The organism is Mesorhizobium sophorae (assembly GCF_002270415.1).
GTDB classification, from domain to species: Bacteria; Pseudomonadota; Alphaproteobacteria; order Rhizobiales; family Rhizobiaceae; genus Mesorhizobium; species Mesorhizobium sophorae.
This window is the reverse complement of sequence record NZ_NNRI01000002.1, coordinates 1-54,837: the sequence shown is the minus strand read 5'-3', so window position 1 is coordinate 54,837 and position 54,837 is coordinate 1. Positions and strand designations below refer to the sequence as shown.

59 protein-coding genes, 1 tRNA gene and 2 pseudogenes (1 of these 62 only partly in view) are annotated in these 54,837 nt (G+C 63.0%); 21 read left to right on the top strand and 41 right to left on the bottom strand.

Annotated elements, in window-relative coordinates; genetic code table 11:
* Positions 1–277, bottom strand: the 5' portion of a protein-coding gene (locus tag CGZ66_RS02520) for a VOC family protein (RefSeq protein ID WP_095081246.1). It extends 146 nt beyond the left edge of the window; only the first 277 of its 423 coding nucleotides appear in the window; its start codon is at positions 275–277; its stop codon lies off the left edge, out of view.
* Between the two features lie 2 nt (positions 278–279).
* Positions 280–1,101, bottom strand: coding sequence for an enoyl-CoA hydratase (locus CGZ66_RS02515; RefSeq protein WP_095081244.1), 822 nt, complete (start codon positions 1,099–1,101; stop codon positions 280–282).
* A 213-nt stretch (positions 1,102–1,314) separates the two neighbouring features.
* Between CGZ66_RS02515 and CGZ66_RS02510 the strand changes: the two genes are divergently transcribed.
* The 3 genes from CGZ66_RS02510 (at position 1,315) to rpsI (ending at position 2,943) form a co-directional block, all read left to right on the top strand.
* Complete coding sequence (locus CGZ66_RS02510) at positions 1,315–1,779, top strand: PaaI family thioesterase (protein WP_095081320.1); 465 nt, start codon at positions 1,315–1,317, stop codon at positions 1,777–1,779.
* 215 nt (positions 1,780–1,994) lie between these two features.
* Positions 1,995–2,459, top strand: coding sequence for a 50S ribosomal protein L13 (rplM, locus tag CGZ66_RS02505; RefSeq protein WP_010915638.1), 465 nt, complete (start codon positions 1,995–1,997; stop codon positions 2,457–2,459).
* A 1-nt stretch (position 2,460) separates the two neighbouring features.
* Positions 2,461–2,943 (top strand): 30S ribosomal protein S9, encoded by a 483-nt coding sequence (rpsI, locus tag CGZ66_RS02500; RefSeq protein ID WP_095081242.1) that lies wholly within the window; start codon positions 2,461–2,463, stop codon positions 2,941–2,943.
* 214 nt (positions 2,944–3,157) lie between these two features.
* Here rpsI and CGZ66_RS02495 read toward each other — a convergent pair whose 3' ends face one another.
* Positions 3,158–4,057: a LysR family transcriptional regulator gene (locus tag CGZ66_RS02495; RefSeq protein WP_095081240.1), complete on the bottom strand. Its 900-nt coding sequence runs from the start codon at positions 4,055–4,057 to the stop codon at positions 3,158–3,160.
* A 91-nt stretch (positions 4,058–4,148) separates the two neighbouring features.
* Between CGZ66_RS02495 and CGZ66_RS02490 the strand changes: the two genes are divergently transcribed.
* On the top strand, positions 4,149–5,021 hold the full coding sequence (locus CGZ66_RS02490; protein WP_095081238.1) for an aldo/keto reductase family oxidoreductase: 873 nt from the start codon (positions 4,149–4,151) through the stop codon (positions 5,019–5,021).
* A gap of 306 nt (positions 5,022–5,327) precedes the next feature.
* Here the strand turns inward: CGZ66_RS02490 and CGZ66_RS02485 are convergent, their stop codons facing one another.
* Positions 5,328–6,386 (bottom strand): glycerophosphodiester phosphodiesterase family protein, encoded by a 1,059-nt coding sequence (locus CGZ66_RS02485; protein WP_095081236.1) that lies wholly within the window; start codon positions 6,384–6,386, stop codon positions 5,328–5,330.
* 144 nt (positions 6,387–6,530) lie between these two features.
* Positions 6,531–7,739 (bottom strand): acyltransferase family protein, encoded by a 1,209-nt coding sequence (locus CGZ66_RS02480; RefSeq protein WP_095081234.1) that lies wholly within the window; start codon positions 7,737–7,739, stop codon positions 6,531–6,533.
* A 124-nt stretch (positions 7,740–7,863) separates the two neighbouring features.
* Here CGZ66_RS02480 and speB point away from each other — a divergent pair, with 124 nt between their 5' ends.
* From speB to CGZ66_RS02455, 4 genes and pseudogenes are all read left to right on the top strand, one after another.
* Complete coding sequence (gene speB, locus CGZ66_RS02475; protein ID WP_095081232.1) at positions 7,864–8,874, top strand: agmatinase; 1,011 nt, start codon at positions 7,864–7,866, stop codon at positions 8,872–8,874.
* A gap of 31 nt (positions 8,875–8,905) precedes the next feature.
* Positions 8,906–9,832, top strand: a complete 927-nt coding sequence (gene argC, locus CGZ66_RS02470) for an N-acetyl-gamma-glutamyl-phosphate reductase (protein WP_095081229.1) — start codon at positions 8,906–8,908, stop codon at positions 9,830–9,832.
* Positions 9,829–10,672, top strand: a pseudogene (locus CGZ66_RS02465) (aminoglycoside phosphotransferase family protein). Before argC ends, CGZ66_RS02465 begins: the two are co-directional and overlap by 4 nt.
* 82 nt (positions 10,673–10,754) lie before the next feature.
* The gene (locus CGZ66_RS02455) at positions 10,755–11,078 is read left to right on the top strand and encodes a hypothetical protein (protein WP_095081224.1); all 324 of its coding nucleotides are present in this window, start codon (positions 10,755–10,757) and stop codon (positions 11,076–11,078) included.
* A gap of 19 nt (positions 11,079–11,097) precedes the next feature.
* Here the strand turns inward: CGZ66_RS02455 and CGZ66_RS02450 are convergent, their stop codons facing one another.
* A complete protein-coding gene (locus CGZ66_RS02450) occupies positions 11,098–12,189 on the bottom strand; it encodes a COX15/CtaA family protein (RefSeq protein ID WP_095081318.1) in 1,092 nt (363 codons plus the stop codon).
* Positions 12,190–12,374: 185 nt separating this feature from the next.
* Between CGZ66_RS02450 and CGZ66_RS02445 the strand changes: the two genes are divergently transcribed.
* Positions 12,375–12,590 (top strand): DUF2842 domain-containing protein, encoded by a 216-nt coding sequence (locus CGZ66_RS02445; protein WP_095081317.1) that lies wholly within the window; start codon positions 12,375–12,377, stop codon positions 12,588–12,590.
* A 23-nt stretch (positions 12,591–12,613) separates the two neighbouring features.
* Here the strand turns inward: CGZ66_RS02445 and CGZ66_RS02440 are convergent, their stop codons facing one another.
* A complete protein-coding gene (locus CGZ66_RS02440) occupies positions 12,614–13,672 on the bottom strand; it encodes a polysaccharide deacetylase family protein (RefSeq protein ID WP_095081222.1) in 1,059 nt (352 codons plus the stop codon).
* A 91-nt stretch (positions 13,673–13,763) separates the two neighbouring features.
* Between CGZ66_RS02440 and CGZ66_RS02435 the strand changes: the two genes are divergently transcribed.
* Together CGZ66_RS02435 and CGZ66_RS02430 are read left to right on the top strand one after the other, a co-directional pair.
* Complete coding sequence (locus tag CGZ66_RS02435) at positions 13,764–14,993, top strand: GNAT family N-acetyltransferase (protein ID WP_095081220.1); 1,230 nt, start codon at positions 13,764–13,766, stop codon at positions 14,991–14,993.
* Between the two features lie 101 nt (positions 14,994–15,094).
* The gene (locus tag CGZ66_RS02430; RefSeq protein WP_095081219.1) at positions 15,095–15,931 is read left to right on the top strand and encodes a GNAT family N-acetyltransferase; all 837 of its coding nucleotides are present in this window, start codon (positions 15,095–15,097) and stop codon (positions 15,929–15,931) included.
* Positions 15,932–15,966: 35 nt separating this feature from the next.
* Here CGZ66_RS02430 and CGZ66_RS02425 read toward each other — a convergent pair whose 3' ends face one another.
* Positions 15,967–18,276, bottom strand: a complete 2,310-nt coding sequence (locus CGZ66_RS02425; protein ID WP_095081217.1) for a GumC family protein — start codon at positions 18,274–18,276, stop codon at positions 15,967–15,969.
* Between the two features lie 258 nt (positions 18,277–18,534).
* Between CGZ66_RS02425 and CGZ66_RS02420 the strand changes: the two genes are divergently transcribed.
* From CGZ66_RS02420 to CGZ66_RS02405, 4 genes are all read left to right on the top strand, one after another.
* Positions 18,535–19,098, top strand: coding sequence for a polysaccharide biosynthesis/export family protein (locus CGZ66_RS02420; protein WP_095081215.1), 564 nt, complete (start codon positions 18,535–18,537; stop codon positions 19,096–19,098).
* Positions 19,099–19,106: 8 nt separating this feature from the next.
* Entirely contained in the window at positions 19,107–20,237 is a 1,131-nt protein-coding gene (locus CGZ66_RS02415) for a glycosyltransferase family 4 protein (protein ID WP_095081212.1), read from the top strand.
* Between the two features lie 96 nt (positions 20,238–20,333).
* Entirely contained in the window at positions 20,334–21,872 is a 1,539-nt protein-coding gene (locus CGZ66_RS02410) for an undecaprenyl-phosphate glucose phosphotransferase (RefSeq protein WP_095081209.1), read from the top strand.
* The gene (locus CGZ66_RS02405) at positions 21,869–23,176 is read left to right on the top strand and encodes an O-antigen ligase family protein (RefSeq protein ID WP_167391959.1); all 1,308 of its coding nucleotides are present in this window, start codon (positions 21,869–21,871) and stop codon (positions 23,174–23,176) included. The genes CGZ66_RS02410 and CGZ66_RS02405 overlap by 4 nt, the downstream gene beginning before the upstream one ends.
* Here CGZ66_RS02405 and CGZ66_RS02400 read toward each other — a convergent pair.
* The 5 genes and pseudogenes from CGZ66_RS02400 to CGZ66_RS02375 form a co-directional block, all read right to left on the bottom strand.
* Complete coding sequence (locus CGZ66_RS02400) at positions 23,154–23,420, bottom strand: hypothetical protein (protein WP_095081206.1); 267 nt, start codon at positions 23,418–23,420, stop codon at positions 23,154–23,156. The genes CGZ66_RS02405 and CGZ66_RS02400 overlap by 23 nt on opposite strands.
* 116 nt (positions 23,421–23,536) lie before the next feature.
* On the bottom strand, positions 23,537–23,719 hold the full coding sequence (locus CGZ66_RS02395) for a hypothetical protein (protein WP_095081203.1): 183 nt from the start codon (positions 23,717–23,719) through the stop codon (positions 23,537–23,539).
* Between the two features lie 1,049 nt (positions 23,720–24,768).
* A complete protein-coding gene (locus tag CGZ66_RS39730; RefSeq protein ID WP_167391958.1) occupies positions 24,769–24,921 on the bottom strand; it encodes a hypothetical protein in 153 nt (50 codons plus the stop codon).
* Between the two features lie 470 nt (positions 24,922–25,391).
* Positions 25,392–25,468: transfer RNA gene (locus CGZ66_RS02380), tRNA-Pro, on the bottom strand.
* A 96-nt stretch (positions 25,469–25,564) separates the two neighbouring features.
* Positions 25,565–25,786 (bottom strand): annotated as a pseudogene (locus tag CGZ66_RS02375) (YbaK/EbsC family protein); the annotation flags it as partial.
* Positions 25,787–25,985: 199 nt separating this feature from the next.
* Between CGZ66_RS02375 and CGZ66_RS02370 the strand changes: the two are divergent.
* Positions 25,986–26,363, top strand: a complete 378-nt coding sequence (locus CGZ66_RS02370; protein WP_143748646.1) for a hypothetical protein — start codon at positions 25,986–25,988, stop codon at positions 26,361–26,363.
* 130 nt (positions 26,364–26,493) lie between these two features.
* The gene (locus tag CGZ66_RS02365) at positions 26,494–27,321 is read left to right on the top strand and encodes a 2-keto-4-pentenoate hydratase (RefSeq protein WP_095081192.1); all 828 of its coding nucleotides are present in this window, start codon (positions 26,494–26,496) and stop codon (positions 27,319–27,321) included.
* 35 nt (positions 27,322–27,356) lie between these two features.
* Here CGZ66_RS02365 and CGZ66_RS02360 read toward each other — a convergent pair whose 3' ends face one another.
* The gene (locus CGZ66_RS02360) at positions 27,357–27,815 is read right to left on the bottom strand and encodes a YbaK/EbsC family protein (RefSeq protein ID WP_095081188.1); all 459 of its coding nucleotides are present in this window, start codon (positions 27,813–27,815) and stop codon (positions 27,357–27,359) included.
* A 173-nt stretch (positions 27,816–27,988) separates the two neighbouring features.
* Positions 27,989–28,453, bottom strand: coding sequence for a helix-turn-helix domain-containing protein (locus CGZ66_RS41625; RefSeq protein WP_245330974.1), 465 nt, complete (start codon positions 28,451–28,453; stop codon positions 27,989–27,991).
* 104 nt (positions 28,454–28,557) lie between these two features.
* Between CGZ66_RS41625 and CGZ66_RS02350 the strand changes: the two genes are divergently transcribed.
* Complete coding sequence (locus CGZ66_RS02350; protein WP_143748645.1) at positions 28,558–29,172, top strand: hypothetical protein; 615 nt, start codon at positions 28,558–28,560, stop codon at positions 29,170–29,172.
* A gap of 191 nt (positions 29,173–29,363) precedes the next feature.
* The gene (locus tag CGZ66_RS39725) at positions 29,364–29,564 is read left to right on the top strand and encodes a hypothetical protein (protein ID WP_095081184.1); all 201 of its coding nucleotides are present in this window, start codon (positions 29,364–29,366) and stop codon (positions 29,562–29,564) included.
* A gap of 78 nt (positions 29,565–29,642) precedes the next feature.
* Here the strand turns inward: CGZ66_RS39725 and CGZ66_RS02340 are convergent, their stop codons facing one another.
* The 7 genes from CGZ66_RS02340 to CGZ66_RS02310 all read right to left on the bottom strand — a co-directional run bounded on the left by CGZ66_RS02340 (position 29,643) and on the right by CGZ66_RS02310 (position 34,394).
* Positions 29,643–29,945: a hypothetical protein gene (locus CGZ66_RS02340; protein ID WP_095081182.1), complete on the bottom strand. Its 303-nt coding sequence runs from the start codon at positions 29,943–29,945 to the stop codon at positions 29,643–29,645.
* A 91-nt stretch (positions 29,946–30,036) separates the two neighbouring features.
* Positions 30,037–30,576 (bottom strand): MerR family transcriptional regulator, encoded by a 540-nt coding sequence (locus CGZ66_RS02335; protein ID WP_023810244.1) that lies wholly within the window; start codon positions 30,574–30,576, stop codon positions 30,037–30,039.
* Positions 30,577–30,707: 131 nt separating this feature from the next.
* Entirely contained in the window at positions 30,708–31,031 is a 324-nt protein-coding gene (locus CGZ66_RS02330; protein WP_095081181.1) for an integration host factor subunit alpha, read from the bottom strand.
* Between the two features lie 103 nt (positions 31,032–31,134).
* Positions 31,135–32,106, bottom strand: coding sequence for a beta-ketoacyl-ACP synthase III (locus CGZ66_RS02325; RefSeq protein WP_095081179.1), 972 nt, complete (start codon positions 32,104–32,106; stop codon positions 31,135–31,137).
* A 9-nt stretch (positions 32,107–32,115) separates the two neighbouring features.
* Positions 32,116–33,186, bottom strand: a complete 1,071-nt coding sequence (gene plsX, locus CGZ66_RS02320; protein WP_095081177.1) for a phosphate acyltransferase PlsX — start codon at positions 33,184–33,186, stop codon at positions 32,116–32,118.
* Positions 33,187–33,299: 113 nt separating this feature from the next.
* Positions 33,300–33,848 carry a YceD family protein gene (locus CGZ66_RS02315; protein WP_095081175.1) on the bottom strand — a complete coding sequence of 183 codons (549 nt, stop codon included), beginning with the start codon at positions 33,846–33,848 and terminating at the stop codon, positions 33,300–33,302.
* A gap of 3 nt (positions 33,849–33,851) precedes the next feature.
* Positions 33,852–34,394, bottom strand: coding sequence for a ubiquinol-cytochrome C chaperone family protein (locus CGZ66_RS02310; RefSeq protein WP_095081170.1), 543 nt, complete (start codon positions 34,392–34,394; stop codon positions 33,852–33,854).
* A 114-nt stretch (positions 34,395–34,508) separates the two neighbouring features.
* Between CGZ66_RS02310 and CGZ66_RS02305 the strand changes: the two genes are divergently transcribed.
* Positions 34,509–35,024 carry an outer membrane protein assembly factor BamE gene (locus tag CGZ66_RS02305; protein WP_095081315.1) on the top strand — a complete coding sequence of 172 codons (516 nt, stop codon included), beginning with the start codon at positions 34,509–34,511 and terminating at the stop codon, positions 35,022–35,024.
* Positions 35,025–35,239: 215 nt separating this feature from the next.
* On the opposite strand, the gene CGZ66_RS02300 is transcribed toward CGZ66_RS02305, so the two are convergent.
* The 15 genes from CGZ66_RS02300 to CGZ66_RS02230 form a co-directional block, all read right to left on the bottom strand.
* Positions 35,240–37,381 (bottom strand): sodium-translocating pyrophosphatase, encoded by a 2,142-nt coding sequence (locus CGZ66_RS02300; RefSeq protein WP_095081313.1) that lies wholly within the window; start codon positions 37,379–37,381, stop codon positions 35,240–35,242.
* Positions 37,382–37,620: 239 nt separating this feature from the next.
* Positions 37,621–38,370, bottom strand: a complete 750-nt coding sequence (locus tag CGZ66_RS02295) for an ABC transporter permease (RefSeq protein WP_095081166.1) — start codon at positions 38,368–38,370, stop codon at positions 37,621–37,623.
* Positions 38,367–39,305: an ABC transporter ATP-binding protein gene (locus tag CGZ66_RS02290; protein ID WP_095081164.1), complete on the bottom strand. Its 939-nt coding sequence runs from the start codon at positions 39,303–39,305 to the stop codon at positions 38,367–38,369. Before CGZ66_RS02290 ends, CGZ66_RS02295 begins: the two co-directional genes overlap by 4 nt.
* A complete protein-coding gene (locus tag CGZ66_RS02285) occupies positions 39,302–40,465 on the bottom strand; it encodes an ABC transporter permease (protein WP_095081162.1) in 1,164 nt (387 codons plus the stop codon). Before CGZ66_RS02285 ends, CGZ66_RS02290 begins: the two co-directional genes overlap by 4 nt.
* Positions 40,466–40,520: 55 nt before the next feature.
* Entirely contained in the window at positions 40,521–41,432 is a 912-nt protein-coding gene (gene osmF, locus CGZ66_RS02280) for a glycine betaine ABC transporter substrate-binding protein OsmF (RefSeq protein ID WP_095081161.1), read from the bottom strand.
* Positions 41,433–41,607: 175 nt separating this feature from the next.
* Positions 41,608–42,825 carry an MFS transporter gene (locus CGZ66_RS02275; protein ID WP_095081159.1) on the bottom strand — a complete coding sequence of 406 codons (1,218 nt, stop codon included), beginning with the start codon at positions 42,823–42,825 and terminating at the stop codon, positions 41,608–41,610.
* Positions 42,822–43,322 (bottom strand): transcription antitermination factor NusB, encoded by a 501-nt coding sequence (gene nusB, locus CGZ66_RS02270; RefSeq protein ID WP_095081158.1) that lies wholly within the window; start codon positions 43,320–43,322, stop codon positions 42,822–42,824. The genes CGZ66_RS02275 and nusB overlap by 4 nt, the downstream gene beginning before the upstream one ends.
* 5 nt (positions 43,323–43,327) lie before the next feature.
* The gene (locus tag CGZ66_RS02265; RefSeq protein ID WP_095081157.1) at positions 43,328–43,783 is read right to left on the bottom strand and encodes a 6,7-dimethyl-8-ribityllumazine synthase; all 456 of its coding nucleotides are present in this window, start codon (positions 43,781–43,783) and stop codon (positions 43,328–43,330) included.
* Positions 43,784–43,895: 112 nt separating this feature from the next.
* Positions 43,896–44,513, bottom strand: coding sequence for a riboflavin synthase (locus tag CGZ66_RS02260; protein WP_095081155.1), 618 nt, complete (start codon positions 44,511–44,513; stop codon positions 43,896–43,898).
* Between the two features lie 63 nt (positions 44,514–44,576).
* Positions 44,577–45,695: a bifunctional diaminohydroxyphosphoribosylaminopyrimidine deaminase/5-amino-6-(5-phosphoribosylamino)uracil reductase RibD gene (gene ribD, locus CGZ66_RS02255; protein WP_095081153.1), complete on the bottom strand. Its 1,119-nt coding sequence runs from the start codon at positions 45,693–45,695 to the stop codon at positions 44,577–44,579.
* A 2-nt stretch (positions 45,696–45,697) separates the two neighbouring features.
* Positions 45,698–46,177, bottom strand: coding sequence for a transcriptional regulator NrdR (gene nrdR, locus CGZ66_RS02250; RefSeq protein ID WP_095081151.1), 480 nt, complete (start codon positions 46,175–46,177; stop codon positions 45,698–45,700).
* A gap of 158 nt (positions 46,178–46,335) precedes the next feature.
* Positions 46,336–46,974 (bottom strand): hypothetical protein, encoded by a 639-nt coding sequence (locus CGZ66_RS02245; protein WP_095081149.1) that lies wholly within the window; start codon positions 46,972–46,974, stop codon positions 46,336–46,338.
* Positions 46,975–47,046: 72 nt separating this feature from the next.
* Positions 47,047–48,360, bottom strand: a complete 1,314-nt coding sequence (glyA, locus tag CGZ66_RS02240; RefSeq protein WP_095081147.1) for a serine hydroxymethyltransferase — start codon at positions 48,358–48,360, stop codon at positions 47,047–47,049.
* A 183-nt stretch (positions 48,361–48,543) separates the two neighbouring features.
* Positions 48,544–50,184 carry a Na+/H+ antiporter gene (locus CGZ66_RS02235; protein WP_095081145.1) on the bottom strand — a complete coding sequence of 547 codons (1,641 nt, stop codon included), beginning with the start codon at positions 50,182–50,184 and terminating at the stop codon, positions 48,544–48,546.
* Positions 50,185–50,326: 142 nt separating this feature from the next.
* Positions 50,327–51,580 (bottom strand): L,D-transpeptidase family protein, encoded by a 1,254-nt coding sequence (locus tag CGZ66_RS02230; protein WP_095081143.1) that lies wholly within the window; start codon positions 51,578–51,580, stop codon positions 50,327–50,329.
* Between the two features lie 373 nt (positions 51,581–51,953).
* On the opposite strand from CGZ66_RS02230, the gene CGZ66_RS02225 reads away from it, so the two are divergent.
* Positions 51,954–52,487 (top strand): hypothetical protein, encoded by a 534-nt coding sequence (locus CGZ66_RS02225; protein WP_095081141.1) that lies wholly within the window; start codon positions 51,954–51,956, stop codon positions 52,485–52,487.
* A 28-nt stretch (positions 52,488–52,515) separates the two neighbouring features.
* Here CGZ66_RS02225 and CGZ66_RS02220 read toward each other — a convergent pair whose 3' ends face one another.
* The 4 genes from CGZ66_RS02220 to CGZ66_RS02205 form a co-directional block, all read right to left on the bottom strand.
* The gene (locus CGZ66_RS02220) at positions 52,516–52,917 is read right to left on the bottom strand and encodes a hypothetical protein (protein ID WP_245330973.1); all 402 of its coding nucleotides are present in this window, start codon (positions 52,915–52,917) and stop codon (positions 52,516–52,518) included.
* Positions 52,918–53,107: 190 nt separating this feature from the next.
* Positions 53,108–53,623 (bottom strand): transcriptional regulator LdtR, encoded by a 516-nt coding sequence (ldtR, locus tag CGZ66_RS02215; RefSeq protein WP_013896002.1) that lies wholly within the window; start codon positions 53,621–53,623, stop codon positions 53,108–53,110.
* A gap of 238 nt (positions 53,624–53,861) precedes the next feature.
* Positions 53,862–54,284 (bottom strand): DUF6163 family protein, encoded by a 423-nt coding sequence (locus tag CGZ66_RS02210; RefSeq protein ID WP_095081139.1) that lies wholly within the window; start codon positions 54,282–54,284, stop codon positions 53,862–53,864.
* On the bottom strand, positions 54,281–54,837 hold a 557-nt coding region (locus CGZ66_RS02205; protein ID WP_206073652.1), incomplete at its 5' end, for an enoyl-CoA hydratase/isomerase family protein. The genes CGZ66_RS02210 and CGZ66_RS02205, both read right to left, overlap by 4 nt.

Here is a 54,837-nt window from a genome sequence, read left to right as displayed (position 1 = left end):
CGGCTTTTTCGGCCATGGCGAGCACCTCGTCGACTTCGGCATCGGAGCGTGTGTTGTAAGCAAGGTAGACGGCGGACGGCGCCCCAGTGAAGGCAACGCCCGAGTCCTCCTCTGCGCTGGCGCGCGGGAACAGGCCGAGAATGGCGCCGCCCATCTGGAAAAAGGCGACACCGTCGGTGATGCCGGCATGACGGGTCAGGCCCATCGCCTCGTAGAAGCGCACAGCGCGGTCGAGATCGTCCGTCGCGATGGTGATGATGGAGATGCGCGGTTCCACGACTACTCGTCCGTCCATTGCGGCTTGCGCTTGCCGATAAAGGCGCCGATGCCCTCCTCCGCGTCGCGCGCCAGCATGTTGTCGACCATGATCCGACCGGTGTAGGCATAGGCGTCGGCCAATCCCATCTCAGCCTGCGCGTAAAAGGCTTCCTTGCCGGTCTTGACCACCAAAGATGATTTGGAAGCAATGGTTTGCGCGTATTTGGTGACAATCTGATTCAGATATTCACGCGGCACGACGCGATTGACCAGGCCGAACTCCTTGGCGGTTGCCGCATCGATCGTCTCGCCGGTCAACAGCATCTCCATCGCATGCTTGCGCGAGACGTTGCGCGACAGTGCCACCATCGGCGTCGAGCAGAACAGGCCGATGTTGACGCCGGGGGTGCAGAAGGTCGCCTCATGCGACGCAATTGCCAGATCACAGCTGGCGACCAGTTGCAGCCCGGCGGCTGTGGCAAGGCCGTCGACCTCGGCGATCAGCGGCAAGGGATGACGCACGATCGCCTGCATCAGCGTGGCACAGGCCGCAAACGTCTCAGCGAAAAAGGCCTTGCCATGATCGGCATCGGCACGGCGCGCCGTCATTTCCTTGAGATCATGGCCGGCGCAGAACACCTTGCCGGCTGCCGAGAGAACGATGACGCGAACCGCCTTGTCGGCCTTGGCGCGCTCGAGTTCCGCGGTCAGCGCCGCCATCACCGCCAGCGAAAGAGCGTTGGCAGGCGGATTGGCAAGCGTGAGGCGCAGCACGCCCTTGTCCAGTTGTGCGACAACCGGACCTTCAACGGCGGCAGGCTTGATGGCAAGGATTTCAGCCATGGTCGTTTCTCCGCGATTCAGGATCGTGGGTTGGATGCTTCAATCTAGTACGCCATCGCGCCTCGTCCAACACCATCAAACAGATTGCTGGCACAAGCGACAAGGCTGCGCTGCATTTGTCCCGGTGGCTTAGGATTGTCATCAATGACGGCTGAAACGGTGTTGCCAGAAGGCCCGGCCGCGTTCAAACAGGCGCATACGAGGGAGACCGCCATGCCCGCCCAGAGCAATCTCAAGCCGGTGCTGACCGCGGCGGAAGTCAACGTGCTGATGGGAAGCGTCTATCCCCAGCTCAACGACCAGTACAAACATTACGAGGCGATCGACGTGTTTCCGGGCGGTTGCCTCGTGCGGCTCAATGCCGACGAGCGGCACCTGCGCCCTGGCGGAACGGTGTCGGGTCCGTCGCTGTTCACGCTCGCCGATATCGGCGGCTATGTCTGCGTGCTCTCTCATGCCGGGCCGGACGCGCTTTCCGTTACAGTCAACCTCGACATCAACTTCGTCCGCAAGGCCGAAGCCGGGCCGATCGATGGCCATTGCCGGATCCTGAAGCTGGGAAAGAGCCTGATGGTGTTCGACATCGACATCGTCGCCGGCCCGGACGGACACACCGTGGCGCATGCCACCGGCACGTATTCGATCCCGCCGAAGCGAATTGGTGATGTGGTAAAATAATACCTTTTGTCCAAGACGTTGGTTTTGCTTTACTTTTCCTGCTGTTCCCCTTTTCGTTAGCCTTGACGCGACGGCTGCCCTCGCCTATAAGCCCTCACGAAGCAGTGGCCCGCAAAGGCCGCCGTTTTGTTATTGGCGGCGGGCAAGCGCTTTTCGCCAATCCAAGCAACAAGAAACGCCTTCCCTGGTGAAGGTCCGAACCGAAAGCAGAAAACATGACAACCTTTTCGCAGAAGCCTGCGGATGTGGTGAAGAAGTGGATCCTGATCGACGCCGAGGGTCTCGTCGTCGGCCGTCTCGCCACTGTCATCGCCAATCATCTTCGCGGCAAGCACAAGCCGACCTTCACCCCGCATGTCGACGACGGCGACAACGTCATCGTCATCAATGCCGACAAGGTGGTGTTCACCGGCAAGAAGTTCACCGACAAGGTCTATTACTGGCACACCGGCCACCCCGGCGGCATCAAGGAGCGCACCGCGCGCCAGCTGCTCGAGGGTCGTTTCCCCGAGCGTGTCGTCGAGAAGGCCGTTGAGCGCATGGTCCCGCGTGGCCCGCTCGGCCGTCGGCAGATGAAGAACCTGCGCGTCTATGCAGGTGCAGAGCATCCGCATGTCGCCCAGCAGCCCGAAGTTCTCGACGTGGCCAAGCTGAATTCCAAGAACAAGAAGGTCGCATAAGATGGCTGAGCTTTCCTCGCTCGCAGAACTGGGCGCCGCCACCGGCAACACCAACGCGCAGGCCGCGGCACCCGTCCATGTCCAGAAGCTCGACAAGTCGGGCCGCGCCTACGCCACCGGCAAGCGCAAGAACGCCATCGCGCGTGTCTGGGTGAAGCCGGGTTCCGGCAAGATCATCGTCAACGACAAGGAATTCGCGACCTATTTCGCGCGTCCGGTCCTGCAGATGATCCTCAACCAGCCGATCATCGCCTCGAACCGTTCAGGCCAGTACGACATCGTCGCCACCGTCATCGGCGGCGGCCTCTCGGGCCAGGCCGGCGCGGTGCGCCACGGCATCTCCAAGGCGCTGACCTACTACGAGCCGGCGCTGCGCGCCGTGCTCAAGAAGGGCGGCTTCCTGACCCGCGACAGCCGCGTCGTCGAGCGCAAGAAGTACGGCAAGGCGAAGGCCCGCCGCAGCTTCCAGTTCTCGAAGCGCTAAGCGCTCCGCAGTTTTGCCAATCGAAAAGGCCGCCTTCGGGCGGCCTTTTTGTTTTGCGGCTCCGCCATCACCCCACCCGCGCCTTCGGCGCAACCTCCCCGTCAAGGAGAGGAGGTAGAAGAGCGCGGCACCCTACCTCCGCTCGATGGGGAGGTGGGCGCGTAGCGCCGGGCGGGGTGGACGGCGCCAACGCAATTCATGCCTGGCGCAGGTCTCAGGCTCTGCCGGCCTTGATATAGTCGATGAACGCCCGCAGCGGGGCCGGCACGAGGCGGCGGCCGGGATAATAGAGGAACGGGCCGGAGAAGCTCTGCCACCAGGGTTCGAGAATTGGTTCAAGCGCGCCGCTTTCGAAGTGAGGGCGAAGCCAGCCCTCGAACAGGCCGATGATGCCGGTGCCGGCGATGGCCGCATCGACGGCCAGATCGGTCGCCCCGCCGATCCGCACGATCAGCGGCCCGGTCGGATCGATGCGCACCACCTCGCCGTCGCGCTCGAACTCCCACGGCAGCATCGCGCCGCTGGCAAAGCGGCCGCGCACACAGGCATGGGCGAGCAGGTCGCCCGGATGTTGCGGCCGCCCATGGCGATCGAGATAGGCAGGGCTGGCGGCGGTGGCGAAACGCTGCACGCGCGGTCCGATCGGCACCGCGATCATGTCCTGTTCCAGCCGCTCGTCGTAGCGGATGCCGGCGTCGCAGCCGGCAGCCAGCACATCGACAAAATTCTCGTCGGCGATCACCTCCAGCCGGATGCCGGGAAAGGCGGCGAGGAAGCCTGGGACGATGTCGGGCAATATCAGCCGCGCGGCGCTGACCGGCACATTGAGACGCAACGAGCCCGCCGGCCTGTCGCGAAAGCCATTCACCACATCGAGGGCGGCCTCCACCTCCGACAGCGCCGGACCGAGCCTCTCCAGCAGGCTGAGACCGGCCTCGGTCGGGACAACGCTGCGCGTCGTGCGGTTGAACAGCCTGACACCGAGCCGCGCTTCCAGGCGACGCACCGCCTCGCTCAAGCCCGAGGCGCTGCCGCCACTGGCGCGCGCACCATCGCGAAAGCCCCCGGCGCGCGCCACCACCACGAAGGCGTTCAGGTCACTGAGATCCATCATTGTTCGCAATTCCGTACAGCCTGTGTGGATTGTACCTGATTATCACAAGATTGAGCAGCGCCTATCTTCGCCTCCTCAAGGGAGATCAATCATGTCCACTATCCAACAGGCCGGTACCTTCATCCTTGGCAGCCACACCGTGAAACGGCTTGGCTACGGGGCCATGCAGCTCGCCGGGCCCGGTGTGTTCGGGCCGCCCAAGGACCATGACGCGGCACTGGCAGTGCTGCGCGAGGCCGTTGCACAAGGCGTCGACCACATCGACACCAGCGACTTCTATGGCCCGCACGTCACCAACCGGCTGATCCGCGAGGCGCTGGCCCCCTACCCCAAGGATCTGGTCATCGTCACCAAGATCGGCGCGCGGCGCGGCGCGGATGGCTCGTGGCTGCCGGCCTTTTCCGCCGAAGCGCTAACCCGGGCGGTGCACGACAATCTGCGCAACCTCGGCCTCGAGGTGATCGACGTGGTCAATTTGCGCATCATGTTCGATACCCATGGTCCTGCCGAGGGGTCGATCGAAGCGCCGCTTACCGTGCTGGCCGAACTGCAACGCCAAGGCCTGGTCAGGCATATCGGACTGAGCAACGTGACATCGACCCAGATCAGGGAAGGACGCCGGATCGCCGAGATCGTCTGTGTGCAGAACCAGTACAATCTGGCGCATCGCAGCGACGACGCCCTGATCGACGACCTCGCCCGCGACGGCATCGCCTACGTGCCGTTCTTCCCACTCGGCGGCTTCAACCCGCTGCAGTCTTCGACGCTGTCCGATGTGGCGCAGCGCCTCGGCGCCACGCCGATGCAGGTCGCGCTCGCCTGGCTGCTTCGGCGCGCGCCCAACATCCTGCTGATCCCCGGCACATCATCGGTAGCGCATCTGCGGGAGAACCTCACTGCCGCCGAACTCAAGCTTTCGGATAATGTGCTCAGGGAATTGGATGGTATGGCGGCGGCGGCTTGACGGCGCAGCACTGCGCGCAGTTGCATAAGCAGAAGGCCGTCCTTCGGGCAGCCTTTTTTTGGGGGACGGCTGTCACCCCACCCGGCGCTGCGCGCCGACCTCCCCATCAAGGGAGGTAGGGCGCCCAGGTTTGCCATCGCTCTGCAAACATTCCGACGACCAACTGGCGACAGACTTTTGCCTTGCAGCCACTCGGCGCGCGCGGTTAGCAGCAACCTCTACCTCCCCTCGATGGGGAGGTCGGCGCGTAGCGCCGGGCGGGGTGACGGCGCTGGCATTCCCAGGCGGGGTGCGGCGCCAACGTTCCTAGTTGATGCTCGCCGTACTCGCCGGCTCAGCCGGCCGCGCCTCGTCGGCATAGGGCACGCGGTAGCCATTCGCCGCCAGCCAGTCGATTGCCGCCTTCGGCTCGTCGGTCTGGATGATGGTGGCGCCGCGATCGGCCCAGAAGCCATATGTCTCTCGCGGCAGGTTGGCCTGGACCGCCAGCTCGTCGCCGCGGCCACCCGCGAGGAAGCCGCCCGGCTTGTTGACGATGGCGTAGGTGTCGGCCCAGATGTGCCAGTTGCCACGCACCGCGGCCGCGCGCATGCGCGTGCTGAACAGCGGCCCGCCGGTCTCGGTCAGCGTCTCGGCGCCTGCCCGCCAGTTGATCAGCTCGGTCGCGCGCGGCGAAAAGGCGTGGTCGACCGTCTCGGCGAAAGCGGCATCGTGCACCGCGTCGTCAGCAATGATCGGCATGAACTGGAAGCCGCCGCCTATGGCATCCATGGCGGCCTTGACCGTGGCAATCCGGGTGGAGTTCCAAAGGTTTTCCTTGACGATGACCTGTTCGGCCATGCCGAGATCGCGAGCCACCGCAATCATGCCGGAGAGGTCGCCGACCTCGAGCTTGTTGTCGAGGTTGATGAGGATCTGGTCCCTGGTCGCCAGCAGCATCTCGCGCAGCGTCGAAACTGTCTCATTGGTGATGGCGCCGGTACCCTCAACCACCAATCGGCAGGTCTTCAGTTCGGCCAGCGTGTTTTTTGCCACCTCGCCCCTGCAGGTCGTGGTGCGGGCGAGCCAGCTGTCATGCATGACGACCAACTCACCGTCCTTCGAGCGCCTGATGTCGACCTCGACGATTTCGGCGCCCATGGCGATCGAACCTTTGACGGCCGCGATCGAATTTTCCGCATAGAGCGTCTTGCCGGCCTGCATGCTGCCGGCGCGATGCGCGGCGATCATGACGTGGTCGCGCCACTGGTTGGCATGCTCGAAGCGGTCGAGGATCTGCCTGGCGCGGGTTTCGCCGGCCAAGGCCTGGCCAGAGGCGGCCGCAAGTGCCGCGCAAAGCAGAAGGCTCTGCCAGATGGTCCGCATCGAGAATCGCTCCTTGCCGGATCGAAACCCGGATAGGCGATGCCCGTGACAGCCCGGTGAACGACGCCGGCTAGCTGATGTCTTGTTTGAGCATGATCCCTTTCCGAAAACCGGCTTCCACTTTCTTTCGGGATCATGCTCGCATCAGATGCGTTTCGACAGCCGGCGGAACCAGGCCATGGCCGGCATTTCGACGAAACGCCAGGTGATCCAGGAGGCGGCGATGGTGGCGACAAGCATAACGATGATCGCCACGGCCCCTGTCCAGCCGGCGCCGAAGCCGGTCGCCGGCTGGCCGCGCAGCACGATGTCGTCGATCAGGCCCAGGCCAAACCTGCGCTCGACGAGCCCGGCGATGTTGATCATGCGTGCCTGGACGAAGATGTGGACCATGTAGATCGAATAGGACAGTGCGCCGAGCGTCAGCATGAACGGCGTCCTCAGCAGAGCACTGATCCAGCCGCCTTCATGCGCGAAGAGGAACAGCGCCAGCGCGAACACCAGGGGTGCCGCGATGCCGAAATCATTGTCGCCCGACAGCGAGACAAAAAGCACGATGACGGCGACCATGACGATCTCGGCAAGGGTCCAGGCCATGCGCGGGCCGCCCCTGGCCAGGGCCTGTCGCGCCCCTGCAATGGAATCATGCTGAAACCAGGCAAGCAAGGCGCCGAGCGAGAAGCCGTACAGGCAGCGGATGAAGCCGAAATCGAAGGACACATCCATATGATGGGTCGAGAAGCCAAGCAGGAACAGCGGCGCGGTGACGGCAGCGCCGACGAACCATATCCAGGCGAGCTCGCCGGCGACGAAGACCACGCCCGCAAACAGCAGATAGGCGAAGAACTCCGCCGAAATGCTCCAGCTTGGCGCATTCCAGGTCAGGTGATCCTCGAAGCCGACGCCTTGCAGCAAGAGAAGATTGGCAAGCAGGCTCCTGAGGTCGAAACCTCCGGTGAAGGGAGCTGCCCCGGTGCCGTGCAGTTGCGGCAGCGCCAGCCGCAGCAGCTCGAAGCCGGCGAAAGCGGCCAGCATGAGCAAATGCAGCGGGTAGATGCGGCCAAAGCGGATCAGGGCGAAGCGAGCCACCTCTTCCGGCTGGCTGAGCCGGTTGCCGTAGCTGCTGGCGATGACGAAACCGGAAAGAACGAAGAAGAAGTCGACGAAGAGGTAGGACGAACCGATGAAGGCGCTTTGCGAAATCGTCGAACCGGTCGGGAAGTGAAACAGCGCCACCATCAGCGCGCAGATGCCGCGCCACGAATCGAGAACCAGGAAGCGTTCGCCGGCAATCGTGCCGCTGTGGGTCGACACCACGGCGCGGGGAGGATTAAGAAACGCGGTCTGCGTCATGATGATACAAATCCTGTTTTGCCATGGCACTTGAGGGGCGCCATTTCGTCTCCCCAAGCTGTGACTGGCATCTTCCGTGCCGGTTCTGTAGTTGTTGCACCCCGATGAAAAACAAGGACCCGTAATGGCGACCAACAACATCGACCATGCCTTCACCGCCCGCTCCAAAACGGGTGCTGCCCTCGAGCCGACCTATTCCGGCGCGCTGTCCTTCATGCGGCGCAAATACACGAAGGACGTGAAGGGCGCGGACGCGGTGATATGGGGCATTCCCTTCGACGCCGCCGTCACCAACCGGCCCGGCGCCCGCTTCGGGCCGCAGGCGATCCGCCGCGCCTCGGCGATCCTCGACAACGACCCGCAATACCCGTTTTCACGCGATCTGTTCGAGCATCTCGCGGTGGTCGATTATGGCGATTGCCTGCTCGATTCGGGCAACCACCAGAAGACGCCCGGCACGATCGAGCGCGAAGCGGCGAAGATCCTCAAATCCGGCGCCTTCCTGTTGTCGCTCGGCGGCGACCATTTCGTCACCTGGCCGTTGCTCAAGGCGCATGCCGCCATCCACGGCCCGCTCGCCCTGGTGCAGTTCGATGCCCATCAGGACACCTGGCCGGACGACGGCAAGCGCATCGACCACGGCTCCTTTGTCGGCCGTGCCGTCAATGAAGGTATCATCGATCCGGACCGCTCGATCCAGATCGGCATCCGCACCCACGCGCCCGACACGTTCGGCATCAAGATCCTCTACGGTCACGAAATCGAGGAGATGCGCGCGTCCGATATCGCCTATGCCATCGTCGACCGCACCGGCGGCAAGAAGACCTATCTCACCTTCGACATCGACTGCCTCGACCCGGCCTATGCGCCCGGTACCGGCACGCCGGTTGCCGGCGGGCCGTCCTCGGCAAAAATCCTGTCGACGCTGCGCCAGCTCAACCAGATCGATATTGTCGGCGCCGATGTCGTCGAGGTTGCGCCGGCCTATGATCACGCCGATATAACGGCGATCGCCGGCTCGATGGTGGCCATGCAGTATCTCGGCCTGCTGGCCGAACGAAAGGCCCGGCTGGAAGAGCTGAACAACAACGGCAACCACAACGGTGCCGCGGTGAATCACGGTCAGGGCATATAGTCTTGAGATATCAGGGAATTTGATCAGGCAAATGAAACCGAAAATCTTCATCGACGGCGAGCACGGCACCACCGGCCTGCAGATCAGGGCGCTGCTTGCCGAGCGCGGTGACCTGGAAATCATCTCCGTTCCTGCCGAGCGCCGCAAGGAAACGGCGGCGCGCGCCGAGTTCCTCAATGCCGCCGATGTCGCCATCCTGTGCCTCCCCGATGACGCGGCGAAGGAAAGCGTCTCGCTGATCGCCAACGACACCACCAAGGTCATCGACGCCTCGACCGCGCATCGCGTCGCCGAAGGCTGGGCTTATGGTTTCGCCGAGATGGACAAGGAACAGGCAAAGACGATCGCCTCGGCAAAACGCGTCGCCAACCCCGGCTGCTGGCCGCAGGGACCGATCGCGACGCTGCGGCCGCTGGTCACCGCCGGCCTGCTGCCGGCGGACTTCCCGATCACGGTCAATGGCATTTCCGGCTATTCGGGCGGCGGACGGCCGATGATCGAGGACTATGTCGCCAAGGGCGAGAACGCCTCGGAGTTCCTGCCCTATGGCCTCACCTTGCAGCACAAGCACGTGCCTGAACTCAGGGCCTATGCCAGGCTGTCGCATGATCCGATCATGCAGCCGGCGGTGGGCAATTTCGCACAAGGCATGATTACGGTGGTGCCCCTGCAACTCGGTGGTCTCGACCATGTGCCGACGGGTGCGGAGCTTCATGCGGCGATTGCCGACCATTTCGCCGCCATCGAGGGCGGTGTGGTCGAGGTGGCGCCCTATGCGCATCTGGAGCGCATGCCGGAGATCGATCCGGAGATCTACAACGGCACCAACCGGATGAAGGTCTACGTCTTCGCCAACGACAAACGGGCACAGGCTCTGCTGCTGGCGGTCTATGACAATCTCGGCAAGGGGGCCTCGGGTGCCGCCGTGCAGAACATGGACTTGATGCTCGGCCTCTGATGGACGCACCTGTCTTTCCGACGCGCTGGAAGGTCAGCGCGCCCGAACTTATTGCCGAAACCTTTTCGAGCCGCATCTGGAAGGTGCGGCACGAGGATGGTTCGCCGGCGATCGTCAAGGCGCTCAAGCCTTTCGACGACGTCGCGGACGAATTGCGCGGCGAGCATTATCTCGCCTGGCGGCGCGGCGACGGCGCGGTCCGCCTGCTTGGCCGCCACGGCCACAGCATGCTGCTCGAATATGCCGGTGAAACCCTGCTGCAGCAGGTTCTCGACAAAGAGGGCGACAACGCCGCCACTGAAATCGCGGCCGAAGTGATGGCGAAACTGTTTTCGCCTGGGAAAGACCCCTTCCCGCCCGAGTTGCAGCCGCTCAGGGAGCGGTTTGCCAGCCTGTTCAGGAAAGCCGCGAGCGACCGCAACGCCGGCCATGACAGTCTCTATGTCGAGGCCGCGGCAATCGCCGATCGGTTGCTGGCCGATCCGCACGATATCATGCCTCTGCATGGCGACCTGCATCACGACAACATCCTGCACGGGTCGCGCGGCTGGTTGGCGATCGACCCGAAGGGTGTGCTTGGCGATCCCGGCTTCGACGCCGCGAACATGTTCTACAACCCGCTCGACCGGGACGATCTTTGCCTCGATCCGGAGCGGATCGCGGATACGTCTTCGTGATGCCAGGATGCCGACAGGCAACCATAGGCGATGGCATGATCAAGAATGGCGCGCGGAGCCTGGCCCAGCGTTTTGGCGAAGACCTCGGCCAGACAACGCGGTCGAGGAGAACCGCGAATTGTCGATCGCCGAGGCGATCCGGGCGGTGCGGCCAAGCTTCTGATCCAGCCGGTCAAACGGCGACGGTAAGGGCTTGTTCACCATGATGGGCTACTCACATTGCGTGGCTCCATCAGGGAATTGTCATGGTCAGCGCGATTTCGGGTTCCTCCCAGGCAACCCAGTATGCTTCGTCCAGTTCATCGAGCAATGCAGCCCAGGAAGCCGCGCTCGAAAAGCAGATCCAGGATCTGGAAGACCAGGCCAAGGCGATCAAGGACCAGGTCCAGGCCGCCCAGGTGCAGCAGGATATCGCTGTCGCCCAGGCCAAACTTGATGCGCTCAGGGCCGCCGACGCCGACAAGGCGGCCAAGGCCGCTCAGAGCCAGTCAACGCCATCCGGCGCCGCCTTGCGCCAGGCGGAATTCGACGGCGAGAAGACGACAGCGTCAAACGAATTCTGGATGTGACCGGCCGATCGGCTCGGGATCAGCTCCTGAGCGCGATTTCGTGCGGCAAGGGATAGGCACCCTTGGTGCCGCGCCAATGCGCGGCGGCAAAGCCCAGCACGATGAGCGCAAACCCCTGATGGGTCAGTGCCATATGCAGCGGCACATGCATCAGCAGCGTGCCGATGCCGATCGAAGCCTGCACCAAAACCAGCGCAAACAGCAGCGTGGCGCGGCGGGCGTGCGTTGTTCCAGGGAGGCGCCGACGCGTGGCGATCATGTGCCAGAAGGCCACGACGAACACCGTATAGGCGCCGAGCCGGTGGACGAACTGCACCGTCTTGGGGCTTTCGAAGAAATTGCGCCACGCCGGCTCCAGGATCAGCAAATCACCCGGGATGAGCTTGCCGTCCATCAACGGCCAGGTGTTGTAGCTCAGGCCTGCGTCGAGCCCGGCGACCAGGCCGCCGAGATAGATCTGGATCAACGCCAGAAACACGATGAAACCGGCCAGCCTCTGCGTCGAGCGGTCGGCGGCGGGTTCGGAATGCGGCGCCAGCCCACGCGCAACGACCATGGTGGCGGTGAAGATCAGCGCCGCCAGCGTCAGATGGGTTGCCAGCCGGTACTGGCTGACCGAAACCCGGTCGACCAGCCCTGAGGCCACCATCCACCAGCCGATGGCGCCCTGCAGGCCGCCGAGCAAAAGGATGCCCACCAATTTTGGCCCCAGGCCGCGCTCGATGCGGCGCGTCGCCCAGAAGAACAACAGCGGCAAGGCAAACACCAGGCCGACGCTGCGCGCCAGGATGCGGTGCGCCCATTCCCACCAGAAGATCGACTTGAACGCCTCGATGCTCATGCCCTTGTTGAGCTCGGCATATTGCGGGATCTGCTGGTAGAGCTGGAATTCCTCCTGCCACTCGGCGTCGTTGAGCGGCGGTATCACGCCATGGATCGGCTTCCACTCCGTGATCGACAGGCCGGCACCGGTGAGCCTGGTGGCGCCGCCGACCAGCACCAGCGCAAACAGCACCAGCACCACGACATAGAGCCAGCCGCGCAGCAGCGCCCGATTATACAGGTCGCGGTCGCGGGCCACGAAGGGCGCGGCAGCTGATATGGCAGCCATGGTCTTGTCCCGGCAGATTGGTTTGGCGGATTGGTGGACCATCGCACCCTTGCTGGCAAGACCAGACGGCGCGGCACGCCGTCGCGCCGCGTCTCACCGGTTGCACAGGGTCGCGTCAAGGCCTATGCGAAGCGATGAGCTTGCCGGACCTGCGAGGTCCCGGCGGCCTAGACCAGGAGGCCAACATGCCCGTGCGCCTGAAAAAGCTGATCGGAGCGTTCCTGCTGGTGGCGCTGGTCATCGTCTACGCGCTGGTCGCATCGATCTTCGCGGTCGCCCGGCTCTCGGAGTCGAGCCCGTGGGTGCATTTCCTGTTCTTCCTGCTCAGCGGCCTGCTGTGGGTGCTGCCGGCGATGGGCATCATCAAGTGGCTGATGCTGGAGCCGAAGGCGAAGCGCTGAACCGGAACCCGGCCCCGGCGCAGTCAGATCGTGACGAGCATCTTGCCGGCGTTGGCGAGCGGCGTGGTCACGCCCGACAGCATGGTGCGGATATGAGCGAGGCTCTGGTAGCGGCCGTTGACTGAAATGCGCGGCAAGGCATGCAGGAACCCGGCATGTTCGGCGCGCAGCACGCCATGGCGCGTGGTCACGGCAGAGGCATAGCCGGCGTCACGGGCAAAGCCCACTTCGCGGCAACCCACTGCCCTGGCATAGCCATAGGGATAGGCGAAATGGCTGGGCCTTTCGCCCAGTTCGGCCTGCAGCATGTCACCCACGGCGCCGATCTCGTGCCGCGCATCGGTTTCGGAAAGCCGCTTCAGATTGCTGTGGTTGATGGTATGGGCGCCAATGGCCACCAGCGGATGCGCGGCGATGCTGCGGATTTCGTCCCAGTTCATCAGTGTCCGCAGGCGCGGGCCGTCGGCGTCGACGCCATTCGAGCGAGCCAGGTCACGCAGCACGGCTTGCAGGTCCTCCTCGCGGACTTCGGAGGTGAGATAGACATGAAGGCGTATGTTGGCCTGTAACTTCTTCGCCGGGGTCGAGCAGTCGATCACCAGCGGGCCATTCGGCCGCGTCAGGGTGAGGCTGTCGCGCACGTTGACGATGTCCTCAACCACATCCCACCACAAATCGGCGGTGCCGTTGATCAGCCCGGGCGCGACATAGATGGTCATCGGCGCGCCGTGCTTCTCCAGCACCGGCAGCGCCTCCGTCATGTTGTCGCGATAGGCGTCATCGGCGGTGATGGTTGCGAACTCGCCACCCTTGCCGCCCGCCTTGATGCGCTCGACCGCTTCGTCCATCGAAACAAAGGCATAGTCGCTCGCCTTCATGTCGGCGATCACAGCATCGAGGAAGCCAGGCGCGATGTTAAGATGACGGTTGACGCTGTCGGGCTTTTCGGGCGTCGCGGTCACGCGGTGCAGCATAAGTATGGCGCCAATGCCGCCGATGAACGGCTTGGCCAGCGGTGCAAGACCGGAATAACGGGCGACGTTCAGCGCCAGTTTCCGGATTGCCTCGCCCCCGTCGATCATTCATTCACCTTTTGCGCCTAGGCTAAACCAAGCACGGAATGCGCCTATGCGGCTCCCCAAATCGCCATCAGTACGCCCTAAGGATTGAGGTATGGTTGACGCAACAGCGTCATTTGACGGCAATCGGCTCGCTGCAACCGAGGCGTCGCCGCGAGCCTTGCCGGGAGACCAGGCCGGCCTGTCGATTTCCGTGACATCCGCGGAAGGGCTCGCGGCCTATGCCGGGTTCTGCCGCTCGGCCCTGTTTGCGCCGGCGCAGAGTGCCGGCTGGATACTGAACTGGGCCGAGCAGGTCGGACCGGATCTGCTCATAGCGACGCTCAGCGCCGAAGGCCGGCCGGTTTTTTCGCTGGCCCTTGAGGTCACCGCGAAAGGTCCGTACCGCGTCGCCCGCTTCATGGGCGACCGCCACGCCAACGGCAACTTTGTCGCCGCCGATCCGCAATGGCTGGCCAGGGCGGATATCCCGGCCATTCGATCGCTGTTGGCGACCATCGCCAAGGCACGCCCGGACATCGATCTCGTCGCGCTCGAGCGGTTGCTGCCCGATCTCGACGGTGTCACCAATCCACTCGCCTTGCTTGACCATTTTGCCAGCCCAAACTTGTCGCTGGCCGTCGATCTCGGCGGTGGCTTCGATGCGCTGCTGTTGCGCGCCAGCGGCAAGCGCAAGCGCAAGAAGCACCGCTCGCAGATGCGCAAGTTCGAAGCCGTCGGCGCCCACCGGCGCATCAAGGCGCGCACGGCGGACGAGGTGGACAGGCTGCTCGATGCCTTTTTCGAGATGAAGGAATTCCGCTTCCGCAAGATGGGCATCTCCAACGTCTTTGGCGACGAGCAGGTGCGCGCCTTCTTCCGATCGCTGTTCACGAACGCGCTTGCCGAGGACAAGCCCTCCTTCCTGCTGCACGGGCTCGAGGTGGCCGGCAAGCTCCGCGCCGTCACCGGATCAAGCCGCTCGGGTAAGCGCCTGATCTGCGAGTTCGGAGCGATCGCCGAGGACGATCTCGGCAACACCAGTCCCGGCGACTTCCTGTTCTTCGACAACATCCAGGAAGCCTGCGAGACCGGTTTTGCCGTCTATGACTTCTCTGTCGGCGACGAGCCCTACAAGCGGCTATGGTGCGATATCGAAACCCAGCATTTCGAGGTGCTGGTTCCCTTGACGCTGAAGGGCCGCGCGCTGGCGGTGACGCTCCGGCAAGGCGCAAGGTTCAAAGCCTTCATCAAGAACAGCCCGACGATCTGGAAGCTGACCAAGATGCTGCGCCGCAAGACTGCCGGACAAGCAGCGCCCACGACCGGCGAGAATGAGAGCTAGTTTCGGAAATTCCGGGCTTCTCTAAGGGCAGGTTTGACTCAGAGATCGAGATCGGCCTCGATGTCGTCAAAGCCTTAAGTTGTCGCCACGGAGTGAGGACGATGATGCCGACCATCCGCACGCTGTCGCTGCATGAGTTGGCGGTTCTCGTCGACTGGGCGGCGGCGGAAGGATGGAACCCTGGTCTTGAAGACGCGGCGATGTTCCAGGCTGCGGATCCCGCGGGCTTTATCGGCGCCTTTGCCGGCGACGAAATGGTCGCGGCAATCTCGGCAGTGGCCTATGGAAGCGGATTCGGCTTCATCGGCCTCTACATCTGCCGGCCGGACAAGCGCGGCAAAGGCTACGGCAAGGCGGTGTGGGACGCCGGCATGGACAGGCTTGCCGGCAGGACCGTCGGCCTCGATGGTGTCGCCGAGCAGCGCGCCAATTACAGGCGCAAGGGCTTCGAACCCGCCTACGAGACCATCCGCTATAGCGGCCGCGCGGCAGGTTCGACGGTCAAGGCCGATGGGTTGCACACGGTGACGGCCAAGCTCGTGCCCGACATCATCGCTTATGACGCATATTGTTTTCCGGCACCCCGGCGAGCCTTCCTGCAGCGATGGCTGCAGGCGCCGCATCATGCGTTGGCGGCGGTCAGCCCGCGCGGCACCACCGGCTATGCCGTGGCTCGACCGTGCCGCTCGGACTTCAAGATCGGCCCGCTGTTTGCCGACAGCAACGACACGGCGCTGCAGCTGCTGGACGGACTGGCGGGGGCCTGCGAGGGCGCTGACCTGCACATCGACGTTCCCGCCGAAAAGGCCGGCTTCATTGCGGCGCTGGAGGCTGCCGGCTTTGCGCCGACCTTCAAGACCACCCGCATGTACAAGGGCCCTGCCCCGGCGCTCGGCCTGCAGCGCCTGTTCGGCGTGACGACCCTGGAATTGGGATAGATCAGGCGGAGCGTCCGCCTGGGATCTGCGTCTCTTCAGGCCGCCGAGCGCCGTCCCGGCACCGGATTGCCGGGCGGCTCGTGGCCGAGCGGCGTCACCAGCGTCAGGTCGGGATAGCCGCTTTCGATCAGCTTGACCGCGGCCTGCGTCACTTCATCGTCCGGCTCCAGCATGGACAGCAACACTTCGGTGGCATCGCCGGCCAGGCGGCTGATGCCTTGCGCGTCGGCCGGTCCGCATTCGACCACCACCAGATCATAGGCTGTGGTCAGCGACTGCATGATGATCGGCAGCCGGTCGGCGGCGCGCATGGCGCGGACCGGATCGGCGGTGCCGACAGGAATGACGTGACAGTCCGAATAGAGATCGGCATGGATAACGTCACTGAACTGCGCTTCCGAAGCGAGCAGGTTGGTGATGCCGGGGAAAAGGCCGCTGTCCAGCATCGGCCGCGAAGCAGCCCCCGAAGCGGTAAGGTCCAGCAAGAGGACACGCAGGCCGGCGTCGGCGACCTCGCGTGCCACTAGGACCGCCGATGCGGCAGCCTCGTCGCCCTCCGGCGAGACGAATATGGCGCGCGCCGCACCGCTGGCGATCAGCTTTTCGGCGGCCTTCTCAATGTCGATCTCGCCCAGGGTGGAACGCACCGGTTCGGCCTCGGCAGCCGTCTCCTGCGCTGTCGCCGCTTCGGTCATCGCGACCATATCAGGCGCCTCGGCCGCATGCGCATAAGGCGCGTCGGTCTCGGACATTGCAGTGGCATAGGGCATCGCGGCTGTGTAGGGCTCCGACCTCGTGTCAGCCGGACCTTCTCCCATCTCCTGGCGAAGGACCGGGTCCTGGAGGACGGCGGGCTCCTGGTGGACAGCCGGCATCGCGATCCTGTCAGGCGCCTGAGCCACATGGGGCATCGCGACCTCATCGATGCGTTCGAAGCGGGAACCGGTCGCCGGTCGCATCGCACGGCCAGAAAACAGCTCCCGCAGGAGCCTCACGATGGCCATGACCAGCAGCGATGCGACGAAGGCGGCACTGACGATGGGCAGGACCTTCGGGAAATAGGGCTCGGACGGCACCTGCGCCAGGGAAACCACCCTTGCATCGACGGGCAGATAGTTGCGATCCTTGCGCGACGCCGCGCTGAGGTAGTTCGCCTGGTACGATTCGAGCTGCTGCCGCTTGGCGGCCGCATCACGCTGCAAGGCGTCAAGCTCAACCTGCTGTTCGCCGGCGCGGGCCGATGCGGCCTTCAATGTGTTGACGTCGGCAACGAGTTGGTTCTCACGAGCCTGCGCGGTCTGCGCCTGGGTCATCAGACCCTTCATCAGCTTTTGCGCCTCGTTGCGGATCTGGCCGTCGAGATCGGCAAGCTGAGACTTCAACGCCCGGATGCGCGGATGATTGTCGAGCAAGGTGGTGGAAAGATCGGCGATGTTGGCCCTGAGCTCGACCTGCCGCTCGCGCAGGCGCTGGATCAGATCGGAAGACAAGACCTCAGGCACGGCATCGAGCGAGCCGCCGCCCTGCAACGCCTTGCGCACGCTGTCGGCGGTCGCTTCCGCCGAGGCGCGGTTGGCGCGCACACGCATCAGTTCGCTCGACAGTTCGGAAAGCTGCTGCGTGGCAAGCACCGAATTGTTGCCACCCATCAAAAGATCGGATTGCGCTCGGTAGGTGGCAACCTTGGCCTCGGCATCCCTAACCTTCTGCTGCAGGTCGGCGATCTCCGGCGCCAGAAAATCAGCGGCGGCGTTGTTCGATTCGAGCTTGGCGGCCCCTTGCCCCGCGATATAGGCGGCGGCGATGGCATCTGGTACAGCGGCCGCGAGCTTGGGATCTTCCGACGAGAACTCAATGGCAATGATGCGGGTCTTCTCGACGCTATAGACGTTGAGCTTCTCATGCATTTTCTTGAGGACGCGCTCTTCCGTCGGAATTTCCATCGGGTCGCTCTTCAGGCCGACGAGGACCAGAGCGCGGTTCAACGGCGACATGTCGAGTGCTTCGTCGAACTCGGGCAGCTTCTCCAGACCAAGCTTTTGCGCGACCTGCTTGAGGATTTCGTTGGAGGAAATGATCTGGACCTGGGTGGCGACGCCCTGTTCATCGAGAATTGGCTTGTCGGCGTCGTTGTTGCTGGCCGGCCGCGTATAAACGGATTCACGCGGCGCAATCTCTACCTGGGTCTGTGCCTTGTAGTGACGCGTGGCAAACGAGGCGAGCGCGAAAGCCGCGCCGGTCACCACCAGTGCGACGACAAGGATGCGCAGCCAGTTCCTCGCCAGACTGGCGAAGAGCTGCCTGAGATCGACGTCAACATCTGCGGCCGCGGACTGAACGGACATGCATCCCTACTCCGATACTGGGTCAGGACACACCGTAAACAACTATGGTAACTCAGCCGTTAAGATGGCCGTAAGTTTGCGTTAGGGTTTACTGGCGGACGCCAAACAAAACCGCCAAAAAATCGAAAAACTCTCGCCGGCGCGCGCCGTGTCGGCCGCTCCCTTTACCGGCCATTAACCCTAACAGGATGATAACGGACCTCGATCCCTAGAGTTGCTGCGGGGCTGCAGCGACCAGTCGAAGGTACCTATCCGGTCATGAAAAGCACTGCCTCCCTGTTTCGCGCGCTGCTTGCCGTATCGATGCTTGCCGGCTGTTCCAGCTACCGGCCGACGCCGGCAGCCTTCCACGAGGTGCTCGAACAGCCCTATCGTCTTGGCGCCGGCGACCGCGTCCGGGTCACCGTGTTCGAGCAGGACGGGCTGACCAACACCTACAGCGTCGACCAGTCCGGCTACCTCTCCTTCCCGCTTGTCGGCGCCGTACCGGCGCGCGGCCACACAGCGCAGCAGATGGAAAAGGAAATCGCCGACAAATTGCGACAAGGCTACCTGCGCGATCCCGACGTTTCGGTCGAGATCGACCGCTACAGGCCGATCTTCGTCATGGGCGAAGTTGGTGCTGCCGGGCAATACTCGTACGTCCCCGGCCTGACGGTGCAGAAGGCAATCGCCATCGCCGGCGGTTTCACGCCGCGCGCAAACCAGGAAAGCGTCGACATCACCCGCGACATCAACGGTAAGGTGATGACCGGCCGTGTGGTCACGTCCGACCCGCTGCTGCCGGGCGATACAGTCTACGTCCGCGAACGCCTGTTCTGACGACCCACGTGGTGGACAACCTCAGGATCGTCCATTGCTTTCGCTCACCCGTCGGAGGAATTTTCCGCCATGTGCGCGACCTGACCGAGGCGCAGGTCGCCGCCGGACATTCCGTCGGCATCGTCTGCGATTCGACGACCGGCGGCGAGTTCGAGGAACGTCTGTTCGAGCAGATGAAGGATATGCTGTCGCTCGGCATCCATCGTACGCCGATGCAGCGCCATGTCGGCCCGGGCGACCTTGCGTCGGCCTGGCGCACTTACAGGATCATCAAGGAATTGCGGCCGGACGTGTTGCACGGGCACGGCGCCAAGGGTGGCGCCTATACTCGTCTGTTCGGCTCATTGTTGCGGGTATCAAGGTCTCGCGTAGCCCGCCTTTATTCGCCGCATGGTGGCTCTCTCCACTATGACGAGAACACGACCACCGGAAAGCTGTTCTTCGCGCTCGAGCGCTTCATGGCACGCTTCACCGACCACCTGCTGTTTGTCTCCGACTACGAAAGGCGAACCTATCGCCGCAAGGTCGGGGAGCCGCAGATCCCCAACTCCCTGGTCTACAATGGATTGCGCGCCGCCGAATTCGAGCCCGCAATCACCGGGGCCGACGCAGCCGATCTGCTCTATATCGGCATGATGCGCGACCTGAAGGGTCCCGACATCTTCATCGACGCGCTGGCCCTCGCCGGCCCCCGGCTCGGCCGCGCGCTGACCGCGGTGATGGTCGGCTCCGGCGACGACCTGCCCCGCTACCACGCCCAGGTGAAACGGCTCGGGCTTGAGGGCTACGTCCGCTTCCTGCCGCCGATGCCGGCCAGGGAAGCCTTCGCGCTGGCGGCGCTCGTCATCGTTCCCTCGCGCGCCGAAGCCATGCCCTACATCGTCCTGGAAACGCTTGCCGCGGGAAAGCCGATGATCGCCACGTCGGTCGGCGGCATACCGGAGATCTTCGGCTCCGGCTCCCCTGCCCTGATCCGGCCCGACCCGGTCGCGCTTGCCGACAAGGTGAGCCAGGCGCTGGGCGACCTCGCCGCCTATCGCAAGCTGATGCCCGATGGCGCCAGCCTCAAGGCACGCTTCGGCGCCGATGTGATGGCCGCCGACATCGAGAAGGCCTACTTCGCCGCGATCAACAAATAGGCGTCAAGCCCCAGGCCGTTTCAAAGCCACTTGTTGTTTCAAGGCTTTCTTAGCTCTCTTTTGCTATTCACCGTAGGGAAGCTTGCGGAAAGCCCCATGAACGAGATCGACCCCGCGCGCCGCTTTTCACCAGAGGCGGTGCGTAAATTCGACGGCCCGGCCGAAGGCGACACGCCGCCCGGCGGCATGAACGATGTCGCCCGCCAGGTCGCCTCGCAGTACAGGCGCGATACCATGTCGCCGATCATGGTCAGCGGCGTGCTGCGCATGGTCGAATTCGGGTTGCTGCTGGTGTCCGGGCTCGGCATCTATTTCTACTATGTCGGGTTCTTCAACTATCTTGCCTGGCAATACCCGCTGACGATCGCCGCGTCGTCGTTCCTTGCCGTGGTGCTGCTCGACGTCACCGACTGCTACCAGATCGTGGCCCTCATGCGGCCCATCGCCAATTTCGGCCGCGTGCTGCTGGTCTGGGCCGGCACTTTCGCCCTCATGGCGCTGATGGCATTCGTCATGAAGATGTCGGAAGACTATTCGCGCCTTCTGTTCGGCACCTGGTTCGTCATCGGCTTCGTTCTCCTCTTCGGCCTCAGGCTGGTGATGTCGAAGCTGATCCGGCGCTGGGCGCGCGATGGCCGCATGGAACGGCGCGCCGTCATCGTCGGCGGTGGCAAGGCTGCTGAAATGCTGATCCGCTCGGTCGAAAAGCAGCCCTATAACGACATCCGCATCTGCGGCATCTTCGACGATCGCGGCGACAAGCGCTCACCGCCCATCGTCGCCGGCTATCCCAAGCTCGGCACCATTTCGGAGCTGATCGAGTTCGCCCGCATCGCTCGCATCGACATGCTGATCGTATCGCTGCCGCTAACCGCCGAATCGCGCGTGCTGCAGCTGTTGAAGAAGCTGTGGGTGTTGCCGGTCGACATCCGGCTGTCGGCGCATTCCAACGCGCTGCAGTTTCGCCCGCGCGCCTATTCCTACATCGGCTCGGTGCCGATGCTCGATATCTTCGACAGGCCGATCAACGACTGGGATTCGGTCGCCAAGCGCGCCTTCGACATCGTCTTCAGCCTGATCGGCATTGTCGTGTTCTCGCCGGTGATGCTGGCGACCGCCATCGCCATCAAGCTCGACAGCAAGGGGCCGGTTCTGTTTCACCAGAAGCGGCACGGCTTCAACAACGAAATCATCGAGGTCTACAAGTTCCGTTCGATGTATACGGACAAGGCCGACCCGACCGCCAAACAGACGGTGACCAAGAACGACCCGCGCGTCACCCGCGTCGGCCGCTTCATCCGCAAGACCTCGATCGACGAGCTGCCGCAGTTCTTCAACTCGCTGCTGGGTTCGCTGTCGCTGGTCGGCCCGCGCCCGCACGCCATCGCCGCGCAGTCGCACAACCTTCTCTACAACGAAGTGGTCGACGGCTATTTCGCGCGTCACAAGGTCAAGCCCGGCGTCACCGGCTGGGCGCAGATCAATGGCTGGCGCGGCGAGATGGACACCAACGAGAAGATCCGCATGCGGACGGAGTACGACCTCTATTACATCGAGAACTGGTCGCTGCTGTTCGACCTGCGGATCCTGTTCCTGACGCCGGCCCGGCTGCTGAACACGGAAAACGCCTATTGAGCGCGATTTCCCATGAGCTGCCGCAGGCCGCGGTCAACGCCAAGCTGATCGCGCTGATTTCCTCGGCGGCGGTGTTCGTCGGCATATTCCTGTCCGGCTTCGTCATCAGCGAACCGGCGCCCTATGAACTCTACATGGCCGGGCTGATCGCCATCTGGGCTCTCTTCGGCCTCAGGCTGTCGCGCGCGGCAATGCCGCTGCTGGTGCTGCTGGTGACGATGAACATCGGTGGCATGATGGCGATGACGCAGATGGCGGATCTCGCCAACACGCCGCTCTATCTCGCCGTCTCGCTGTTTCTCGCCTTCACCGCGGTGTTCTTCGCCTCGGTGACCGCGGTGCAGCCCAGCCTCTACCGGCTGATCTTCTTCGCCTATGTCGTGTCGGCGGTGATAACCTCGCTGCTTGGCATAGCGGGCTATTTCCACGCCTTTCCGGGCGCCGAGATGTTTACAAAATACGACCGTGCCGCCGGCGCCTTCCAGGACCCGAATGTGTTCGGCCCGTTCCTGGTGCTGCCCGGCATCTATCTGCTCTATCTGCTTTTGACCGGGCCGGTCACGCGCATGCCGCTGCTGGCGGTGCCGCTGTTGATCATCACCGCCGGCATCTTCTTTTCCTTCTCGCGCGGCGCCTGGGGCATGTTCGCGGTCTCGGCTGTCCTGCTCACCGGCTGCCTGTTCCTGCAGAGCGCCAGCGGCATGTTCCGGCTGCGCGTGGTGGTGATGACGGTTGCCGCGCTGTCGCTGCTGGTCGTCGCCATGATCGTCATCCTGCAGCTGCCCGGCGTGTCGGAGATGTTTTCCAACCGCGCCCATCTCGAACAGAGTTACGACACCGCCCGCCTCGGCCGCTTCGCCCGCTATGCAATCGGTTTCCAGATGGCGCTCGAACATCCGTTCGGCATCGGCCCGCTGGTCTTCGGCACGATCTTTGGCGAAGACACCCACGATATCTGGCTGAAGATGCTGATGGACTATGGCTGGCTCGGCTTCGTGTCGTTCCTGACGCTCGTCGCCTGGACGATAGCAGCCGGATTCCGCATCCTGCTGCGCGACCGGCCGTGGCAGCCCTATCTGCTATGCGCCTATGTCGCCTTCATCGGCAATATCGGGCTCGGCACCTTCATCGACATCGACCACTGGCGCCACGTCTACCTGCTGCTCGGTCTGATCTGGGGCGCCATTGCGCTTGAGTACAGGCACCAGCGGCTGTTGCGGCCGAACCCGGTAAAAGCTCAAAGCGGAAGGCGAGCTTTGGAAGGCGGTTGGTTTGCGAGCGTCAAGGATTTTGAGCGCTCGTAAGTTCCTCTATTTTCTCCAGGAGGTTTTTGACCAGCAGCTGGTAGACCTGCGTAAGTTCCCCAGGCGATAATTCGACTCTGATGTCGTACTGCCCGGAATAATTCACCTGCAGATTTACCGTCCCGAACAGCGTCGTTGCGCCATCGCGAATGTCGGTCGCCACGATCATGTTTTGCAATGACTGGTCGAGCAGAATGACGCCCGGTTCTCCGGGGTGATTGTGTCTTGTCGTCCTGATCTTCACGTCAACCTCCTTTTCGGACCTTTCAAGAAAAGCGCAGAGCCAGCCGAGATTACCGCAGTTCCCTGTTCGATGCTGTGCGCTTGGTATCTGGATGGCAGAAGGGGACTTTGACAATATCAATTGGCGGGTTTGGGCGGCTCTCTGTCGTCGTGGTTCAAAACTGAGGCGATCCGCCTAAGGTTGGACATCGCCTCATCGATCAGTCGCCAGGATGGCTGCCCTTGTGCCGCGTCTCTAGCGCTCGCCAGATCGCCTCTTACGATCTGCATTATCTCCTGGGCGGCTTCTTTCTTGTCCATACGACCGTTCCTGCGAGACAATGAAGGCAGTCTTGACTGCTATCATGTCACGACGTCAGGCGGGTCCACAACGGAACTATGTGGCTGCCGCCGGGTTGCTCCCGTGGCGGGCACAATAGAAGGGATCCGCATTTCGGGTTTCTTGGTGGTTGAGCAGACCGGATTCGGAAATCGATTGAGCGCCCACCATATCTTTTCGATGTCGGAGTCGCCTTGACCCTCTTCCCAAGGTGTCCAGCCCTTGCCCGGTCGCGCAGTCAATTCGCTATCGCGCATCAGAGAGCCGCCCGACCTACGCTGGATTAGGGAGCTTCCGTCTCAACACTTGAACAACCTTGCCGTAGATCTGCCCTTCCAGAGCGGTGAGCGAAGTGGCCGATTTAGGCGGCCGACGCTCCTACCTAGAAAACTCCGTTCCCGGATTGTCATTATCCGCTCGCAGCGACACTGCCGCGAGGAAGGAGGGCACAGACCGTTTTGATTTTGCGCGCGCCCTCTTCAAGCGTGTTTCCGTGTACTCTACGAATAAGACGCTCTTGCTAAACATCAAGTTGAAATCCTCGCCCTTAAAACCGCGACTTAGGGTGGCGTAGACTCCGGATAAAGCGGACGGCGGCACGTTCACCTTTTCCATGGGGATCTTTGATTTCCAACTCATCGAGCAGCCAAGCGAGATGGCCTTGTAAATACTTGTTTTCCCCTTTTTCCAAGTTACAAGTTGGCAATCCTATTTCTGAGATCCTCTTCATCCGCAGGCGTCGACCATAAACCGCGGCCACATCGACCGCGGTAGATGCAGATGATTCTGCGCGACGCCTATTCCCTCCAGCGCGTCCCAGCGTGCCGCTTCTTCCTATCGGGTGGGCCGAACTCACGCTCTGCCCAGATAGGCCGCTCCGGGGGCACGAAGCCGCGGTGGAATTCCACCCTGTAATCGAGAACATCATTGCCAATGCGACGCCAAGTTTCCTCTGCCAAATCGCGCGGCACCTCGCGGCGGTTCTCAACAATTCCAGCCTCTGCGAGATCCTCAAAGAAGTCGTAGCCGCTCAGGCGTCCATGCGACGTTGCTCGTCCTGCTTGTTCATGGCCAGCCTGGCGCGTAGGGCAGCACGCTCTTCTTTCGTATTGCAGTGAAACAGCTCCCCGCTGCTTTCGCGGCACAGCAAGCGTGGTCTGCTGATGAATGATGAGTTGGTCATGGGTGGTCATCCAATCTGGAGAAACCGGCCAGGCCGGTAGTGCCGACCGCGATGGGCGGCCAGTAGAAAATCATGGTGCAGCGCAACAAAGATATTGCGTTGCACGCAAACTTCCGTAAGCTGTCTCTAATATGCAGCAGCATAGGCCGGGGGGCGGTAGCCACGGCTCTTCAGTTACTAGGGAGAGCCGTGGTGGCTACCTGGGCCGAGAGATATTTACCGGTGGGGGATTTCAAAAGTCGCAGTCCGTACATCCGGACATCTGCTGTTATCTCAGCGTCGAATTTGGCGACGCACGGAAAACGCCCGTCGCCAGGATCGCTGGTGGGCTCTATAGGAAGGACCCGCATTTCGGGTTTCTTGGTGGTTGAGCAGACCGGATTCGGAAATCGATTGAGCGCCTTTCGTTCCGAAAACGGGAAAAGGCGCCAGAAGGCGCCTCGATAAGAACCAGGGATTTCAAGGAAAAATGGTCGGAGTGGCCGGATTCGAACCGACGACCCCTTGACCCCCAGTCAAGTGCGCTACCGGGCTGCGCTACACTCCGGACCGGTCGCGATGTATCGTGATAACCCCGCCCGGGTCAACCGAAATTCGGCGACTTTCGCGCCGATGCGATCGCGGGTGCCGGCGAGCCCCCAGGCTAGCCTTGGCAGACATCGACCCATTCGGGCCTGGTGAGATCGACCATGCGCCGTAGGCTGAGCCGCAGCGCGGCGTTGGCGGCGGCGGGCACGACATCGTCGAATTCGCGCAGCGATACATCGCAGTAGACCGGCAGCGGCGCCGGCAGGCCGAACGGGCAGACACCGCCGACCGGGTGGCTGGTTGCTTCGACAACCTCCGCAGCGTCGAGCATGCGCGGTCACCTTGCCGCTCTCGATATCCTCAATCTCGTCGGCAGCCAGACCGCATATCAAGGAACGATTTTCCACATTGTAGCCGTGGGTTTCCCGCATTGCTCTGAGGGTGCTGCAATCTGGCCCACCCCTCTCCGAGAGAGTTGCCCGCCATATTAATCATGACTAATATGATAGTCGGAAGGGCCGAAGGTGGAGAGGTTCTTGGCAAGCCAGTTGGCCGCGATGCTGGTGGCGTCGGCAGGAGAATGCTGGTCCGAGGAGGGCCTACCTTACAAGCCGATCTCCGAAGAAACTTTGAGAGTTGTCAGCACCCAGATGTATTCCGACATTCTGAGGCGAGCTTGCTTGCAAGGTCGACGCTATCCGAGAAGCCAAATTGAGAGCGGCTTCAAAAGGCACTTCCAGGAAATGAGACTGATATTGGTGGAGGATGGGTACACCATCGTGCCCAATGTGACCGAGAACAACTCATCCTGGTCTCTATCGGAGATGGAATTTGATGCCAAACGGCGCCTTGGTCTCCCATCCCAATTCGGCTGTTTTGGTGCATACTGGCTCAACGAAAATCGGGGCTGGTGACATGCTCCTCGCGCCGGGATTTGCCGGCGCGTCGGGGCCGAACCGATCGCGAAGCTTCACCAAAGTCGCGTCGGGGACATCATTCGGGAGCATCCGTATCCAATTTCCCCGCCGCTGATACAATGAGATCATGACGCTGCGGAAGCGGGCCCAAATGCTTGATCGGATTGCCCAGGAGGCAATCGCCCTTCTCGGTACGGGACGACAGGTCCCGACCTTTTCCAGCCGCTTTCCCCAATTCGGCCTTACAGATGGATACGACGTCGCCGCGAGCGTTCGCGCGGTACGGGGCGCCAGAGGCGAGAAGGTCGTCGGCCGCAAAATCGGCTTCACCAACCGCTCCGTCTGGAGCGGCTATGGCATTTCGGGGCCAATCTGGAACTACATGTTCGACAGCACAGTCGGCGATCTGCCGGAGAACGGCGGAATGTACTCGTTGGCGGGCCTGGCCGAGCCACGCATTGAACCGGAAATCATCTTGCATCTGGGGAGGGTTCCAGATGTCTCCATGAGCGAGGATGAACTTGTCGGCTGTGTCGACTGGATTGCGCTTGGCTTCGAGATCGTTCATTCGATCTTTCCAGGGTGGGTTTTCACAGCCGCCGACGCCGTGGCCGCCTATGGCGTACATGCCAAGCTGTTGATTGGTGATCGGCAGTTGATAACGGAAAATCCGGCGATCTGGGCCGATCAGCTGTCAAGTTTTACGATCACGATCGAGCGCGGTGACGGCTTGATGCGGAGCGGCGGCGGCGCCAGCGTGCTGGGAAGCCCCTTCAAGGCATTTCGCTTTCTTCTGGTGGAAATCGCAGCCAATTCCTCGAGCGACCCGTTGCAAGCCGGCGAAATCATCACGACCGGCACGCTCACCGAGGCGATGCCGGCGATGGCAGGCGAAACCTGGACTACAGACGTCCGCGGGATAGCCTTGAAGCCGGTGCAACTCCAATTCCGATAACCAGACGCAGCGCGGTGCAAAGCATCGCTCGATCGCTATTGGCAGACATCGACCCATTCGGCGCCAATGAGATCGACCATGCGCTGCGGGCCGAGCCGCACGGCGGCGTTGGTGGCGCCGGCGGCGGGCACGACCTCGTCGAATTCGCGCAGTGACATGTCGCAGTAGACCGGCAGCGGCGCCGGCAGGCCGAAGGGACAGACACCGCCGACCGGGTGGCTGGTTGCTTCGATAACCTCCGCGGCGTCGAGCATGCGCGGCTTGCCGCCGAACTGGTCCTTGCACTTGCGGTTATCCAGCCTGGCGATGCCGCTGGTCACCACCAGCATGGTGCGATCGCCGACGCGCAGGCAGATCGTCTTGGCGATCTGCGCCGGCAGCACGCCATGCGCCTCCGCCGCCAGTGCCACCGTTGCCGAGCTCGCTTCCGTCTCGATGACTTCGATGTCGGGCGCGTGAGCGGCGAAGAAGGCACGAACGGATTCCAGGCTCATATTGAAAACCCATAGTTCAGGACTGATGGACAGCGGATCAGATCGCCGCGCGTATAAACACGTGCGGCATACAAATCGGCAAGCCCCGGCTGCCGCAGGGCGGCTGCCGCACCCCAAAAACAAACCCGCCAAGGCTATTCCTTGGCGGGTTGTCGGGCATGCCTGATGTTGAACTATGCCAGGGATCGACCTTGCGCGGCCGGCGTGTGCACAGCCGAAGCGATCAAAGCGTCCTGGGGAAGTCGAAGCGCGGACACAATACGACGCAGCTTCGACGGATCGGTCACCTTACCGCTCTCGATATCCTCAATCTCGTCGGCAGCCAGACCGCATGTCAGGGAAAGCTTTTCCACACTGTAGCCGCGGGTCTCCCGCATCGCTCTGAGGGTGCTGTAATCCGGCCCGATCTCATTGGCTACCGATTCGGAGAGGGCTTCGCTTTTTGCAGTGTTGGGCATTGGCAACTCCGTAAGCTGAAAGAGTTTGATGAAATGACGAAGTTGCCTGAGACGATCGGGAACATGCCCGCTCGCCAGTGATTTGCCAAGTGCCAATCTGACCGTCACGCTATCGTGAAGCAGGCGGCTTGCGCGGCCGGGCCGCGCGCACATCTCGATCAAGTTGTTTTGACCGTGCAACCGCGCTTTGTCCGGCAGTTTCGCCGCGCCAGTTCGTTATTTCCTGAGTCGCTGGCCTGAAAACCATCCGGTTCCAGCCAGCCGTTCCCGGAAGGATCTCTGCAATGAACTTGAAGACACTCATCGTCGTGCTCGGCACGATTTCCAGCCTTTCCGCTGCCGGTGTCGGCGGTGCTCAAGCGGCGGACACGCTGCGCGTGCGCGGCACTGTGGCCAGCTTCGAGCCATCGCTGCTCACCGTGAAAACCCGCCAAGGCGATACCTCCGCCATCAAGCTCAATGCCGGCTGGAAGATATCGGGCGTCGCCAACGCATCCGTGAAGGACATCAAGCAAGGCGATTTCCTTGGCATAGCCTCCGTATCGAAAGCCGATGGCGGCAGCGGCGCGCTGGAGGTGGTGATCTTTCCGGCCGCTTTGAAAGGCACCGGCGAGGGCGACCGCCCCTGGGACCTGCAGCCAAACAGCCGCATGACCAACGGCACCGTGGCCGACGTCACCGACATAAACGGCCGAGCCGTCACGCTGACCTATGACAATGGGCAGACGAAGAAGATATCGATACCTGACACCACACCTGTCGTGACCTTTGCGCCGGCCACGCCGACCGACCTCAAGCCAGGTGCGACGGTCGTCGTCACCGCTGAGCGTGAGGCTGACGGCACGCTGAGCTCCGGCCGCGTCGTCGTCGGAAACAACGGCGTGGCCCCGCCAATGTAGGCAAAAAAGGCGTCAAACCATGGCCTTTCGGCCCTGGCGATGATGATGGTGGACGCCCGGTTTGCGTAGAAACAGTCGAGAAACAAGATTCTACCATCGGGAAATATCGAGGAAAAAATTCAGGAGCGTAATCCCATTCGCGGCGATCGGGTCATCGACTCGATTGACATGCCAAAAAAGGAAAACGACCCATGAAGACGTCCCTCCTCTCGGCCCTCGGGCTTGCGGTTGCACTTGCTTTCACGGTGCCGGTGATCGGCGCGACGAGTGCGGATGCAGCCCCGATGGCAAAGCATCATGACCACCATCATCATCCCTACCATCCTGTCCATCACCGCCATCATTACCATCATCACTACCATCATCATCACCACGACATGAAGAAGGCCTAGGCAACCCAGACTGCCAACGAGAAGACCGGCCTTGGTTTCTTGTTCAAGGCTGTTCTTCTCGTGGCAGTGCGATACGATTCAGCGCCGGCTGAACAGCAGGCTGGCAACGAGACCGACCACCACAAGGCCGACCGCGGCGGCTGCCGCCGGATGGTCGCGGGCCGATTTCTCGATGACCCTGCCCTGCTTGCGGATGGCCGGCATCGCATCCCGCAGACGTCCTGCGAGATCGGCATAGGTGTCGAGCGCCGCATCGCGACCGTCTTCGTAATAGGCGCCGCCGCGCCTGGACACCGCCTTCCTCAGGCTAGCCAATTCCCTGGTGAGAGCCGCGACCTGCCTGTCGAGGTCGATGTCCGAGAGGGTCGAATATGATGCCATGACGTGTTTCCTTCAATTGCAGAAGGAAACGTAACGCCTCACGCCAAGGCGGGTTCCGGTTTTCGACCGGCCCCACGTGCTCTGTTGGCGGTCAGCGCACCTGATCGAGCAGTCGCTTGCATTCCAGGAGGTCGAACAGCGCTTCCTGCAGCAACGCGCGATTGTCGCGCGAGAGTTTCGAAGCGTCCGGCTGAACCGGACCGTCCTCGTCGCTCTTGCCCAGGCCGAAAAAGCGGCGGCTGGGTTTGACGCGCGGCTGGCCAACCAGTTCATCATCCATGCCGCGCGGCTGTGCCGCGGGCGTCAACGGCACTTGATCGGCCTGCCGGCGCTGCGAGATCGCCTCGACGGCGGCCATGTCACCATTGCCGATGGCGACCAGGAAATGATTGCCGTTCTCGCGCAGCAGCTTCTGCACGCCCTTAATGGTGTAGCCTTGGTCGTAGAGCATATGGCGGATGCCCTTGATCAGTTCGACATCCTGCGGCCGGTAGTAACGGCGGCCGCCACCGCGCTTCATCGGCTTGATCTGGTTGAAACGCGTTTCCCAGAAGCGCAGCACATGCTGCGGCAGGTCGAGATCTTCGGCGACCTCGCTGATGGTACGAAAGGCGTCGGGGCTCTTGTCCATGGGCGAATCCTCACGCTGGACGATGATCCGGCCTACCTGCCGAATCGAACCTTATTTCAGCGGTTTGTGAAACAATATTCAAGCCCGGCGTCATGGCGCGGCGCCGTTTTCAACCGCTGAGCCGAGCGAGGCTACTTACTGCCCTTGGCCTTGCCGCTTTGATGGGACCGCAAGATGCGGCTCTTCAGTACGTTCGACGACTTGAAGGTCATCACCCGGCGCGGCAGGATCGGCACCTCTTCGCCAGTCTTGGGATTGCGGCCGATGCGCTCGTTCTTGGACCGGACGTGGAATGTCGCGAAGGACGACAGCTTCACCGTCTCGCCACGGACGATCGCTTCGCATATCTCGTCCAGCACCGCTTCGACAAGTTCGGCCGATTCAGTGCGCGATAAGCCGACCTTCCGGTAAACAGCCTCGGCAAGGTCGGCGCGCGTAAGTGTCTTTCCCCCCATGCGACCGTCCCATCAGCTCAAAACATTAAATTCGGCACAACAACGGCAGAGCCTAAGTAATTGATCCGGCAAGGTCAAGGACCGAAACCGGACCGTTCGGCACTTACCAGCGAACCAGAACAGCACCCCAGGTGAAGCCGCCCCCCATGGCCTCCAGAAGCACGAGAGCGCCCTTCTTGATGCGGCCGTCGGCGACGGCCACCGACAGCGCCAGCGGCACGGAAGCAGCCGAGGTGTTACCGTGCAAATCGACCGTCACCACCACCTTTTGCTCGGCTATCCCGAGCTTCTTGGCGGAAGCGTCAATAATTCGTTTATTGGCCTGATGCGGCACGAACCAGTCGAGATCATCGGCCGATATGCCGGCCTGCGAGAACGTCGCCTCGATGACGTCGGTGATCATCCCGACCGCATGCTTGAAGACTTCGCGGCCCTCCATCCTGAGATGGCCGACCGTGCCCGTGGTCGATGGCCCGCCATCGACAAAGAGCTTCTCCTTGTGGGTGCCGTCGGAGCGCAGGCTGGCCGCCAGAACGCCACGATCGGCGATCCCGCCAGTCCCCTCGCCGGCCTCCAGGATCACGGCACCGGCGCCGTCACCGAACAGCACGCAGGTCGAGCGGTCGCTCCAATCGAGGATGCGCGAGAACGTTTCCGAGCCGATCACCAGGACGCGCCTGGCCAGGCCGCCACGGATGTAGAGATCAGCGGTGGTCACCGCATAGACGAAGCCGGAGCAGACCGCCTGCATGTCGAAAGCAAAACCGTGATGCATGCCGAGCCGGTTCTGGATCTCGACGGCGGTGGCCGGAAAAGTGTTGTTGGGCGTCGAGGTCGCCAGCACGATCACGTCGATGTCGGCGGGCGTCAGCCCGGCGTCGGCAAGTGCGGCACGCGCGGCCGCTTCACCCAGCGAAGCTGTCGTCTCGTCATCACCGGCGATATGGCGCTGGCGGATGCCTGTGCGCTGGGCGATCCATTCGTCGGAGGTTTCCACCATGCCTTCGAAATCGGCATTCTTCATAATTCGGCGGGGCAGCGCGGCGCCCGTGCCGCGCACGACTGATCTGATCAAAGTTCTTTCCTATTCCTTTGCGTCGATAACGACGTCGGATTTCCTAGATGTCTGAGTATGCGGATTGCGCGCATGAAACAGGTCCAGATCCGCCTCGATGCGGTCGAGCAGATTGTTGCGAACCATATCGTAGGCCAATTCGATCGCCGCGGCGAAACCATCCGAATCGGCTCCGCCGTGGCTCTTCACAACGATCCCGTTCAGCCCCAGGAAAACGCCACCATTCGAGCGTCCGACATCCATCTTTTCACGCAAGCGGTTGAAGGCGCCCTTGGCGAAGACGTAGCCTATCCTGGCCATCAGGGTGCGGCTCATCGCGGCGCGCAGATAGCCCGCTATCTGGCGCGCCGTTCCTTCGGCCGTCTTCAGGGCGATATTGCCGGCGAAGCCCTCCGTCACCACAACGTCGACCGTGCCCTTGCCGATATCGTCGCCTTCGACAAAGCCATGATAATTCATCGAGGCCATGTTGGCCTCGCGCAGCATGCGCCCCGCTTCCTTGACCTCTTCCTGGCCCTTTATCTCCTCGACCCCGACATTGAGCAGGCCAACCGTCGGTCGCGTGATGCCGAAGACAGAGCGCGCCATACCGGTGCCGAGAATGGCGAAATCAATAAGCTGATGGGCGTCGGCACCAATGGTGGCGCCGACGTCGAGCACCACGCTTTCGCCACGTGTCGTCGGCCAGAGCGCTGCAATCGCCGGCCGTTCGATGGTGGCCATGGTGCGCAGGCAGAATTTCGACATCGCCATCAGCGCACCGGTATTGCCGGCGGAGACGCAGGCGTCCGCCGACGCTGCCTTGACCGCTTCGACAGCCTTCCACATCGACGACTTCCAGCGGCCGTGGCGCAGCGCCTGGCTAGGCTTGTCGTCCATCCTGACCGCGATCTCGCAGTGGAAGAATTCACTGATCTCGGCCAGCTTCGGGAATTTGGCCAGTTCAGGGCGCACCACCTCTTCACGTCCGAAGATGACGAAGCGGATGTCGGGACGGCGGGTCGCGACCGTCATGAGCGCCGGAATGACCACGGCTGGTCCGTGATCGCCGCCCATGGCATCGATGGAAATCCTGATCACGCGGTATTCATCTCACGGTTAGGCGGCAGGTCGCTTTAGTGGTCGCGAAGGTTCGGCGAAAATAGCGGTTTTGGGCTGCCGCACAACCGACTTTTCCGTCGCGGGCGTGGTTTTCAGGATTTTCCCAGCAAGGATCGCAGTTTTTGCTGAAATTCATTCTCCGCCGGTTCGCTCTCGCCGCCGGCATCCAGAGACGCGCCCTGCTTACGCGGATATGGGTCGATCGCCAGTCCGAAGAACTGCTCGGCGAGCGCCCCGACATCGATCGTGTCGCCGGAAAATGTTTCGGGAGCGTCCGGTCCGTCCGCGTCGAGCAGGATCTCGCCGCCGTCATCGAAACCCTGCCGTCCGAGCTTGGAGTCCTCTGGCAGCAACAGCGCTTCGACCGGCTCGTCTATATGCGCTTCGACAGGATCGAGTGTGACGATGCAGGCCTGGGTGATGTCGGCTTCGACGCGACCGCTGACCTTCACGCCATTGCGCTTCCATGACGTCACCAGAAGCTCGGCGCGATAGGCTTCGACCGAAAGCAGCCCGTGCTCCTCGGCCAGTGCCGCGCGCTGCGCGGCGTCAGCCTCGATCACCACTGGCAACCCCTTCTGCGGCAGACGAGCGATGTTTGCGCGGAACGATACCGGGCTTTGCGGGTCAATGTGTTTCATCGATCAACCTCCGTTGGCGACGGGAAACGCCACCGTGCCGGAGACTATCGATTCGGATGGCTGGGTGGCCAGCTGATCGCGGGCGTCGGTGACATAATTGGCCAGCAGCGACGCTTCCGGCCAGGCGCCGGTGTCGGGCCGGACATTGCGGGCAAGGGCCGCGGTGAGCCCGTCATAGTCGTTTCTTTCCAGGGCATCGTCATAAGCGGCGGTTCGGCCATAGAACATTTTTGCCAGCTTTTTCATGCGTTTGGGCACGCCGACATCGCCAATACCCAATTCCCGCAGCGAATGATCGACATCGAGGAAGAACTCGTCGATCAGCACCTGCGCAACCTCTTGCGCCACGCCGTCCTCGCCGCGCAACCGGTGCTGGAACAGGAACATGTGCAGCGACACCATCTCGAAGCGGCCAAGCGGCGTATCGGGCACATTCCAATGGGAATAAAACACAGTCTGCCGCGCCGCCGCCACGATTTGTGCGTAAAGCGCCTCGGTGATAGCGCGGTTGGCATGGCGTTCGCGGCCAAAAAAGCGCTGGAACATTGGGGATGGTCTCCCGGGGACCGTTTGTTGAAGTGGCCTTGTTGCATCGGCCTGCAAGCTGGTTTACCGGTTTTGCGGCCCAGCGCAAGTTGCGGCCAGCTAATGGAGTTGTTGTTGCGCGCGCTGAATTTCAAGTCGACTTTCTCGTCCCGGCCCGCCGGTGCGATCTCGCTACTGGTGATTGTTTCGGCGCTGTCCGCCTGCCACACCTCCAAGATGATCGGTGACCTCAGCCCGAGCGAAACCCTCACCCAGGGTTATGTGATCGACCAGCAGGCGATCGACCTGGTTCCGGTCGGATCGAGCCGCGAGCAGGTGCTTCTGGCGCTCGGCACGCCATCGACGACGGCGACCTTCGACAACGAGGCCTTCTATTACATTTCGCAGACGCGCAAGCGCTACGTCGCCTTCGACAAGCCGCACCTCATTGACCAGCATGTGCTGGCGGTCTATTTCGGCCCCGACAGTCGCGTCACTCAGATCGCCAATTACGGCTTGAAGGACGGCAAGGTGTTCGACTTCGTCTCGCGCACCACGCCGACCGGCGGCAAGGACCAGAACTTCCTCAGCCAGATCATCAACGGCGCCAGCAAGCTGGCCCCCGGCATCCCCGGCGGCGGCACTCCCTGATCTCAGACCTGCCTTCCCCTCGAGGAGAGCAGCACCATCTCAGGCGACCAAAAACCCGCGGGAGCGATCCTGCGGGTTTTTGTTATGGGAGATCAGTGGGCAAGGCTCGCAGCGAGACCTCGCCAAAGGGACGAACTGAAGGGCGGCCGGTCCATCGGCGCAACAAGAAACCCGCGGGGATTGCTCCCCGCGGGTTTTGTCTTGGGGCCAATGGCTCAGCCGTGCGCGAGCACGGCCAGCAGCAGCAACGCGACGATGTTGGTGATCTTGATCGCCGGGTTGACGGCCGGACCTGCGGTGTCCTTGTAGGGATCACCGACCGTGTCGCCGGTCACCGAAGCCTTGTGCGCTTCGGAACCCTTGAGATGCTTGACGCCGTCCTTGTCGACAAAGCCGTCTTCGAACGACTTCTTGGCGTTGTCCCAGGCGCCGCCGCCAGACGTCATCGATATGGCGACGAAGAGGCCGTTGACGATCACGCCGAGCAGCGAGGCGCCGAGGGCGGCAAAGGCGGACGCCTTCGAGCCCGAGATCAGCAGCACGCCGAAATAGACGACGAGCGGCGCCAGCACCGGCAGCAGCGACGGGATGATCATCTCGCGGATCGCAGCCTTGGTCAGCAGATCGACAGCGCGAGCGTAGTTCGGCTTCGACGTACCGGCCATGATGCCCGGATCCTCGCGGAACTGCTTGCGCACCTCCTCGACGATGGCGCCGGCCGCACGGCCGACGGCCGTCATGGCGATGCCGCCGAACAGATACGGGATCAGGCCGCCGAAGATCAGGCCGGCAACGACGTAGGGGTTGGACAGATCGAAGGAGATCTCGCCCATGCCCTGGAAGTATGGATATTTGTCGCCATTGGCGGCAAAGAACTTCAGGTCGTTCGAATAGGCGGCAAACAGCACCAGCGCGCCGAGACCCGCCGAACCGATGGCGTAGCCCTTGGTCACCGCCTTGGTGGTGTTGCCGACCGCGTCGAGAGCGTCGGTGGAGTGGCGCACTTCCTTGGGCAGACCGGCCATTTCAGCAATGCCGCCGGCATTGTCGGTGACCGGGCCGAAGGCGTCGAGCGCAACGATCATGCCGGCGAGGCCGAGCATCGTCGTGACCGCGATCGCCGTGCCGTAAAGGCCGGCGAGCTGATAGGTCGAGATGATGCCGGCGACGATGACGATCGCCGGCAGCGCCGTCGATTCCAGCGAGACTGCAAGGCCCTGGATGACGTTGGTGCCGTGACCGGTCACCGACGCCTGGGCGATGGAGTTGACCGGGCGCTTGTTGGTGCCGGTGTAGTATTCCGTGATCACCACGATCAGACCGGTCACCACGAGGCCGACTAGGCCGCAGATGAACAGGTTCTTGCCGGTGATGGCCATGCCGGCAACCACGCCGATCTCGCCCCAGCCCAGGGTAACCGAGGTGGCGACGCCGAGGCCGACGATGGACAACAGGCCGGTGACGATCAGGCCCTTGTAGAGCGCGCCCATGATCGAGCCGTTGGAACCGAGCTTGACGAAGAAAGTGCCGACGATCGAGGTCAGGATGCAGGCGCCGCAGATGGCGAGCGGATAGAGCATCGCCGCCCCCAGGACGGCGGTGCCGCCGAAGAAGATGGCGCCGAGGACCATGGTGGCGACGACGGTCACCGCGTAGGTTTCGAAAAGGTCGGCGGCCATGCCGGCGCAGTCGCCGACATTGTCGCCGACATTGTCGGCGATGGTGGCCGGGTTGCGCGGATCGTCTTCGGGAATACCGGCTTCGACCTTGCCGACCAGATCGCCGCCGACGTCGGCGCCCTTGGTGAAGATACCGCCGCCGAGACGGGCGAAGATCGAGATCAGCGAGGCGCCGAAGCCCAGCGAAACCAGCGAGTCGATGACGATGCGGTCATTGGGCTGAAGGCCCATGAAGTGGGTGAGTATGAGGTAGTAGATCGACACGCCGAGCAGGGCCAGGCCAGCGACCAGCATGCCGGTGATGGCGCCCGACTTGAAAGCGATGTCGAGACCGGCGGCGAGGCTGTTGGAGGCCGCCTGCGCGGTACGCACATTGGCTCGCACCGAAACGTGCATGCCGATGAAGCCGGCGGCGCCCGACAGGACGGCGCCGATCAGGAAGCCAACCGCGGCGGTGATGGAAAGCAGCCACCAGGCGAGTATGAGCACGACGACGCCGACGAGGGCGATCGTGGTGTACTGGCGCGCCAGATAGGCCTGCGCGCCCTCGCGGATGGCCGCGGAGATTTCCTGCATGCGTGCATTGCCCTGATCGGCCGCGAGGACCGAACGTGTCGCCCAGATGGCGTAGAGGACAGAAAGCAGACCGCAGGCGATGACGGCGGAAATAATTGTCATTGCCGGATTTTCCTCGATTGATGGCCCAAAAGAACCCCTCCCTGGGCCGTTGAGACAAAGACCGGACCCGTGCACGGAATCCGCCTCTTCGCAGCGGTGTATGCGAAACAGGGCTGCGAACGTCAAGATATTGTTCGGTTTTTGCCCGGCTTTCGCCCAAAAGGCATAGGGCCACGAGACCGCAGCCATCGGCATTGTCCTATTAGATCGATTGAAATCGATCTCGACGCGGCACTTGGCTACTCGACTTCGCGGCCCATGCGGCGCGCCGTGTAGCGTTCGACCGCCGAAAGACCGTCATAGATCAGCACGGCAAGGGCTGCCACGATCAGCCCGCCCTGCAGGATGAAGGCAAGGTTGTTGGACAACAGGCCGGCGATGATAACCTCGCCCAGCGTCTTGGCGGCAACGGTCGAGCCGATGGTGGCGGTGGCAAGGCCGATCACCACCGACAGCCTGATGCCGCCAAGGATGATCGGGGCGCTGAGCGGCAGTTCGACCTTGGTGAGCCGTTGCCACCCGGTCATGCCGGCGCCGCGCGCCGCCTCCGTGACATTGGCCGGCAATGTCGTCAGGCCGGTCAGCGCATTCTCGAAGATCGGCAGCAGGCCATAGAGAAACAGCGCGATCAGCGTCGGTTTTTCGCCGAAGCCGACCGCCGGGACAGCGAGCGCCAGCACCGCCACCGGCGGAAAGGTCTGGCCGATGTTGACCAGGCTGCGCGACAGCGGCAGGAACTCGGCGCCGGCCGGCCTCGTGACCAGGATGGCCAGTGCGACCGCGACCACGGTCGCAGCCACCGTGGCGATCAGAACGATGCGTAAATGCAGCAACGTCAGCGTCAGCAGGCTGCCCTGATTGTAGATCACCGGCGCATTGTTCTCAGTCAGCGGCTTCAGCAGCGGCTCGAACCAGCCGGGATTGGTGACGAAGGCAACCAGCAGCACCACCAAAGCCAGCCTGAGCAGCGAGGGAAGCCAGGCCTTCATGCCGGCCTCGCGGCGCGCTTGACCAGCCCGTCGACGGTGACGCGGCCAAGCGGCTTGCCGTCGGCGCCTTTGACCGGCAGCGCCGGCCGGCCCGACCACAACAGTTCGGCAAGCGCATCGCGCTGGCTGGCATCGCCTGAGATCGCCTCGCCTTCGGCGGAGCCGTCCTCCACGGCGTCGCGTACGCGGCCGAGCGACAAGAGCCGGAACGGCCTTTCGCTTGCGCCGACTAGGGTCCCGACGAACGCACTGGCCGGATTTGCCAGGATCTCCGCGGGTTTAGCGTATTGCACAAGCTTGCCGGCATCCATAACGGCGATCTTGTCGCCCATGTGCACGGCCTCTTCCATGTCGTGGGTGACGAGAATGATGGTGGTGCCGAAGCGCTTCTGGATCGCCAGCAGATCTTCCTGCGCCTTGTTGCGGATGATCGGATCGAGCGCGCCGAACGGTTCGTCCATCAACAGCACGTTGGGCTCGGCGGCGAGCGCGCGGGCAACGCCGACGCGCTGCTGCTGGCCGCCGGACAGTTCGTGCGGGTAGCGCGGCCCGAACGCGTCGGGGTCGAGCTGGTAGAGCGTCATCAACTCGTCGACGCGGGCCTTGATGCGGGCCTTGTCCCAGCCGAGCAGCACCGGCACTGTGGCGATATTCTGCGCCACGGTGCGATGCGGAAACAGGCCGTGGCCCTGAATGGCGTAGCCGATGCTGCGGCGCAGTTCGTAACCGGGCAGCGAGCGATTGTCCGCGCCATCGAGCTTGATGACGCCAGCCGTCGGCTCGACCAGCCGGTTGATCATGCGCAGCAGCGTCGTCTTGCCGGAACCCGAGGTGCCGACAATGACGCAAACCGTGCGCGGCTCGATGACCATCGAGACGTCATCGACGACCGTTGTCGAATCGTAGCGCTTGGTAATGCCTTCGATCTCGATCATGCCGTTTCAACCCTGCGCTTGGTGGCGGTCATTTCGATCACTGCGTCGAGGACGATGGCGGCGGCGAAGGCGAGCGCGACCGTCGGCACGGCGCCGAGCAGCACCAGATCCATCGCCGTCTGGCCAACCCCCTGGAAAACGAACACGCCGAAACCACCGCCACCGATGAGCGCGGCGATGGTGGCGAGGCCGATGTTCTGCACCAGAACGATGCGGATGCCGGTGAGGATCACCGGAAATGCCAGCGGAAACTCGACGCCGAAAAGGCGCTGCCGGTCGGTCATGCCCATGCCGCGCGCCGCGTCGTTGGCGGCACGCGGCACGCCGGCGAGACCGACCACGGTGTTGGCCACAACCGGCAGCAGCGAATAGAGGAACAGGGCGACGAAAGCCGGTGCCGTGCCGATGCCGCGAATGCCGAGCGCGGCGGCTCCCGGCACATGCGTGGCGACCCAGCCGAGCGGCGCGATCAGAAGGCCAAACAGCGCGATCGAGGGAATGGTCTGGATGATGTTGAGCACGTTGAGCACGCCGGCGTGCAGCCTTTCGACGCGATGGCAGAGGATGCCGAGCGGCAGGCCGACGATCACAGCCGCAGCCAGCGAGCCGAGCGCCAGCGTCACATGTTTGGAGCCTTCGGCCCAAAAACTGTCGGCGCGGTTGGCGTATTCCTTGAGGATCGACAGATTATCCCAGCTTCCCGAAATCAACAGCAGGCCGATCGCCAAAGCCGCCACAACAAGCACGCCGACCCGTGCCAATGGCGACAGGTTCAGCCGTGTCAGCACATCGGCCAGCAGAAGCGTGAAGGCGAAGATCAGTATCCAGAAACCGGAGGCAGGCGACACTCTCGCAAGGGTGTTGCCGGCCGGCGTCAGAAATGTTCCGGCGGCGCCAATCAGCAGCGCCAGCGCTGCAAGCACCACCACGCTGGCGACGAGGCGCAGGACAAGCGGTGTCCTGAACAGCGCGACAAGTGCGGCGGCAACAATGATGGCGAGCAGCAGCGTCCCGGTCGCCGTCGGCAGCGCCTCGAGAATCGAGCGCGCCTGGCCGGGAACGATGCGGTTGGCGCGGAACGTGGCAAAGGGCGCAGCGAAAGCCGCGTAAGCTACTATCGCGGCGATGACCACGCCAAGCTTGTCGAACCGGATCTGCACGCCCTCCCCCGTCAGTCGATCCGGCGCGCAACGGATGCGGCGCGCCGGAATCGTCCTACTTCAGGAAGCCGTTCTTCTTCAAAAAGTCCTCGGCCACGCCCTTGACCGGCTCACCGCCGACCTGCACGCGACCGTTCAGCTCTTGCAGCGTGACGAGGTCGAGTTTAGCGAAGACCGGCTTCAGCAGCGTTTCGATCTCGGGATGTTCCTTCAGCACCTTTTCGCGGACGATCGGCGCAGGCTGGTAGACCGGCTGCACGCCCTTGTCGTCCTCGAGCACGACCAGGCCTGACGGTGCGATGCCGCCATCGGTGCCGTAGACCATGGCGGCATTCGCCCCGCTGGTCTGATTGGCGGCGGCTGCGATGGTTGCCGCCGTGTCGCCGCCGGAGAGCGTGATCAGCTGGTCCGGCTTCAGCGTGAAACCATACGTGGTCTGGAAGGCCGGCAGTGCGGCCGCCGAATTGACGAACTCGGCGGATGCCGCCAGCACCACCTGGCCGCCGCCCGCGACATACTTGCCGAAGTCGGTGAGCGTGGCGAGCTTGTTGGTCTCGGCGACCTCCTTGCGCAGCGCGATCGCCCAGGTGTTGTTGGCAGGCGACGGCGACAGCCAGACGATCTTGTTGGCGTCGTAGTCGAGCTTCTTGGCCGTCTCGTAGGCCTTGGCGGCATCCTTCCAGACCGGGTCGTCGGCCTTCTCGAAGAAGAAGGCGGCGTTGCCGGTGTATTCAGGATAGATGTCGATCTCGCCGGCGGTGATCGCCTTGCGGACCACCGGCGTGCCGCCGAGCTGGATACGGTCAGTGGTCTTGATGTTGTTGGCGTTGAGAACGAGCTGGATGATGTTGCCGAGCACACCGCCCTCGGTGTCGATCTTCGAGGAGACAACGACCTGGGCACTGGCGGAAACCGCCGTGATGCCGAGCGCCAATGCCGCGCTGGCCAGAACCTTGACTGAAAACATTGTGAAATCCCTTGCTGTGAACCGGAATGCGGCGGCCGCATATGAGCATGGCTTCAACGGCCAGTCGGGGCACACGGTTTCATAACATCTGGCACAGACGCAATAATTTTGTTCGGGCGCTGCGTATTCGACCGACACCATGCTGACAGGGCGTGTCAGGCATGCGGCGACCGGGTCAGGCGTCGGCTTTGCGCCGTCCCGTCAGCTTGAGCGCGCCGAGGGCGACGAAGCACAGAACGGTGACAGGGAAGACCATCCAGTTAAGCATGGTCCAGCCCCAGGCGTTGTAAACCATGCCCGACATCAGCGACGCGCAAGCGACAGAGCCGAACAGCACGAAGTCGTGGAAGCCCTGGACCTTGCCCTTTTCCGACGGCCGGTAGCTGGCCGCCACCATCGCGGTGGCGCCGATGAAGCTGAAATTCCAGCCAAGGCCGAGCAGGATCAGCGACGTCCAGAATTGCCAAAGCGCCAGGCCCGACAGAGCGACAGTGGCGCAGCCGATGAGCAGGACCAGGCCGGTGGCGACGATCCGTTCGGCGCCGAAGCGATGGATCAGCGAGCCGGTGAAAAAGCTCGGCGCGAACATCGCCATGACGTGCCAGGAAATGCCGAGCGTCGCATCGTCCTCCGACAGGCCGCAACCAACCATCGCCAGCGGCGCGCCAGTCATGACAAAGCTCATCAGGGCATAGCTGCCGACGGCGCAGAACAGCGCCGCGACGAAGCGCGGGTGGGTGACGATTTCGACCAATGGTCTGGCGTCGCTGTCGGCGATCTCCACCTTGCCCGATACCTTCGCCGGCAAGCGCAGGAACGACAGGATGATTGCGCCAACGGCCGCCAGCGGCAGGATGGCGGCGAACGAACCGGCAAACATCACCGGCGCGAACGATTCACGGGTGAAGATGACGATCTGCGGCCCGAGGACGGCGGTGACGATGCCACCGGCCAGCACGAAGGAGATGGCGCGTGCCTTGAACTGCGGCGGCGCATTGTCGGCGGCGGCAAACCGGAACTGCTGGACGAAGGCGCCACCGACGCCGATCACCAACAGGCCGAAGGCGAACAGCCAGAAACTGCCGTGGAAAAGCGCTGCTGTCGCAACCAGCCCGCCAAGCGCAGTGACGATCGTGCCGGTCATGAAGCCGCGGCGCTGACCCATGCCGCGGATGATGGCCGCTGCCGGCAGCGCGCCGAGCGCCACGCCGATGTTGAAGCCGGTGATCGGCGCTGTTGCCAGCGACTTGTCGGGACCAAGCAGATATTGCCCGGCCAGCCCCCCCATGGAGATGGCGATGGGGGCAGCAGAACCGATGATCGCCTGCGATGCGGCAAGGATCAAAGCGGTGCGCCGCGCATCCTTGCCTGCCTCGACGGCGATTGCCGTCATGATGCGTCCTTGCCGCGCCCCTCGCCACGCACCCGGCGAGACACACGGTCAAGCACAGCATTGACCAGCTTCGGCTCGTCTTCCTCGTAGAAAGCCTTGGCGATATCGACATATTCGGAGACGATGACGGCGACGGGAACATCCTCGCGCTTCATCAACTCGTAGACGCCGGCGCGCAGAATGGCGCGTAGCGTCGAATCGAGCCTCGACAGCGGCCAGTCCTCGGTCAGTGCCTGTCGGATGATCGGATCGACCGTCTTCTGGTTCTCGACGACACCGGCGAGGATAGCGCGAAACCATTGTGCATCGGCTTCACGATAGAGCGCGCCGTCGACTTCCTTGCCGAGGCGAAAGGCCTCGTATTCGGCGGTGATCTCGAAGACGCCGCTGCCGGCGACATCCATCTGATAGAGCGCCTGCACGGCGGCCAGCCGGGCAGCGCCGCGCTTGTTGGCCTGGCGTACCGGTGGTCGGTCGTTGTCTCCGGATTGCGTCACGCCGGTCAGGCTCCGAGCCGTTTCTTGACGGCGATCATGGTCAGCGCGGCGCGGGCGGCAAAGCCACCCTTGTCGCCTTCCGTGCGCCGGGCGCGGGTCCAGGCCTGCTCGTCGTTTTCGGTGGTCAGGATGCCGTTGCCGATGCAGATCGATTCCTGCACCGACATGTCCATCAGGGCGCGCGCGGATTCATTGGCAACGATATCGAAATGATGCGTCTCGCCGCGGATGACGGTGCCAAGCGCGACAAAGCCGTCATAGTCGGTGCCCTCACCCTCGGCGGCATCGAGCGCGAAGGAGATCACGGCCGGAATCTCCAGCGCGCCCGGCACGGTGACGACATCGTACTTGGCGCCGGCTTCGTCGAGCGCAGCCTTGGCGCCTTCGAGCAGCGCGTCCGCCAGATCATCATAGAAGCGGGCTTCGATGATCAGCAGCTTGAGTTTCTTGTTCCTGGGCATTTTGCGTCACGTCTCCGGCGGAGCCGGTGACTTAGGCCGAAGCCCGTTTGATCGCAAGCAGAAGATGTTGCACGTGCCCAGTTTGGCGCTGAAGTCCATCCGACTGTGACCGTCAAAGCCCCTCTTTCGCGGCCTCCACCAGCCGCGCCGCGTAGCGGGCCATGGTGTCGATCTCGAGATTGACGCGGTCGCCAACCCTGCGCTCGCCCCAGGTGGTCACGGTCAGCGAGTGGTGGATCAAAAGCACGTCGAAGCGCGTGCCTTCCACCTTGTTGACGGTGAGCGAGGTGCCGTCGAGCGCGACCGAGCCTTTCGGTGCAATGAACTTCGCCAGATCGCGCGGTGCTTCGAGGGTAAAACGCACCGCGTCCCCTTCATCCCTGCGCTCGATGATCTCGGCCATGCCGTCGACATGGCCCGAAACGATGTGACCACCAAGCTCGTCGCCGATCTTCAGCGCCCGCTCCAGATTGATCCGCGTGCCCGATTTCCAATTCGTCGCCGTCGTCAGCCTGAGCGCCTCTTCCCAGGCCTCGACCTCGAACCAGCGCGCGTTCGTGCCGCTGTCGGGCAAGGCGGTAACCGTCAGGCAGACACCACCGCAGGAGATCGAGGCGCCGATGGCGATGGTTTCGGGATCGTAGGCGGTGTCGATGCGTAGCCCCACCCCTTCCCTCAGCGGCTTGACGGTCGCGACGGTGCCGACATCGGTGACAATTCCAGTAAACATCGGTGATCCTTCCGTTTGACCATGATCCTGTCCAAAACCGGTCCCACTGTTCGGGATCGTGGTCTAAATGTCCCTGATCCACTCGGCGTAGCTGTCTTCACCGAAACGCATATCGCGGAGCTTTCGAAATCCTGCCGGGATATGGTCGGCATCGATGGGCGATGCAATGCCGTCGGCGCCGATCGCTTCCGATCCCTGGAACAGCACGATGCGGTCGACCAGCCCCTCGGCCAGGAAAGCGCCGGCAACCTTGGCGCCGCCCTCGACCAGAACACTGGCCATGCCGAGCGCGGCCAGATCCTCGAGCAGTTCCGGCAGCGCAACGCCGCCCTCATGCGTTTCGGTGCCGATGAAGCGCACTCCGGCGCGCTCCAGCATGGTCCGCCGCAGCGGATCGGCCTCCAGGCAGGCGGCGACGTAAAGCGGCACCCGGTCCACGCCCGAAACCAGCTTCGAGGTCTCCGGCAACCTGATCTGCCGGTCGAGTACAATGCGCGCCGGCGACCGGTTCTCCAGCCCCGGCAAGCGCACCGTCAATGCCGGGTCATCCTCAAGGGCGGTGCCGATGCCGACCAATATGCCGTCGGCCTCGGCCCGCATCAGATACACTTCGCGACGGGCGACATCGCCGGTGATCGACACTTGCCCTTGGCCTTCCCTGCCGATCTTGCCATCGCTGGAAAGCGCAAGCTTGAGAATCACTTCGGGGCGTTTTTTCAACGACCTGATCAAATAGCCGGCCATCTGTTCGGCTGCTTCCGCCGCCAACACCTTCTCGACCACTTCGATCCCGGCGGCACGCAGGATCGCGTAGCCCTGGCCGGACACGCGCGGATCGGGATCGCTGGCAGCGCCGACGACACGCGCGACACCCGCGTTGACCAGCGCGTTGGCACAGGGCGGCGTGCGGCCATGGTGGGCGCAAGGTTCCAGCGTGACGTAGGCGGTGGCGCCGCGCGCCAGCGCGCCGGCCTCGGCCAGCGCCTCGGTCTCGGCATGCGGGCGTCCGCCGACAGCGGTGACGCCTGTGCCGACGATCATCGGGCCATCGCCGTCGTCGCGCACGATCAGCGTGCCCACGGATGGGTTGGTCGCGGTGCGCCCGGCATGCTTGCGCGAAAGGCGGAGCGCCGCTGCCATGAAACGGCGATCAAGGCCGGCCTGTCTGTCGCTTGCAGTCATGCTCAGCCGGCGTCCTCTTCGCCCTTGATTTCGTCCCCCTTGAGCTCGCCGAGCAATTCGTGGAAATCCTTGGCCTCGCGAAAATTGCGGTAGACCGAGGCGAAGCGGACATAGGCGACATCGTCGAGCGACTTCAGCGCGTCCATGACCAGCCGGCCGACCTCGCCGGAGGCCACTTCGGTCTCACCGGAGCTTTCGAGCTGGCGCACGATGCCGGTCACAGCGCGGTCGATGCGTTCGGGATCGACATTGCGCTTGCGAACGGCGATCTCCACCGAGCGCAACAGCTTGTCGCGGTCGAACGGCACTTTGCGACCGGATTTCTTGACCACGACGAGGTCGCGCAGCTGCACGCGTTCGAAAGTCGTGAAGCGGCCGCCGCAATCGGGGCAAACGCGCCGCCTGCGGATCGCGGCGCCATCCTCGGCGGGGCGCGAATCCTTCACCTGCGTATCTTCTGACTGGCAATAGGGACAGCGCATGGAGAAGCCTTTGGTTGGCGAATCTGGTGAAGCGAAAGGCTTAGAGGTTTTTGCAACGATGGCAAAGCAGCCCCTCGCCCCTCAGAGCCGCTCGCCCTGAGAGATAGCGAGCTGCAAGCAAGATTGCCAGCGCCGCAGGCGGCTGGACAGCGACGCCGTCAAGGGGCGACGTCGGTGGTCGCAAACCCGCATGATGCGCCGAGGCTGCGATAGGCCTTGGTGAAGCCGTCCATGGCTATGCTTCCAACCGGCACGTCGCCAAAGGACACATCGAGCACCGATGCGCGGCGCATGACGCGCAAGAGCGCCAGGCTGGTCTTGGCCTGATTGTCCACGGTCCAGCTGAGCCGGCCGCCCACGGTGGCGTCGGAATGGAGCTTGGCGGCGACGTGGCCCTTGTCATCGCCAAAGGTTGCCGCGACCGACTTGCCCGTTGGCAGCGCCGTGTTGTCGGCCGCAATGGTCACGGACGGATAGGCAGCCGGCGGCAGTGCATCGCCGTTCGTGATGATAAGCGTCAGAGTGCCGCTTTCGCCGCGGGCGCCGATAAAAGCGGTCGACGCTGCACAGGTCTTGCGGATGTCCTCGCCGGTATCGACCTCGTCGACCAGGGTAGACCATCTGCCGAAGGTTTCAAGCTTGGGCGCCGCCGGGGCGGGTGCCGCGGGTGCGGCCTGGGCGGGTGCCGGTTGCGCAGGCGCGGTTTGCGCCGAGGCGATGCCGGAGAGCGGCAAGACAATCGAAGCAGCCAGGACGCCGGCGATGGCAAGGTCGGCGAGACGGACAATTCGCATCATCAAGGCTCCTGTCGCAGCCTTGCCGCGACGACGCTTGTCCGTCGCGGCAAGGTGGTGAGACCTCCTATCTCGTCAGCCGAGATAGGGATAGAGCGGAAAGCGGTCGGTCAGAGCCACAACCTTGGCCTTGACCGCCGCTTCGACAGCGGCGTTGCCCTCGTCGGAATTGGCGACCTTGAGACCATCCAGAACTTCGGCGATCAGCTTGCCGATTTCGCGGAACTCGGCCTGGCCGAAGCCGCGTGTTGTGCCGGCCGGGGTGCCGAGGCGCACGCCCGAGGTGACGAAAGGCTTTTCCGGGTCGAACGGAATGCCGTTCTTGTTGCAGGTGATGTTGGCGCGGCCGAGCGCTGCCTCGGCGCGCTTGCCGGTGGCGTTCTTGGGACGCAGGTCGACCAGCATCAGATGGTTGTCGGTGCCGCCGGAGACGATATCGAGGCCGGTTTCCTTGAGGCTGGAGGCGAGCGCCTTGGCGTTGGCGGCGACGCTCTCCGCATAGACCTTGAAGCTCGGCTTCAAGGCTTCGCCGAAGGCCACCGCCTTGGCGGCGATGACATGCATCAGCGGGCCACCTTGCAGGCCGGGGAACACCGCAGAATTCATCTTCTTGGCGATGTCCTCGTCGTTGCACAGGATCATGCCGCCGCGCGGGCCGCGCAGCGACTTGTGCGTGGTGGTGGTCACCACATGGGCATGCGGCAGCGGCGACGGATGCACGCCTCCGGCGACGAGACCGGCGATGTGCGCCATGTCGACCATCAGATAGGCGCCAACCGCGTCGGCGATCTCGCGAAAACGCTTCCAGTCCCAGACACGCGAATAGGCGGTGCCACCGGCCAGGATCAGCTTCGGCTTGGTCTCATGGGCGGTCTTCTCGATGGCGTCCATGTCGAGCAAATGGTCGTCCTGGCGCACGCCATAGGACACGACCTTGAACCATTTGCCGCTCATGTTGACCGGCGAACCGTGGGTCAGGTGGCCACCCGAATTGAGGTCGAGCCCCATGAAGGTGTCGCCGGGTTGCAAGAGCGCCAGGAACACCGCCTGGTTCATCTGGCTGCCGGAATTCGGCTGGACGTTGGCGAAGTTGCAGCTGAACAGCTTTTTGGCCCGCTCGATGGCAAGTTCCTCGGCGACGTCGACGAACTGGCAGCCGCCATAGTAGCGCTTGCCCGGATAACCTTCGGCGTACTTGTTGGTCATGATCGAGCCCTGCGCCTCGAGCACGGCGCGCGAGACGATGTTTTCAGAGGCGATCAGTTCGATCTCGTGGCGCTGGCGACCGAGTTCGTTCCGGATGGCGCCGAAAATCTCCGGGTCGGCATCTTCCAGCGTGGTTTCGAAGAAGGATTCAAATTTGTTCGACACTGCCGCTGCTGATGCCATGGCCTGAAATCCTTGGGTTCGGGGGCAATTTTGATTTATGCATGTCGCTGTCCCAAAACCGCTGCACACTTTTGGGCGACATGCATTCGCCGCGCCATTAACACAGTTGTTTTCGCCCCGCCACGTTTGCGGCGCGAAATTTGCTGGCCGGTTTGCGCCAGCGAGGCAACGAGCGTGCTATTTTCACGCCTGCCGTCCCTTCAGCAAGGCCTCGGTAAGCGTGATCTCGGTGAACAGCGCCCGCGCCGCATGGTCGTTGATCTCGCCGCTGCGCAGCATGGCGCGCACGGCACCGCGCTCGGCCTCGATGCCGGCGAGCCTGAGCTCGAGTTCCAGCCGGCCGGCCTCCCGCGCTTCGGCCCGCGCCTCGTCGGCTTCGTCGGAAGCGGCGATACGGCGACGATAGGCTGCGACAATCCCATCGGCCGCGGCCAGCCGGGCGCCGGGCACCTCGCCTCCCTCTTCGGTATCGGTTGCAGCAAGTAACTCGATGCGGGCGATTGCCGCCTTGGCCGCGCCGACACGCGCCAGGCGTTCCTCCGTAGCACCGGCATCCTCAACCGGTTCGACCAGCCCGCTGGCGATCGTCGGCAAGGCGAGACTGGCAAAGACCAGCGAGCAGATGATGACACCGGTGGCGAGGAAGATGACGAGGTCGCGCGCCGGAAACGGCGACCCGTCCGGCATGGCGAGCGGCAGCGACAGGATGCCGGCCAGCGTGATTGCGCCGCGCACGCCGGCCACCGACCCGGCGAGCCGCACGCGCAGACCGAACGGCTCAACCCTGCGCTTGCCCAGACGTGCCGCGATGCCAGCCGCGATATCGCCGACCCATATCCACAGGAAGCGCAGGGCGATCAGGCACAGCGTCAGTGTGATGACGGTCGCGACCGGCTGGATGATCGGGTGCATGCTCATGAGTTCCGGTGGCACATGACGGATGATGTCGGGAAGCTGGAGCCCGAGCACGATGAAGAGAGCACCGTTGAAAATGAAGGAAAGCGTCGTCCATAGCGACATCGTCTGGATGCGGGCAGAGACGCCAAGGAACCGAAACACGCCGGAGCCACCAGTGAGGAGGCCGGCGGTGACCGCCCCAAGGATGCCGGACGCTCCGATGTGCTCGGCGCCGAGGTAGGCGATGAACGGCAGCAGGATCATCACCAGCACCTGCGCCTCGGCCGGCACGCCGCCGATGCGGTTGAGCAATTGCAGCACCTTGGCGGCGACGAACAACGCCGCCACGCCGATCAGGATGCCGGCAGCGACGGCATAGAGAAAATTCAGCGATGCGGCGGCCAAGGAAAAGCTGCCCGTCAGCGCCGCCGCCACGGCGAAGCGGAACATGACCAGGCCGGAAGCGTCGTTGAGCAACGACTCACCTTCCAGAATGTGCATCAGCCGCGCCGGAACCTGGTTCCTGTCGACGATCGAGGACACCGCCACCGCGTCGGTCGGCGACAGCACCGCGGCGAGCGCGAAAGCGACGACCAGCGGGATGCTCGGCACCAGCCAGTGCAAGGCATAGCCGAAGCCGACGATGGTGAAGAACACCAGCCCGATGGCGAGATCCAGGATCGGTCCGCGCAGCGCAATCAATTCACGCTTCGGCGCACCATAGGCATCGCCGAACAGCAGCGGCGGAATGAACACCAGCAGGAACAGTTCCGGATCGATCTCGACATGGATGCCGCGCACCGGCCAGGCGAGTGCGGCACCCATGGCGATCTGCAGCACCGGCAACGGCACCCGCACCAGACGCACCAGTGCGCCGGAAACGGCGACGAAGACGAGCACAACCAGAATGAAGACGGCGACATCCATGGTCCGGTTCCAGCCTTGTCCGCCGACCACGCGCAAAGCCGGTCGATCCGTCCAGCCGCCCTCCCGCGAAAAGGCGCAGGCAATCCGAGCAACGAAAAGGCCGCCCTTGCCGGCAGCCTTTTCTCATAAAAAAATCAGTTAGTTAAAGCGAAGACGTGATCTGCAGCTCGTTGGCACCGTCGAGCGCGTAGACGTCGTCGCGGAACTGCACGACGCCCGGGCCCGTCGACCAGGCCGAGAGATAGAGGAAATGTACCGGCACCGGGTTGGTGACCTCGACCGGCGTGTTTTCGCCGGTCTTGATCGCCGCCTCGAAATGCTGACGGTCCCAGCCGGGCGTGTCGCGCAGGATCCAGGTGACGAGGTCGCGCACATTCTGCACGCGCACGCAGCCCGAGGAATCGAAACGCATCATCTTGCCGAACAGGCTCTGCTGCGGCGTGTCGTGCATGTAGACGCCGTCCGGGCTCGGGAAATTGATCTTCACCGACGCCATGGCGTTGCCCGCGCCTGGATCCTGGCGGAAGCGATACTTGGCGGCGTCGTCGGTCGACCAGTCGACATTGAGCGGGTCGACCTCGCTGCCGTCCGGAGCGAACAACCGGATATGGCTGTCCTTCAAATAGTTGGGATCCTTCCGCATCAGCGGAATGATGTCCTTGCGGACGATCGAGACCGGCGCATTCCAATACGGATTGACGATGATCTCGTTGATCTTGGAATTGACGATCGGCGTCTGGCGATCGATCTTGCCGACGATCGCGGTGTGGCGAAGCACGACGCGGTCATTCTCGACGGCTTCGATCTGCGCCGCCGGAATGTCGACCAGCACGTAGCGACTGCCAAGCGTGCCAGCCTTCTCCTTCAGCCGCTGCAGGTTGGTCTGTAGCTGGCCAAGCCGGATCTGCGCCGAAACGTTTATCGCCAAGTAGGTGTATTTGCCCATGGAGCCGTCGGCGGGCAGGCCGTGACGCAACTGGAAGCGCTTGACCGCCGAGTCGACATAGGAATCGAAGGCCGTCGAAATGCCGGCGCTCTGCGACAAGTCGCCAGAGACCATCAGTCGCTTGCGCAACGGCACGACATCGGGATCATCGACGCCGAGCTGCAGCTTCTTGGTCGCGGGCACCTCTACCCAGCCGCCCTGGCTGACGATGTTCTGGTATTGCGCTACCGCCTGCTCGGTAAAGGCGACGGTCTGCGGGCTAAAGATCGGCAGCGTCGAGGCCACCTTCCCGCCCTCGCTGGCGCGGGCGTCGAACGTGTCGTCCCAATTGCCGCGCGCCGAGGATTTCAGGATATCACCGATGACGTCCTGCGCATTGGCGCCGCCGGCGACCATCGCGGCTGCGAGCGCGGAGGCTCCGGAAAGGAAAAGACGGCGGCTGGTTCTCATGGACGTTCCAGACATTCTTGTAGCGTTCGATCTTGCTGCATTCGGTTTTCAGGGCGATGTTGCCCGCACTCTAGAGTTGGCAATCTTAACAATTAGCCAACCATGTCCGTATCAGTTCGGCCACAAACGCTTGAGCCGCGACACGGGTTCCGGGTGAACGCACGGCCTTCACCACAGCATCACCGGCATCCTCGGTTCCATTGGAATATGGCGGCAACGTGGCCTTGTCCCGCGATTTGCATCAGGCGACGCAGCGAAATGAAAAGCCCGTGCTTTTTCAGCACCGATCCCGGTCGCCGGCCGCGATATCGACCGGCTACCACGAGCCCTTGATGCTACACTGATAAGCTAGTCCAACGCGAGGAACGAGACCATGCCTGGTGTCCTTTCAGTCGTCGCGGCCTTCGCCTTGGCCGCAGGTCCGAACGGCAGCACTCCGACGCCGGAGGAAACGGTTGCCTATTTCGTGCATGGCCTGGAACAGGGCGCGATCCCCAAATACGGGCAGCAGACCGATGAACCGCTGAAGCAGGTTTCCCGATCGCCGGCGATCTTCACCAGCACAGGCCCGAACGAGGTCGGCGACGAAACCGAAACGCTGAGGTTCATCGTCGCTCGGCTGGATGATTGCACCTTTAGAGCCGAACAGCAGTTCGAGGAGGACGGCGCAATCTACTACCGCCTGAGCTACGAACTGCGGCTTGGCGGTGTAACCGGCCTGTCGTTCGACAATCCGCCGGCAACCATCGCGCTGAAAGGGCTGGTGAAGACATGCACGACTGACACCGAGGGCAGCTGCGACCTGACGCGCGAGCCCGAAGCAATCAGTCCGTTCTTCGGCGAGCCAGGCCAGGCCGAACAGGCGCTTGCCTATTTCCACGAGAAATTCTGCCCGCTGAAGCCGTGATCCTGTCTGGACTGACTATCTCACGATCTCAGTGCGGATTTTCAACATTTGGGGCCGGACTTGGCTGCGCCCTCAATTCGGAACATCTTTGCAACACCTCATGCTGGGGATAGCGCAGAACCTTGTTGTCCTCCAGTTTGAGCAACAGTTCCCGCCTCTTGTCCGTGCTTTCACCATCCGTACACGACATGTCCAGGATGACGACATCCAGGCGGTTGATCTTCTGAATTTTGTCCAACGTGCAGCCGACCTCCCACATCTCGACTGCCTTGTCGGTAAACGTCACGATCGAGTCATTGTTGTCACATGGGGCGCTGCCTTCCGCGGCGAAAGAATCCTTCCACCACTCCTCGGCGAAAGCTGTTTGCGAGACCAGCAAAAGCACTGCCGCAACCGAGCAGATCTTCGAGCGTTTTCCCAGACCCATCATGCGCCCCCCTCCGGGCCGTGACATTAGGCACTGCTGCAGCGAAAGCAAACCTGGCGGAATAGTGTCGACCGGGCGGCTGGGCTTCTGAATCAGGAAAAGAAAAGGGCCGATGCCTTTCGGCACCGGCCTTGACCAGAGGTCGTCATTTCGGCCGCGCTTCTGTGGCGCGGGCCAGATCCGATGCGCCGGCTCACATCCGGTAGGCGATGGTGTCGTTCCAGAAGCGATCGAGCCGCTGCAACGCGCGGTTCATCTGCTTGAACTCGTCGGTGTTGATGCCGCCGACCTGCTCGATCGAGCCGACATGGCGCTCATAAAGACCGGCGACGACGTCCGCCACCTCGTTGCCCTTCGGCGTCAGCGAGACGCGGACCGAGCGGCGGTCGATGCGCGAGCGCTGGTGGTTGATGAAGCCGAGATCGACCAGCTTCTTCAGATTGTAGGAGACGTTGGAGCCGAGATAGTAGCCGCGCGAACGCAGCTCACCGGCGGTCAGTTCCGAATTGCCGATGTTGAACAGCAGCAGCGCCTGGATGGCATTGATGTCGGAGCGGCCGTTGCGGTCGAACTCGTCCTTGATCACGTCAAGCAGGCGGCGGTGCAGCCGCTCTACAAGCTGCAGCGATTCCATGTACAGCGAGCGGATAGCCTCGCGGCGGTCGTCGGATACGTTGGCGGTCTTCGCCGCCGGACGCGAATTGATCATTGTCTTTGCCTCTCGTTTGTCGCCTTGGTGATTTTTTGTTTTTCACCTTGATCGCGACACTATCGAATACTCATAAAATTCGACTTAAACGCTAGGGCTAACAAGAGCTTACCGGTAAGAGGTTTCGAAAGAGGCTTAACGAACGGTCTCCCGAGCAAGGATAATTAACCTAAAGATTTAGCCAACAATTGCGGGGCCGAATTGAGGCAGCCGCCAGGGTGCCAATGGGCTCAAGGGGTTAGTGCCGCACCGGTCGTTTCTGCAGCCAGATGATCACGCGGAAAGCGATATAAAGCAGCGCCACGACAGCATGCGAGACGACGATAAGCATGCGGTGGCCGAAAAGCTCGGGAAAACCGGCATACATGACTGTCTCGGTCACCGCGCAGATAAACCAGATCACGGGTCCCCAGGACGCCAGCATCCACAGGCCGGCGGCGGCGAAGGGGAAAAACACGGCGAGCATCACCGCCGCAACCTGCCAGTGCACCGGCATCAGGTCGAAGCGCCACAACGAGCCCGGATAGAAGCCGATCAGCCTGATCCAGTAGAGAATGCCGAACAGCAGGCAGTAGCCGGCGACGACGCGCTGGAACCAGGCGAAGATCAACTCCACGCCCGAGGGCTGCAGCACGACGCGTCTGGAGGTCACCTCGCTCACAGGTCGAGCTCCCGCTCGCCGAGCGAGGCGAAATAGGCGTCGACATCCGCCTCGCTGACCGCGCCGAGGCTCGCCGGCCGCCATTGCGGCTTCGAGCCCTTGTCGATGATGGCGGCGCGGATGCCTTCGTAGAAATCGTGGCCGGCCAGCATCCGGTTGAGGATGCGGAACTCCATCTTCATGCAGGCGTCCATGGACATGGTTAGCCCGGCGCTTATCTGGCGCCAGGCGACGCGCAGGCTGGTCGGCGAACGCGTCCGGATCGTCGCCAGCGTCTTGGCCGCGAATTCGTCGGCGCCTGCCGCCTGTTCGAGGCTGTCGATGACGGCCTTGAGGGATGGTTGCGAAAAATGACGGACGATCGCCTCCAGCGTCGGCCTGTCGGTTTCCCGTTTTGCCTGGACGAAGAAACCGCGCAGCACCGATTCCGGATCGCCGGTCAACGTCACCCGGTCGAGGAAGCCGCCCTGGTCCGCGGCCTTGATGGTGTGGGTGGCGAGCCCCGACCACAGCGCGTCGCCGTAGCGGATGCGATTGCCGGTCAGCGCCAGAT

Coding starts and splice junctions, on each gene's coding strand:
- CGZ66_RS02340 (WP_095081182.1), bottom strand. CDS start 29,945: ATGGCATCATATTCGACCCTCTCGGACATCGACCTCGACAGGCAGGTC.
- CGZ66_RS02300 (WP_095081313.1), bottom strand. CDS start 37,381: ATGACAATTATTTCCGCCGTCATCGCCTGCGGTCTGCTTTCTGTCCTC.
- CGZ66_RS02410 (WP_095081209.1), top strand. CDS start 20,334: ATGAACGAGATCGACCCCGCGCGCCGCTTTTCACCAGAGGCGGTGCGT.
- CGZ66_RS02425 (WP_095081217.1), bottom strand. CDS start 18,276: ATGTCCGTTCAGTCCGCGGCCGCAGATGTTGACGTCGATCTCAGGCAG.
- CGZ66_RS02480 (WP_095081234.1), bottom strand. CDS start 7,739: ATGACGCAGACCGCGTTTCTTAATCCTCCCCGCGCCGTGGTGTCGACC.
- CGZ66_RS02495 (WP_095081240.1), bottom strand. CDS start 4,057: ATGATGGATCTCAGTGACCTGAACGCCTTCGTGGTGGTGGCGCGCGCC.
- CGZ66_RS02260 (WP_095081155.1), bottom strand. CDS start 44,513: ATGTTTACTGGAATTGTCACCGATGTCGGCACCGTCGCGACCGTCAAG.
- CGZ66_RS02295 (WP_095081166.1), bottom strand. CDS start 38,370: ATGAAGGCCTGGCTTCCCTCGCTGCTCAGGCTGGCTTTGGTGGTGCTG.
- CGZ66_RS02245 (WP_095081149.1), bottom strand. CDS start 46,974: ATGATGCGAATTGTCCGTCTCGCCGACCTTGCCATCGCCGGCGTCCTG.
- CGZ66_RS02335 (WP_023810244.1), bottom strand. CDS start 30,576: ATGGACAAGAGCCCCGACGCCTTTCGTACCATCAGCGAGGTCGCCGAA.
- CGZ66_RS02485 (WP_095081236.1), bottom strand. CDS start 6,386: ATGCGGACCATCTGGCAGAGCCTTCTGCTTTGCGCGGCACTTGCGGCC.
- ribD (WP_095081153.1), bottom strand. CDS start 45,695: ATGACTGCAAGCGACAGACAGGCCGGCCTTGATCGCCGTTTCATGGCA.
- CGZ66_RS02445 (WP_095081317.1), top strand. CDS start 12,375: ATGCCCGTGCGCCTGAAAAAGCTGATCGGAGCGTTCCTGCTGGTGGCG.
- speB (WP_095081232.1), top strand. CDS start 7,864: ATGGCGACCAACAACATCGACCATGCCTTCACCGCCCGCTCCAAAACG.
- CGZ66_RS02315 (WP_095081175.1), bottom strand. CDS start 33,848: ATGAAACACATTGACCCGCAAAGCCCGGTATCGTTCCGCGCAAACATC.
- CGZ66_RS02265 (WP_095081157.1), bottom strand. CDS start 43,783: ATGCCCAGGAACAAGAAACTCAAGCTGCTGATCATCGAAGCCCGCTTC.
- CGZ66_RS02435 (WP_095081220.1), top strand. CDS start 13,764: ATGGTTGACGCAACAGCGTCATTTGACGGCAATCGGCTCGCTGCAACC.
- nrdR (WP_095081151.1), bottom strand. CDS start 46,177: ATGCGCTGTCCCTATTGCCAGTCAGAAGATACGCAGGTGAAGGATTCG.
- CGZ66_RS02455 (WP_095081224.1), top strand. CDS start 10,755: ATGGTCAGCGCGATTTCGGGTTCCTCCCAGGCAACCCAGTATGCTTCG.
- rpsI (WP_095081242.1), top strand. CDS start 2,461: ATGGCTGAGCTTTCCTCGCTCGCAGAACTGGGCGCCGCCACCGGCAAC.
- CGZ66_RS02360 (WP_095081188.1), bottom strand. CDS start 27,815: ATGAGCCTGGAATCCGTTCGTGCCTTCTTCGCCGCTCACGCGCCCGAC.
- CGZ66_RS02365 (WP_095081192.1), top strand. CDS start 26,494: ATGACGCTGCGGAAGCGGGCCCAAATGCTTGATCGGATTGCCCAGGAG.
- CGZ66_RS02490 (WP_095081238.1), top strand. CDS start 4,149: ATGTCCACTATCCAACAGGCCGGTACCTTCATCCTTGGCAGCCACACC.
- CGZ66_RS02310 (WP_095081170.1), bottom strand. CDS start 34,394: ATGTTCCAGCGCTTTTTTGGCCGCGAACGCCATGCCAACCGCGCTATC.
- argC (WP_095081229.1), top strand. CDS start 8,906: ATGAAACCGAAAATCTTCATCGACGGCGAGCACGGCACCACCGGCCTG.
- CGZ66_RS02230 (WP_095081143.1), bottom strand. CDS start 51,580: ATGAGAACCAGCCGCCGTCTTTTCCTTTCCGGAGCCTCCGCGCTCGCA.
- CGZ66_RS02440 (WP_095081222.1), bottom strand. CDS start 13,672: ATGATCGACGGGGGCGAGGCAATCCGGAAACTGGCGCTGAACGTCGCC.
- CGZ66_RS02275 (WP_095081159.1), bottom strand. CDS start 42,825: ATGACGGCAATCGCCGTCGAGGCAGGCAAGGATGCGCGGCGCACCGCT.
- CGZ66_RS02510 (WP_095081320.1), top strand. CDS start 1,315: ATGCCCGCCCAGAGCAATCTCAAGCCGGTGCTGACCGCGGCGGAAGTC.
- CGZ66_RS02515 (WP_095081244.1), bottom strand. CDS start 1,101: ATGGCTGAAATCCTTGCCATCAAGCCTGCCGCCGTTGAAGGTCCGGTT.
- CGZ66_RS02235 (WP_095081145.1), bottom strand. CDS start 50,184: ATGGATGTCGCCGTCTTCATTCTGGTTGTGCTCGTCTTCGTCGCCGTT.
- CGZ66_RS02220 (WP_245330973.1), bottom strand. CDS start 52,917: ATGATGGGTCTGGGAAAACGCTCGAAGATCTGCTCGGTTGCGGCAGTG.
- CGZ66_RS39730 (WP_167391958.1), bottom strand. CDS start 24,921: ATGACCAACTCATCATTCATCAGCAGACCACGCTTGCTGTGCCGCGAA.
- CGZ66_RS39725 (WP_095081184.1), top strand. CDS start 29,364: ATGAAGACGTCCCTCCTCTCGGCCCTCGGGCTTGCGGTTGCACTTGCT.
- osmF (WP_095081161.1), bottom strand. CDS start 41,432: ATGTTTTCAGTCAAGGTTCTGGCCAGCGCGGCATTGGCGCTCGGCATC.
- ldtR (WP_013896002.1), bottom strand. CDS start 53,623: ATGATCAATTCGCGTCCGGCGGCGAAGACCGCCAACGTATCCGACGAC.
- CGZ66_RS02430 (WP_095081219.1), top strand. CDS start 15,095: ATGATGCCGACCATCCGCACGCTGTCGCTGCATGAGTTGGCGGTTCTC.
- rplM (WP_010915638.1), top strand. CDS start 1,995: ATGACAACCTTTTCGCAGAAGCCTGCGGATGTGGTGAAGAAGTGGATC.
- CGZ66_RS02225 (WP_095081141.1), top strand. CDS start 51,954: ATGCCTGGTGTCCTTTCAGTCGTCGCGGCCTTCGCCTTGGCCGCAGGT.
- CGZ66_RS02450 (WP_095081318.1), bottom strand. CDS start 12,189: ATGGCTGCCATATCAGCTGCCGCGCCCTTCGTGGCCCGCGACCGCGAC.
- CGZ66_RS02395 (WP_095081203.1), bottom strand. CDS start 23,719: ATGGACAAGAAAGAAGCCGCCCAGGAGATAATGCAGATCGTAAGAGGC.
- glyA (WP_095081147.1), bottom strand. CDS start 48,360: ATGGCATCAGCAGCGGCAGTGTCGAACAAATTTGAATCCTTCTTCGAA.
- CGZ66_RS02290 (WP_095081164.1), bottom strand. CDS start 39,305: ATGATCGAGATCGAAGGCATTACCAAGCGCTACGATTCGACAACGGTC.
- CGZ66_RS02350 (WP_143748645.1), top strand. CDS start 28,558: ATGAACTTGAAGACACTCATCGTCGTGCTCGGCACGATTTCCAGCCTT.
- CGZ66_RS02420 (WP_095081215.1), top strand. CDS start 18,535: ATGAAAAGCACTGCCTCCCTGTTTCGCGCGCTGCTTGCCGTATCGATG.
- CGZ66_RS02330 (WP_095081181.1), bottom strand. CDS start 31,031: ATGGGGGGAAAGACACTTACGCGCGCCGACCTTGCCGAGGCTGTTTAC.